The following is a 56,831-nucleotide window of genomic DNA, read 5'->3' on the forward strand; positions in this document are numbered from 1 at the left end:
GGAAGGCGGACGTCCGGCCGAATTCGAACAGGTCGGCGCGGAGCTGATCGGCGACGGATCAACAAGCGCGGACGCCGAGGTGATTGCGCTGGCGGCCGGCGCTTTGAAAAACGCGGGATTGCACCGGTTTAAAATCGCGATCGGCCATGCCGGACTCGCTGATGAGCTGTTTGTCGAGGTTCTGGGCAATGCTGAGCGGGCGGATGTTCTGCGGCGCTTTCTCTTTGAAAAGAATTACGTGGGATACAGGGAACATGTCAAATCGCTTCCGCTCTCTTCAATAGACAAAAGCCGGCTGCTCGCACTTCTGGAATTGCGAGGCGGGAAAGAGATCTGCGCCAAGGCGGAGGAGATCATCGGCATCTCCGGACAAAGCTTGATTCAGGAGCTGGAAGACCTGTGGGACATTCTTGAGGATTACGGATGTGCCGAGCATATTCGCCTTGATCTGAATATGGTAAGCCATATGAGTTATTACACGGGAATTTTATTCGAAGTGTATGCGGCAAATGTCGGTTTTGTCATCGGAAGCGGCGGACGCTATAACAATCTTCTCGGCCATTTCGGCAGTCCCGCTCCCGCCACGGGTTTCGGGCTCCGTATCGACAGGCTGATTGAAGCGCTCGGTATCCAGGAAGAAACTAGTGAAGCGGACGCCGTGATTTTCAGCAAGGAGCAGCGGGCGCAGGCCATTTTATTCGCGGAGGAAGAAAGGGCGAGAGGCAGAAAAGTCGTCCTGCAGGATCTGGCGGGCATTGAAAATATCGATCATATGACAAAATCATTTGCAAACGTCACATACTTTATCGGTGCCAGAAAGGAAGAGCAGAATGGATAAGGTACTCACAATGGCAATGCCAAAAGGACGGATATTCGAAGAAGCGGCCGGGTTGCTGCGGCAGGCCGGGTACAGGCTGCCCGAGGAGTTTGAAGAATCGAGAAAGCTGATCATTGACGTTCCTGAAGAAAATCTCCGCTTTATTCTGGCAAAGCCGATGGATGTGACGACTTATGTCGAGCATGGCGTCGCTGATGCCGGTATTGCCGGAAAGGATGTCATGCTTGAGGAAGAGCGTGACGTGTATGAGGTGCTCGATCTGAAAATCAGCAAATGCCATCTCGCCGTTGCGGGGCTTCCCGGAGCGGATTGGAACGGAGTCGCTCCGAGGATTGCGACGAAATATCCGAATGTTGCGTCAAGTTATTTCAGAGAGCAGGGCGAGCAGGTGGAAATCATTAAGCTGAACGGTTCGATTGAATTGGCGCCTTTAATCGGGCTTGCTGACAGAATCGTAGATATCGTATCAACCGGGCGGACATTAAAAGAAAACGGTCTCGTTGAATCAGAACATATTTGTGACATCACATCGCGTTTTATCGTCAATCCGGTCAGCTACCGCATGAAGGATGATGTAATCGACGAAATGGCGGCCAGGCTGGCCAGGGTTGTGGAAGGAGAAACGGCACAATGAAAATAACCGCAGTAAAAAGAAGCGAGCGGTTCTCACTGAAGCGTTCCATCGACAGCGGAACCGAAGAGCAGCGGAAAACCGTCAGGGGGATTATTGAAGACGTCAGACAAAACGGTGACAAAGCCGTTTTGGCCTATACAAAAACATTTGACGGCATCAGCCTGAGCCAAATGGCCGTGAGTGCAGAGGAAGTCACCGAGGCGTACCGTCTGCTTGATGATCAGCTGCTGGAAGTGATCAGACAGGCGATTGCCAATATTAAAGAATATCACGAACGCCAGCTGCAATCCTCGTGGTTTTACCATCGCAAAGACGGCTCGATGCTCGGGCAGAAAATAACGGCGCTCGATTCCGCGGGCGTATACGTGCCGGGCGGGACGGCCGCTTATCCGTCTTCCGTTTTAATGAATGTCATCCCCGCTCTCGCTGCGGGAGTGGAACGGATCGTTCTCGTCAGTCCTCCGGGAAAAGACGGCCGCCTTTCACCGGGCGTTCTGGCGGCGGCGTCTGAGCTCGGCATAAAGGAAATTTACAAAGCGGGAGGCGCGCAGGCGATTGCCGCGCTCGCTTACGGAACCGAAACGATACAGCCTGTTGATAAGATCACGGGTCCCGGCAATATATTTGTAGCACTCGCGAAGCGCGAAGTCTTCGGCGTTGTGGATATTGACATGATTGCCGGGCCCAGTGAAATCGTGGTCCTTGCAGACGATACGGCGGTGCCCAAAGAAGTCGCTGCTGACCTGCTTTCACAGGCAGAACACGATACGCTCAGCTCAAGCGTGCTTGTCACCGACTCACGGAAGCTTGCCGAAGCGGTATCAGATGAGGTGAATAAACAGCTTCAGACGCTGCCGCGCAAAGAAATCGCCGAAGCGTCGATCAAGGATCACGGCCGCATTTATATTACGGAATCGATGGAAGATGCGGTGGACACGGTGAATGCGCTGGCACCCGAGCATTTAGAAATCATGACGCATTCGCCGGAGGCTTTGCTTGGAAGCATCAGACACGCGGGGGCGATTTTCTTAGGGCGATACAGCGCTGAACCGGTCGGCGATTATTTTGCCGGACCGAATCACGTTTTGCCGACAAACGGAACGGCGCGGTTTTCAAGCCCGTTGAATGTAACAGATTTTCAAAAGAAATCGAGCATCATCTCATACAGCCGGAAGGCATTTGAAACGCACGCGGACAGCATTTCCGCCTTCGCGAGACTGGAAGGGCTTGAAGCGCACGCAAGATCGATTGAAGCGAGAAACGGAGGAATGACCGATGAGAAAAGCGGAACGCGCCAGAACAACAAATGAGACCGATATTAAGCTGGCTTTCGAAATAGACGGAGAAGGAAAAGCCGACATCAGCACGGATGTGCCGTTTATGACTCATATGCTTGATTTGTTCACAAAGCACGGGCAATTCAATTTAACTGTTGACGCAAAAGGTGATACGGAGATAGATGATCACCATACGACTGAAGATATCGGCATCTGTTTAGGGCAGGCTTTTTTGGAGGCGCTCGGTAATAAAAAAGGGATCAAACGGTACGGATCAGCGCTAGTACCGATGGACGAAGCGCTCGCCCAAGTCGCCGTAGACCTGAGCAATCGGCCGCACCTTGAGATGCGCGCTGCATTTCCGCAAGCGAAAGTCGGAACGTTTGATACCGAGCTGGTACATGAATTCCTATGGAAACTGGCGCTGGAAGCGAGAATGAATCTGCACGTCATCGTTCATTACGGCACGAATACCCATCATATGATAGAAGCCGTGTTTAAGGCGCTTGGCAGAGCGCTTGATGAAGCGTCATCCATTGATCCCCGCGTCAAGGGTGTGCCGTCTACGAAAGGAATGCTGTAAATGATCGGTGTAATTGATTACGGTATGGGCAATTTATTCAGCGTATCGAAGGCGCTGGAACGCGTCGGTGTCCCGTATGTCGTATCAGACCGGCCGGAAGAGCTTGAAAAAGCGGATGCTTTTATTCTCCCCGGTGTCGGATCATTCAGTGACGCCATGGACAATTTGCGCAGCGCGAAGCTTGATCAATTCATACACCGTATGGTTGACGAGGGTAAGCTGCTCCTCGGCATCTGCCTCGGCATGCAGCTCATTTTCGAAGAAAGCACCGAAAACGGCTCTGCAAAAGGACTCGGTTTATTAGCCGGAAAAGCTGTGAGACTCAAAGACAGAGATGCCGAAGGAAACAAGCTGAAGGTGCCGCATATGGGCTGGAACCGGCTGACGTTTCACCAAACATCTCCTTTGCTTTCGGAAGCGGAAGAAGGCTTCGTTTACTTTGTCCATTCCTATTATATAGACGGGATGGAAGACGGAGATCTTCTGGCAAGCGCTGAGTACGGCGTTCGTGTTCCGGCGGTCGTCGGGAAACGCAATGTCTTCGGTGCACAGTTTCACCCGGAAAAAAGCGGTACGGCCGGAATGGCGATCTTAACGCAATTTACAAAAATGGCAGCGGAACAGAAGGTGAAGAAATGAACGCTTTTACATTATATCCGGCAATCGATATGAGAAACGGCAAATGCGTCCGCCTCATCCAAGGCGATTACGGCAAGGAAACGATATACGGTGACTCTCCTTTAGACATGGCGGCGCAATTTGCACAAGAAGGCGCCGAATGGATTCATCTCGTGGATCTTGACGGCGCGAAAGCAGGCAGGAAAGTAAACGACAGGCATGTTCTTGACATTGCGCGGCAGCTTGATGTCAAAGTCGAGATCGGCGGCGGGATCCGTTCTGAAGCGGATGTGTACGGTTATTTATCACAAGGTGTTGATCGCGTCATTCTCGGCAGCTCGGCCGTTTCCGATCCGGCATTTGTGAAGAGCATGCTGAAACAATACGGCGGCAAAATCGCGATCGGCCTTGATGCAAGGAACGGATATGTCTCGACGGAAGGCTGGCTGGAAACATCCTCGGTAAGAGCGGCCGATCTGGGCCGTGAATTGGCGGCCGAAGGAGCGGAAACCTTCATTTTCACGGATATTGCAACTGACGGCATGCTGTCAGGACCGAACATCGAAAGCACCGTTCAGCTCGCAAAAGCAACGGGAAAAACCGTCATCGCTTCAGGCGGAGTCAGCTCAGTCGCCGACCTCAAAGCACTGGCCCGCTTCAAAGACGCCGGCGTATCGGGAGCGATTATCGGAAAAGCGCTGTATACAAAACAATTTACATTGGCTGAAGCGCTCAGCGGGGTGAAGGACGCATGATCACGAAACGAATCATTCCGTGTCTCGATGTGAAAGAAGGCCGCGTCGTCAAAGGCATTCAATTTCTCGGACTGAAAGATGCGGGCGATCCTGTCGAGCTGGCCGAAGCCTACGACAGGGAGGGTGCTGACGAACTTGTTTTTCTCGACATTTCCGCCTCTCACGAAGGCCGCAAGACGATGACAGACGTCGTAGAACAGGTTGCGGCAAAACTGGCGATTCCGTTTACGGTCGGCGGCGGAATTAATCAATTAAGCGATATGAAACGAATGCTTCGCGCCGGCGCTGATAAAGTATCCGTTAATACAGCGGCCGTCCTCCGCCCCGAGCTGATTACGGAAGGAGCGGATTTTTTCGGCTCGCAATGCATCGTCGCGGCGATTGACGCAAAGTATGATGAAGATTCGGATTGCTATAAAGTGTACACACACGGCGGCAGAAAGAAAACCGAGTGGGAAGTCACGGCCTGGGCAAAAGAAGCCGTCAGCCGGGGAGCGGGTGAAATCCTGCTGACAAGCATGGACGCAGACGGTGAGAAAACAGGCTTTAATCATACGCTCACACAGCTTGTCACACGTGCCGTCCCGGTGCCTGTCATTGCGTCAGGGGGAGCCGGCAGCGCGCGCCATATGCTTGAAGCCTTCACGATCGGTGAAGCGGACGCCGCGCTTGCAGCTTCCATTTTCCATTACAAAGAGACATCTATAAAAGAAGTGAAAGATTATATGAAGAAACACGGGGTGAATGTGAGATGAAACGGGCAGATGAACTGCGGTTTGACGAGGCCGGACTGATTCCCGCCATCGTGCAGGATGCGGCAAGCAAAGAAGTACTGACACTGGCTTATATGAATCGTGAATCCTACGAAAAAACGATAGAAACGAAAGAAACCTGGTTTTACAGCCGTTCACGCGGGGAGCTGTGGCATAAAGGAGCGACGTCGGGGAATACCCAAAAGGTGAAAGCCATCCGCTATGATTGCGATCAAGATGCTCTTGTCGTGCTTGCGGAGCCTTCAGGACCCGCATGCCATAAGGGAAGCTACAGCTGCTTTTCTCCGGAAAAAGCGGATGCGCAGGATCGTTTCGGCATCTTAAATGAACTGGAAAGCGTAATCGCCAAACGGCAGGCGGAGATGCCTGACGGAGCCTACACAACGTATCTGTTTCGGGAAGGCGTCGATAAAATCCTCAAAAAAGTCGGCGAAGAAGCCGCAGAGGTTATTATCGCCGCGAAAAACCGGGACCATGAAGAATTAAAATGGGAAGCGGCGGATTTGCTGTATCATTTGCTCGTTCTTCTGCGTGAGCAGTCGCTTCCTTTGGACGATGTGCTTGACGTTCTTGCAAAACGCCATTCAGCATCTGAGTAAAACAAACCTCACGGAGAGATCCGTGAGGTTTTTAATCTGTCAAACTTAAACATTCAATTAAATATTCCTTATTTCCGCAACCGGAGGCAGATGAATTTGATAATATTGACTAATAGAGTTTATTTTGGTTTTTGTCAAAAATATACGTTTTGTTCATATTCCGTTCATGCACATCCGTTATAGTATAAACAGTGATATAGGAGGAAAACATATGCCGAATAAACAACCAAAACCTAAAGGGAAATTCAGCTCATTCTTTTCATTAGTCAAAAAAACAAAACCATCATACGGTATGCTGGCCTTCGCGCTGTCTCTCAGTATTGTGACAACGCTTGTCAGCCTGCTGATTCCGCTGTTGACAAAGCAGCTCGTTGACGGCTTTTCCATGTCGTCGCTGTCAGGCGTGCAAATCGGAATCATCGCAGCCGTGTTTATCGTACAGGCCGCATTAAGCGCCTACGCCACCTACGCCCTGAACTACAGCGGCCAGAAAATCATCTCGGGACTGCGTGATTTGTTGTGGCAGAAATTAATTAAACTGCCCGTCTCTTATTTTGACAAAAACGCCACGGGAGAAACGATCAGCCGTGTCACCAATGACACAATGGTGGTAAAAGAGCTGATCACAAACAATATCAGCGGATTTATTACCGGAATCATTTCCGTTATCGGGTCACTGACGATCTTATTTTTCATGAACTGGAAGCTCACATTGCTCGTGCTGATCGTCGTGCCGCTGGCTGCGGTGATTTTAGTGCCGATCGGCCGGAAAATGTTTAAAATTTCTCGGGAAACACAGGATGAAACGGCGAGATTCACCGGATTATTAAACCACATCCTCCCGGAAATCAGGCTTGTAAAAGCGTCAAACGCTGAAGAAGCGGAATACGGACGCGGAAAAGCAGGCATTATGGCGCTCTTTAAACTCGGGCTGCGTGAAGCGAAGGTGCAGTCGCTCGTAGGCCCGCTTATTACACTTGTATTAATGGCGGCGCTGGTCGCTGTCATCGGGTACGGCGGGATGCAGGTGTCATCCGGTGAATTGACAGCCGGCGCACTCGTTGCCTTTATCCTGTATTTGTTTCAGATCATTATGCCGATGGGCCAGATCACTTCATTTTTCACACAGCTTCAAAAATCCGTCGGCGCAACGGAACGGATGATTCATATTCTTGCAGAAAAAGAAGAAGATATCCAAACCGGAAAAGCCATTGAAAACGCAGATCAGCCGATTAAGCTTGAACAAGTCTCATTCGGCTACAAAACAGATCAAACCATCTTAAAAGACATTACGGCTACGATTGAAGCCGGCAAAGTCACCGCGATCGTCGGACCGAGCGGCGGCGGAAAAACAACGTTATTTAAGCTGCTTGAACGATTCTACAATCCGACTGCGGGCAGCATCCTGCTCGGAAATGAACCGATTGATGCGTATTCCCTTGAGTCATGGCGGGAGCATATCGGCTACGTGTCGCAAGAAAGCCCGTTAATGTCAGGCACCATCCGCGACAATATCTGCTACGGATTAAAACGCGAGGTGACCGATGAGGAACTGAGGCAAGCGGCTGACATGGCCTACGCTCTGCAATTTATTGAAGACTTACCGAAGAAATTTGAAACAGAGGTCGGTGAGCGGGGAATTATGCTGTCAGGCGGACAGCGCCAGCGCATCGCCATTGCCAGAGCGCTCCTTCGCAACCCGAGCATTCTGATGCTTGATGAAGCGACATCAAGTCTGGACAGCCAATCTGAAAAATGGGTGCAGCAGGCGCTGGAAGTTCTAATGGAAGGCCGCACCACCATCGTGATTGCCCACCGTTTATCCACGGTTGTGGATGCAGATCAGCTTCTCTTTGTCGAACAGGGTGAAATCACCGGACGGGGCACACACCATGAATTAATGGCATCCCATTCGCTGTACCGCGATTTTGCGGAGCAGCAGCTGAAGCTGAATGCCGACTTAGAAAACAAAGCTGTGTAAAGCAAGACTTTATGAATCAAAAGCAGCTGAAAAAGCTGCTTTTTATTTTGCAGCCGGAGTTCTGTTCATACGGGTGTACGGTCGGTAACGATGAAGAGCCAAGCCATAAGCGTGTATGCCGGTACAGGAGACAATGAAAAAATTCGGTTTATAGACATCATGTCGATTCATGAAAAGAAAAAAGCAGAAGGAGGGATTTTCATGGCTGTCATATTGGTTGCGGATGATGACCGCCATATCCGTGAGCTTGTCCGCCTTATGATGGAGCAGAGCGGTTTTGACGTCGCAGAAGCGGAAGACGGGGAAGCGGCGGTGCGGCTGATCGAATCAGCACCTATAGATCTCATCATACTGGATGTGATGATGCCGAAAATGGACGGGTTTGAAGTCAGCGAAGCCGTCCGCAGCTTTACGGACATTCCGATTTTGATGCTGACGGCAAAAGGCGAAACGCTGGACAAAGTGCAAGGTTTTACTTCCGGAGCGGATGATTATCTCGTCAAACCGTTTGAGCCGCTTGAGCTGGAAGCAAGGGTCAAAGCATTGCTGAAACGGTACCGGATCACCGCTGAAAAACTGCTGACCATCGGAACGGTCACATTAGATAAGCAATCCCGCACTGTAACGCGCGGCGGCGGAGCGGGATTGACATTGCCCCGGCGGGAATTTGAGCTTTTATTTAAGCTCGCCGGTTATCCGAATAAGACGTTTTCAAGAGAACAATTAATAGAAGATATTTGGGGCTTTGATTATGAAGGTGACGAGCGTACCGTTGATGTGCATATTAAAAGGCTGAGAGAACGGTTTCCGGAAAAAGACTATCCGTTTGCCATCCATACGGTGCGGGGGCTCGGGTATCGGTTTGTGGTGACAGGATGAAACGGATCTTCAGAACGGCTGGAAAAATCATCATCCTTCTCACCGTCACCGCATTCTTATGGCTGGCGGCTCACCTGATTGTTCAGGGATTCGGTCTCATATGGCCGATTTTGCTTGTGCCGTACGCCGAGCAGATTCTGACGCTTTGGCTTGTTTTCGGCCTGCTGTTCGTAACAATGTTTATTTTTTCAAAGTCAGCACGTGAAAGGCATCATGCGATCTGGGATTCGCTGACCGCCACGATCAAGCAAATGTCGAGCGGCAACTTCACAGCGGCCGCTTCCCGGAAAATGGAGAAGATTGAGCGGAACCATCCCGTGACGAAATTGGCTGATGAACTGTCGACACTCGCCGCGGAACTGAGTGAAATGGAAAAACTGAAACAAGAATTTATTTCGAACGTTTCCCATGAAATCCAAACCCCGCTCACTTCATTAAAGGGCTACGCGCATCTTCTGAAAAAACCGGATTTATCATATGAGGAGCGGGGGCGCTACTTACACATCATCGAAACAGAAACAGAACGATTATCAAAAATCAGTGAAAATCTGCTGAAGCTCACTGCGCTCGAACGCCAAACCGAACCGATACAAAAAAAACCGTTCCGCATTGACAAACAGCTGCGGCGCACCATATTGACCTGTGAGCCTGAGTGGTCCGCCAAACAGATTGAGTTTCTCATTGATTTACAGGAGTCGTATGTGTACGGAGATGAAGCGCTGCTCAGCCAAGTATGGATGAATCTGATTCACAATGCCGTAAAATTTACCGGTGAAGGCGGCCGCATTTCCGTTAAAATTGCAGATCTGCCGGGAGCGGCGGCTGTCGAAATCGCCGACGACGGAATCGGAATGGAGCCTGAACAGGCGGAGCGTGTATTTGAACGGTTTTATAAAGCGGATAAGGCGAGAAACGCAGGGGGAAGCGGGCTCGGCCTGTCCATCGCCCAAAAAATCGCGGAGCTGCACGGCGGTTCGATAGAGGTTGAGAGCAAGCGCGGCGAAGGAACCCTTTTCCGCGTCATTCTTCCAGCCGAGCCTCGTGAAAAAAACAGCTAAAATCTGGTCGAACCAGCCAGTAAAAAACGAAGTCGATCCTGTCTTTTGAACTATTGAGGTGAAACCGTTTTATGGTATACTACTGACGGTAATACGTATAAAACGGAGGATATTTGTGGGAAAACACACTTCTGAACAGAAAAAGCACGCGCAAATTGTCCAGCTGCTTCAGGATGGACAATATTTTTTTCATAAAGGCTTAAAAGCATATAAAGAGCGGAATTTAAAGCGGGCCAGCAAACTGATTCAGCGGGCCGTCCACCTCGAGCCGAATGATTCCGAAATGCTGTCCCGGCTGGCCGTCATTTATTCTGAAATGGGCCACTACCAGCAGTCAAATGAGCTGTTCGACTTTATTTTGGTGAACCTGAAAGAAGAAATGCCCGAGTGTCATTACTTTAAAGCGAATAATTTCGCGCATTTGGGGCTCTTTCAGGAAGCATACAAAGAAGCGGCGGCTTATTCAGATGCCGATCCGGACGGTGAATTCAGCGAAGAAATTGAAAATCTGATGGAGCTATTGGATTTCGGCGAAGCGGGTGAAAACGAATCGCTCTATGACCAGGATGAACTGCTGATCAGGCAGGATCGGGCAAAAACGCTTCTTGAGAGCGGCCAGCTTCATGAAGCGGTTGTCATGCTTGAAGAGATTACGGCCGATTACCCCGAGCTTTGGTCTGCATACAACAACCTGGCGCTCGCTTACTTTTACTCAGGCAATGTCACAAAAGCGAAACAAACGGTATTCGAAGTGCTTGAGAAAAATGAAGGCAATCTCCATGCCCTGTGCAACCTCCTTGTATTCTGCTATTACGAGAGGGAAGATGAAAAAGTCGGAGAATTGAGCGGAAAACTCGCCAATGTGTATCCGATTTTATTCGAACAGCGCTATAAGCTGGGGGCGACGCTTGCGCTTGTCGGCAGACATGATCTCGGTTATAAATGGCTCCGTTCTCTTTACAAAAGCGGGTTTGAAGGCGACGAAACGTTTTATTACTGGCTTGCCGCTTCAGCCTACGGGACAGGCCGCACAGAATTTGCGGAAACCATTTGGAAAAAGGCCGAAGCCGAATTTCCCGAATCAGATCGGCCCGCGCCTTGGGCGGAGCGGCAGGAACCGCTGCCTGCTTCACTTGAACAGCGGCTTGCCGCCTATTATATCAGCAGCGCTGAAGGAGAGCGGAACCAGCTTGAAAAAGTTCTGACGGCAAAACGCGCCGTTTCACCGTTTGAACAAGATTTCGTCAGACTGCTGCTTTCCGGTGAAAAAGGCGCTTCAGGCGTTTCCGGTGATGCGTTGTTCACGTATCGGACGGTCAAGCTTCTGGAGAAAGCGGAAGCCGACAGTTTAAAAACTGACGTCATGAGCTGCTGGGTTTTTCACGTCATTCAGCACATCCGCGCCGCCGCTGCCGTACAGAATGAGCGGGCGTGGGCCGCAGCCATCGCATATGTATGGAAAGAAGCAAACGGCGAAAAAACGACGAAAAAAGAAACGGCCGCCGTTTACGGTATAACGCCGGCAACACTTTCGAAATACATCAGACAAATAGATGATATATTAGAATAAAACCGATTCTTTCTATATAAAGAGTCGGTTCTTTTTTTATCAGAAAGGGGCAAAACAGAACTTTACCGCCGAAAAAAGAGGTATTCATACGTATTTTTTTGCTTTTCGAATCGAAATCAGGCTGTAATCACCGTTTATTTTGCAAAATATGAGATTTGCAATCACATTGAAATATAACTGTAATAAAAATTGTCGAAACATGATGGTATAATGAGTCTCGTACATAAGAGATTAGTTTATTTTACATGTGCTGTATAATCTATACCAATTTAAAAGATTTAAAGATTCATACATAAAAATCATCAGCCTCACGGGTATGTGAGGGAGCGTAACTTTGATGTTCATAATAGAATTCCAAATGAGAACAGGTTTAAAGTAAAAGGGAGGAAAGAAAAAGTGAAAAAGAGTTTATTAACACTTGGTTTGGCTTCCGTCATCGGGACAAGCAGTTTTTTGATCCCGTTTACAAAAACTGCATCGGCGGAAACATTAGACAGCAAAAAAGCAAAAATTGAAAGCAAGCAATCTGAGGTGGCTTCAAGCCTTGAAGCAAAAGAAAGAGAATTGTCTAAGCTTCAGGACAAGCAGGCTAAGATTGAAAAAGAACTGAAAGACATTAACGCTAAAGCGTTGGATACAAGCAATAAAATCGAAGATAAAAAAGCTGAAAACGAAAAAACGAAAAAGCAGATCGCTGATTTGAAAAAAGAAATCAAAGAAACAGAAGCGCGTATTGAAAAACGCAATGAAATCCTGAAAAAACGCGTTCGTTCTTTACAGGAAAACGGCGGTTCTCAAGGATACATAGATGTTCTTTTAGGGGCGACAAGCTTCGGAGACTTCATTTCCCGTGCGACTGCGGTATCTTCTATCGTTGATGCGGATAAAGAGCTGATCAAACAGCAGGAGCAGGATAAAGCGAAACTCGAAGACGCAGAAGCTGAACTTAACGTGAAGCTGAAAAAAGTTCAAGATGATCTTGCGAAACTCGAGTCTATGCAAAAAGACCTGAACAAACAGCTTGATCAGAAAGACAAGCTTTTCGACGAAGCGAAAAACGGTCAGAAAAAAGCGGCTTCCGCTATCTCTGATCTGAAAAAAGAAGCATCAAAGCTTGCAAACGAAAAAGCTGACACTGAAAAAGAACAGAAGCGCATTAAAGCTGAGCAGGCTGCAGCGGCTGCCCTGATCAAAAAACAGGAAGAAGCGCAAAAAGCTTCTGAAGACCAAAACCAAAAAGATGACAGCCAGCCGGCACCGGCGGTTAAAACTGTGAAAAAAGCGGCTGTTTCAACATCATCTGATTCATCTGACAGCTCAAGCAAACCGAAGAGCACTTCAGGCGGATCATCTCATAACAGCGGCGGTTCAGATGATTCTGACGGCGGATCTGTTATTTCAAATTCAGGCGGTATTGAAGGCGCGATCAGCGTAGGATCAAGCCTTGTGGGTCAATCCCCGTACAAATTCGGCGGCGGACGCACTCAATCTGATATTAACAACCGTATTTTTGACTGCTCTTCATTCGTACGCTGGGCTTATGCTAACGCAGGCGTTAATCTCGGACCTGCAAGCGGCACAAACACAGATACATTAATCGGAAGAGGTAAGGCAGTAAGCGCGTCTGACATGAAACGCGGAGACTTAGTATTCTTCAACACGTATAAAACAAACGGCCACGTCGGCATCTACTTAGGTAACGGAACGTTCCTGAACGATAATACATCACACGGTGTATCCATTGATTCTATGAGCAACCCTTACTGGAAGAAAGCATTCAACGGCAATGTAAGACGTGTCGTGCAATAATGAATAAGACAAGGGCCTTCTATCCCGGAAGGCTCTTTCTTTATTTGTATACCCGCTCAGGAGCTGCCTAATCACGGTTTTTCAGAAAAATGAGCAAAAAAATAGCGAATTGCCTTCAGATTTAATAGGATATGGGTAAGGAATACGATTGATGGGGATTCTTAGTCATATAGGGTGCGCCCCATTTCGAAAAGGAGTGAATCATGGTGTCAGAAGAAAAAATTTATGATGTGATCATTATCGGCGCGGGTCCGGCGGGGATGACCGCTGCTGTTTACACATCACGAGCGAACTTATCCACATTAATGATCGAAAGAGGAATTCCGGGCGGCCAGATGGCCAACACGGAGGATGTTGAAAACTATCCGGGTTTTGAAAGCATTCTCGGCCCTGAACTTTCTAATAAAATGTTTGAACATGCGAAAAAATTCGGTGCGGAATATGCGTACGGCGATATTAAAGAAATCGTTGACGGCAAAGAATATAAAACGGTCAAAGCCGGTTCAAAAGAATATAAAGCGCGTGCCATCGTCATTTCTGCCGGAGCGGAATACAAAAAGATCGGTGTTCCCGGCGAAAAAGAACTGGGCGGCCGCGGCGTATCGTACTGCGCGGTTTGTGACGGCGCGTTCTTTAAAAATAAAGAGCTTGTCGTTGTCGGCGGCGGAGACTCCGCCGTTGAAGAAGGCGTCTATCTGACACGCTTCGCTTCTAAAGTCACCATCGTTCACAGACGTGACAAATTGCGTGCGCAAAGCATTCTTCAGGCGCGTGCCTTTGACAATGAGAAAATTGACTTCAAATGGAACAAAACCGTAAAAGAAATCCATGAGGAAAACGGAAAAGTCGGCAGACTTACTCTTGTGGATACCGTGACGGGAGAAGAAGAAGAATTCAAAGCTGACGGCGTCTTTATTTATATCGGTATGCTTCCGCTTTCTAAACCGTTCGAAAACTTGGGCATCACAAATGAAGAAGGCTACATTGAAACAAACGCTCAAATGGAAACAAAAGTTCCAGGCATTTTCGCCGCGGGAGACATCCGTGAAAAAACGCTCCGCCAGATCGTAACGGCGACAGGCGACGGAAGTATTGCGGCTCAAAGCGTTCAGCATTATGTGGAAGAGCTTGAGGAAACGCTCAAAACCGTTAAATAATCACTGTAATGTTCAGTTTTTGAATCGTTACTGTGTTTTAATTACGCTGTAACACGGGTGAAACACTGATGTCTTAAGATGAATGTAGTAATTGACCCCCTTTTTAATGAATACACTTTGGCACGGATTCCAGTATCCGTGCCCTTTTTTTGCGATTTTCTGTTTTCTGTCAAATAAAAGAAAAGGATGTCGGTGTCTCTGCATTGTGAGAGACATGCCGAAACGGTATAATGAAGAGACGATGATTTGTTGAGAAGGTTAGGTGACGTACTTGTGCAAAGAGTGACAAATTGTGTGCTGCAGACAGATGATCAGGTTCTCCTTCTCCAAAAGCCGAGACGGGGCTGGTGGGTCGCGCCCGGCGGGAAGATGGAAAGCGGCGAATCCGTCAGAGATTCCGTCATCAGAGAGTACAGAGAAGAGACGGGCATTTATATACTAAATCCGCAGTTAAAAGGCGTGTTTACCTTTATTATTAAGGAACAGGAACAAATCGTGTCAGAGTGGATGATGTTTACTTTCGTCGCCGACTCGTACACGGGGCGGAATGTCGCTGAATCAGAGGAAGGCGTTCTGAAGTGGCATGACGTAAAAGATATCCACAGCCTTCCGATGGCCCCCGGAGACGGGCATATCCTTGATTTTATGATCAAGGGCCAAGGGCTTTTGCACGGCACCTTTACGTATACGCCGGACTTCGAGCTGCTCAGCTATCGTTTAGATCCGCAGCTTATCAAATAAAAGAAAGACCGCAGGGGGGAGAAAGATGAGTATGAATGAAAACCATGATATTCAGCTCGTCATCATTACGGGAATGTCTGGAGCGGGGAAAACCGTCGCCATTCAAAGCTTTGAGGATCTCGGCTATTTTTGCGTCGACAATCTGCCGCCTTCCTTGCTGCCGAAATTTTTGGAGCTGATGAAAGAATCAAGTTCAAAAATGAGCAAGGTCGCGCTTGTCATGGATCTGCGGGGACGTGAATTTTTTGACAGGCTGATTGAGGCGCTGGATGAAATGGCGGAAAATCCGTGGATTACACCGCGCATTCTCTTTTTAGACGCTAAGGATTCCATCCTTGTGACGAGATACAAAGAAACGAGGCGTTCTCACCCGCTGGCCGCTACCGGGCTTCCTCTCGAAGGAATCGCGCTGGAACGCCAGCTGCTTGAAGAATTGAAAGGGCGCTCTCAGCTGATCTATGACACATCGGATATGAAACCGCGTGATCTGCGTGAAAAAATCGTGGCTCATTTCGCCACGAACCAAGGTGAAACATTTACAGTGAACGTAATGTCATTCGGGTTCAAATACGGGCTTCCGATAGATGCCGACCTCGTGTTTGATGTAAGGTTTCTGCCGAATCCGTTCTACATTGAAAGCATGAGGCCGCTTACGGGGAAAGATGAGGAAGTGTCATCCTATGTGATGAAGTGGAACGAAACACAAAAGTTTATTGAAAAGCTTGTTGATCTGCTCGGCTTTATGCTTCCGTCTTATAAGCGGGAAGGTAAAAGCCAGCTTGTCATCGCGATCGGCTGTACGGGCGGCCAGCACCGCTCCGTCACGCTCGCTGAATATTTGGCTGACTATTTTAAAAAAGATTTCTATACTCATGTCACTCACCGGGACATTGAAAAGAGAAGCCGGAAATGAATAAGAAGCCGAAAATCGCAATCTTCGGCGGCGGAACGGGTCTGTCCGTGCTGCTTCGGGGGTTAAAGCATAAGCCCGTTGATATTACGGCGATTGTGACAGTTGCTGATGACGGCGGAAGTTCAGGCCGTCTGCGGGATGAACTTCAAATTCCGCCGCCGGGTGACATCCGTAACGTACTGGCCGCTTTGTCAGATGTTGAGCCGCTCGTTGAAAATCTGTTTCAGCACCGTTTCAACAAAGGAAGCGACTTAACCGGACATTCGCTCGGCAATTTGATTTTGGCAGCGATGACAAATATAACCGGTGATTTCTTTCACGCTGTCACCGAAATGAGCAAGGTGCTGAATGTCCGCGGCAGAGTGCTGCCGGCTGCCAACACCAGTGTCGTTCTTCACGCTGAAATGGAGGACGGGCAGGTCGTCTCCGGAGAATCGACAATCCCTTCTTACGGCCAGCGGATTAAACGGGTGTTTCTTACGCCTGAAAAAATTGATCCGCTCCCGGAAACGATTGACGTCATCCGTCAGGCCGATTTAATCATTATCGGCCCGGGAAGCCTGTACACAAGCATTCTTCCGAATCTGCTCGTGCCGAAAATCGGAGAAGAAGTCGTCAAGGCTGCGGCCAAAAAAGTATATATATGCAACGTCATGACACAGCCCGGCGAGACGCTGCAATACAGTGCGGCCGACCATGTCAAGGCGCTGAACGATCATATGGAGCAGCCGTTTATCGACACGATCTTAATCAACAATGAGGAGATCCCTGACGAAATCAAAAGCAAATATGCGAAAGAGCTGGCCCGGCCCGTCGACTTCAATGTTGAAAAGCTGAAATCCATGGGGCTTGAGGTCATCAGGGATCAGATTATCACGTATAAAAATGGCGTAATCCGTCACGATACACATAAAGTGGCTTCTCTTCTTGTCGATTTATTAAGGGACTAGAGGCCTTTTGAAATGAGGTGGCTAATATGTCATTTGCATCGGAAACAAAAAAAGAACTGACGAATCTGGAAGTGAAGGACTGCTGCGCCAAGGCTGAGCTGTCCGCGCTGATTCGGATGAACGGTTCCCTGTCATTTTCAAACCGCCATCTCGTGCTTGACGTTCAAACCGAAAATGCGGCGATTGCCCGCCGCATTTATACATTGCTGAAGAAACAATATGATGTATCGGTCGAACTGTTAGTCAGAAAAAAAATGCGGCTGAAAAAAAACAATGTTTATATTGTGCGCTTTTCTGAAAATGCAAAGCTGATTTTAGAGGAATTGAAAATCCTCGGAGAGAACTTTGTATTTGAACGGAATATTTCTGAGGAACTGGTGGCGAAACGCTGCTGCAAACGTTCTTATATGAGAGGGGCGTTTTTGGCGGGGGGATCTGTGAATAATCCCGAAACATCGTCGTACCACTTGGAAATCTTCTCGCTTTATAAGGAACATAACGATTCATTATGCGCGCTGCTGAATGAATTTCATCTGAACAGCAAAACGCTTGAACGGAAAAAAGGCTATATTACGTATTTAAAAGAGGCGGAAAAAATCACTGAATTTCTGAATGTCATCGGCGCTCACAATTCACTGCTGCGTTTTGAAGATGTGCGGATTGTCAGAGACATGAGAAACTCAGTGAACCGCCTCGTCAATTGTGAAACAGCAAACTTAAACAAAACCATCGGTGCTTCTCTCAGACAGGTGGAAAATATTAAATACATTGATGAACGGATCGGTCTTGAAGCGCTGCCGGAAAAGCTTCGCGAAATTGCGCAGCTGCGGATTGATTATCAGGAGGTCACGCTGAAAGAACTGGGGGAAATGGTTGCAAGCGGGAAAATCAGCAAATCCGGCATCAATCACAGGCTGAGAAAGCTCGATGAAATCGCAGAACAGCTGCGTACAGGACAAAGCATCACTTTGAAATAACCGTACAGAAAAGGGGAGATCTTATGGTTCAGGGGAAAGTGGAAGTGCGTTTAAAGACGGGATTGCAGGCGCGTCCCGCTGCATTGTTTGTACAGGAGGCAAATCGTTTTGCATCAGATGTGTTTCTTGAGAAAAACGGCAAGAAAGTGAATGCCAAAAGCATTATGGGATTAATGAGTCTGGCGGTCAGCACGGGGACGGAAGTCACTCTGATCGCTGAAGGCGACGATGAAAAGGAAGCGCTGGAAAAGTTGTCCGCTTATGTGCAGGAAGAAGTGTAAACACTTTGTAAGGGGGACGGAACGATGAATGAGTTTCTGAAAGATTGTTATCAAACGATAGGCTGGGAAAAGGATTCCCTCGATTTCAGCAACCTGCCGGAGTTTTTAAAGGCGCTCGCATATCGGTTTCCGTTTGAAAATCGCGCGGTTTTGTCCAAAAAAGAATATGACGTCACGAAAGAAGGACTGTGGCGGCACATGGTGAAGGAACCTCATGGCGGCCTTTGTTATGACTTGAACGGACTGCTTTATTTCATCCTGAAAGATGCCGGATTTGATGTCAAATTGATCCGCGGAACGGTCTGGAAAAACGGCTGGGCGCTGCCCGGCACACATGCGGCCGTACTTCTTTCCGCCGGGGGGAATGAGTACATCGCTGATGCAGGCTTCGGCCTCAATCTCGCCATGCAGCCTGTGCCGATGTCGGGAGACGAGACGGTATCAGCGGCCGGAGCGTTCCGCGTGAGGATAGAAGAGACGGAATTCGGGACATACCTGCTTGAAATGAACAAAGGGGACGGCTGGCAGACAGGTTACGCATTTTCGCTTGAAGAAATCGATGAAAAGGACCTCAAGTCTATGAAACAAACAATCTTTGAACATGAACGCTCTCCTTTCAACAAACGCCTGCTTGCTTCTAAGCGGACACCGGAAGGGCACATGGTTCTGTCTGAACGCAATATAACAATAAAAAAACACGATGGCACGGCGGAAAACAGCAGAATAGACCGGTCAGAGTTTGAAGAAAAATTTACTGCTCATTTTATATGAAGCTCGCAGGTTCTCTGCAAAAAAAACGGCCTCCGCAGGGAAGCCGTTTTTTGTATGTGTTTATCTCATTTTTGTAAAGGTTTTATAATGATCTGTCGTCTTATAAATCAGCCAGTCGCTTGAGTAAAGAATCCGGTCTGAATTTCTGAAGCCTGATGTATAGTTAATATCCGCTTCACGCCACGTCCGTCCGCTTTTGGCAGGGAGTTTGCCTTCCCTGTTTGAGAAGATGTCTCCGCCGATGCTTTTCCCCGGAGCGACGTCTGCAAGATTCCCCTTTGATGCAACCCAGCCGAGGGCCTGCGCTTCTGACTTTGTAATGTAATTATCAGGAAGCTTATGATAGGTCTGAAGATAATCCGCAACCCCGTCAAACGTGTTGATAACCTGTGCTTCAGTGTGCGCCTTGTGAGAAGATGTATCCGTCTTGGCAGCCGTGGAAAACAGCATCCCCGCCGCGGAGAACAGCACCAGCAAACAAACGGAAATCCACGATAATCGTTTTTTCAAAGCAATACCTCCCATTTTTATCATGTGAAGCTGATTCCTTTTCATTGTATCAGCATCGAGAGAAAGGAATATAAAGAATTTAAAAATAGTTCTTTTGATCTAGCAAAAAATAAACCCCGGCTGAAACGGCCGGGATTTTTCATCTCATTGAAATTCCTTCGTGAGGTTTTTCGGCGTTTTTCCGTATACGGCGTCAATCATGTTTTGTGCGGCTTGCTTGAACATATTCAAACGGATTTTTGCCGTTGCTGACCCGATATGCGGAAGCAATGTGACGTTTTCCAGCTGCAGGAGCGGATTGTCTTCGGCGATCGGCTCTTTTTCAAACACATCTAAACCGGCGCCTTTTATCCAGCCCTCCTGCAATGCGCGGATGAGCGCTTTCTCATCAACCGTCTTTCCCCGGGAAATATTGACGAAACATGCCGTATCTTTCATCAATTTAAATTCCCGCTCTCCCATCATATGATACGTTTCGTCAGTAAGCGGCGTAATTAACAGCACAAAGTCTGATGTTTTCAGCAGTGTATCTAAGTCGGCATATGTAACCCCGAGTTCCTTCTCAGCGTCCGGTTTTCTGCTGCGATTATAATACAGCACGTCCATATCGAAGCCGAATTTTGCCCGTTTGGCAGCTTGTTCACCGATTCTGCCCATGCCGATAATTCCTAATGTCTGATGGTGGACATCCATACCGAAAAGAGATTCTTCCTCAACGGTTCCCCATTTGCCGGCGCGGACGAATCGATCCAATTCGGCAACCCGTCTGGCGGAAGACAGAATTAATGAAAAAGCCAGATCAGCGACAGTGTCATCTAAGGTGTACGGCGTATGCGTACCGACAACCCCGCGTCTTTTCATTTCTTCAATATTAAAATTATCATAGCCGACAGAATTATTGCTGACGACCTTCAGCTTCGGCGCGTGATCCAGTAAATCACTGTCAATCGCCGTTCCGGATGTCAGCAGCCCTTCAGCATCTTTCATTTTTTCGTACAGTTCCTCTTTTGGAATGGTATCTTCTTTCCAGATGTCATAGCGGCAATGCTCGCCTATCATTTGCTCGACTTCCGGCGGTACCGGTTTCGCGATGAATACATAGGGTTTCAACGGGCTTCTCCTCCTTTGTCTTTCTTCTCTATTTTATTATATAAGAGAAGCGGTAACGTGAGAAATATTCAAACGCATCACGATAAATTTCTGGTTCTTTTGAACTTAAAATGAAAGAAAAAGAAATGTACATGCTTGATTTCTCCAAACAATAACAGAATCCGCCTATATTTCTGAAGGCAAAATGAGCGGAACCGCTGTTTTTAAAAGCTTTATAGGTTGGTGTAAAGATAAATTTTATTATTTTTGAAAGATATAAATGAACATAATCTGAATTTACAGTTAAATTATCGTGTCTTTTTTTGAAAGCGCTTTTGAGGCCTTTTTCTGTGCTATAATTCCTTACTGTAAGCTGGGTAAGAAGGCTTGCAATACAATCGGATGGGAGATGAATAGAAAAATGGTTTCTTTATCAAGCATTTTGGAGCACAACCAGCAGTTTGTCCAAGAAAGGAAATATGAACCTTACCAAACGACAAAATTCCCGAAAAAAAAGCTTGTCATCGTATCCTGTATGGATACAAGGCTGACGGAGCTTCTGCCGCAGGCGATGGGACTCAGAAACGGCGATGCCAAAATCATAAAAAACGCGGGAGCCATTGTTTCTCACCCATTTGGAAGTGTCATGCGGAGCATTTTGGTTGCCGTTTATGAACTGCAGGCAGAGGAAGTCTGCATCATAGGTCACCGCGAGTGCGGAATGTCGGGATTAAATGCGGCTTCCATATTAAATAAAGCGAAAGAGCGCGGCGTGGAAGACAAATGTCTCAGCCTTCTGCAGCATGCGGGAGTCGATTTGGAAACATGGCTGACCGGTTTTCACAGCGTCGAAGAAAGCGTGGCCCACAGCGTGAATATGGTCAGGCATCATCCGCTCTTGCCTGAAGAGGTGCCGGTGCACGGGCTGGTGATCGATCCGGGGACGGGGACGCTGGATGTTGTCGTTGACGGTTATGAAACAGTCAAAGGAGGATGCAGCTGACGATGCAATTTACCGGCAGATATCAGGGATACAATTTGCAGAAATTTCAGAAAGACCTAATCGCGGGAATTGTGGTCGGAATTGTAGCGATTCCACTGGGAATGGCCTTTGCCATCGCCTCGGGGGTCGGTCCGGAATACGGGCTTTACACCGTTATTGTGGCCGGAATTCTGATTTCGCTGTTGGGCGGCTCTAAATATCAGATCGGCGGGCCTACGGGGGCGTTTGTTCCCATTTTATTTGCCATTGTGATGCAGTATGGTTTTGAGAATTTACTTGTAGCCGGTTTTATGGCAGGCGTCATGCTCGTCCTGTTTGGCGTATTTAAGCTCGGAAAGATTATGAAATTCGTGCCGAAGCCGGTGATCGTCGGATTTACGGCCGGAATCGCGGTGCTGATTTTCTCGGAGCAGATTGCCCATTTTCTCGGTCTGCGCGATATCCAAAAGCATGAAAGCTTTATCCTCAACATTGCGGAAATAGGCAAGAAGCTCGGAACCTTTAATTTGTACAGCATCCTCATCGCGGGAATTGCTTTGGCCATTTTGCTGTTATCAGCCAGGCTGATGCCGAAGATTCCGGGCGCGCTTGTGGCGCTGCTTGTCTCTACAGCCGCGGCGGTCGTGTTTTTTCCTGACAAAATGGCGACAATCGGTTCTGCTTACGGGGAAATCCCGCGGCAGCTTCCGGCTTTCCAGCTTCCTGATTTCTCAATCGATAACATGATCATGATGTTTCCGTCGGCTCTGATCATTGCGCTTCTCGGCGGACTTGAGTCCATATTATCGGCGATGGTCGCGGACAATATGAAAGGATCACGGCATGACAGCAATAGGGAGCTTGTCGGGCAGGGCATCGCCAATATGGCAGCGCCGCTTTTCGGCGGTATACCGGCAACGGGAGCGATTGCGCGGACCGCAACAAATATTAAAAACGGCGCAGTTTCTCCGATTTCCGGTGTTGTCCACGGAGTCACCGTCCTCCTCGTCCTGCTCGTCTTCGCCCCGCTTGCCGTTCACGTACCGCTGGCAAGCATGGCGCCGGTATTGATGGTTGTGGCTTGGAACATGAGTGAGCGGAGGGAAGTCGCCAATATGATGCGGCTGAAAAACACTGATTCATTCGTACTGGCGGCAACCTTTTTGCTGACGGTTCTGTTTGATTTAATCATCGGCGTTTCTGCCGGTCTCGTGCTCGCTTTTGTTTTCTTTATCAGAAAAATGAGCGAATCAACACGTATCAAAACACCGCATGCCGCTGTCAAATCGGTTAAAAATGATTCGTCCGTCAGCACATATTCCATTGAAGGGCCGCTGTTTTTCGGTTCAATTGATTCACTGGAAACATCGCTGCTGGAGAGGCTTCAGGAAAAGCCGAAGACGCTTATTCTGCTGATGAATAATGTACATTACATGGATACCTCCGCAGAAGCGGTGCTGGGGAATGTGATGAACCGGATCAAACGGCATAACGGGAGATTGATGATCGTCGGATTGCAATCACAGCCGAGAGAGCTGATCCGGAAGACGGGGCTGTTTCATAAAATCGGGAAACAGCATTTCTTTGAGCATCAGGACGAGATAACGGGATAAATTCAGATACGGCCTGTCCATGAAAAAGCGGACAGGCCGTGTTTTTATTCGGTTTCAAAGCGCTTGATCAGTTTTTCCTGATGGGCTTTCATCGCATCTTCTAACGTGATGCCGTACTTATCAGCAAGGATAGCCAGATTTCCGAGGACGTCACCCATTTCTTCAATCAGCTCCTGCCTGCGTTCAGCCTGGGTCGCGTCTTTTTCATCCGGCCGGTCTCTGCCGATTTCATATGCTCTTACCGCCCGGGCGAGCTCACCCGCCTCTTCCATTAAAAAACCGATTCTGATAAATGGCCCGTACGCCGTCCATCCTCGTTTTTCATAAAAATCTTTCGTCCATTGTTCTGCTTCAGCCATCTGCATGTGAAACACTCCTTATGTCCTGTATGATTCTTATTGATATTATCATATAGAGATGGGACAATATATAGTGTATTTTGATTTATTGATGTACATATATAGATATGGAGATGAAAAAATGAAAACCATTTGTGTATTTGCGGGGTCAAACCCGGGGGTAAATGAAGAGTACAAACGCAAAGCGGCCGAACTGGGTGAATATATGGCGGAGCAGGGAATCGGCCTTGTTTACGGCGGTTCACGGATCGGTCTGATGGGAACCGTCGCCGACGCGTTAATGGCAGGCGGCGGAAAAGCTGTCGGCGTCATGCCGAGCGGGCTGTTCAGCGGAGAGGTTGTTCATCAGAATCTGACGGAGCTGATTGAAGTCAGCGGCATGCATGAGCGGAAAGCGAAAATGAGTGAACTTGCCGATGGGTACATTGCCATGCCCGGCGGCTTCGGAACATATGAAGAGTTATTTGAAGTGCTATGCTGGGCGCAAATCGGCATTCATCAAAAACCGATCGGACTGTACAATGTGAACGGGTATTTTGAGCCGATGATGAAGATGGTCAAGTACAGCATTCAGGAAGGATTTTCGAATGAGTCTCATTTGAAGCTGATACACAGTTCCTCCCGGCCGGATGAGCTGATTGAGCAGATGAATCGGTATACATACCCGATTTTAGATAAGAAATGGCGGGAATTGTAAGTCAGAGGTCTGAAATATGTTTCGGCGGTTGCATCTAATCTATTCTGATGGAAAATTCTCCGCCTATAGAATACCTTTTCTTTCTGGAAATCGTTTTCTCTTTCTCATGCGTATCACACCTTTCTTCAGGATAAGACATATGTATGAGAATAAGATGAGAAAGAGAATGCTGTTGGGGTTGAAAGAAGAACATCCATTTCCTCAGAGGAGATGGATGTTTTGCGGTTTGCAGACTGTATGCGTTTACAACTTTTGTTGCACGAATGTTTCCTCCGATATGAAATCATCCTGCTGCATCTTTTGTTTTTTTGAACTGATTCCAAATATACCGACTGTCAGTGCACAAAGAAACCAGCAGCCTGTAAAAAACAAGAAAACACTTAAAAATCCGTAGCCTGAATACAGGAAACTGACGACAAAGGGGCCGGCTACATTTGCAAGACGTCCTACGCCGTAAGTGAGGCCATTTCCAGATGCCCTGGCTTCAACCGGATATAATTCCGGCGTATAGGCATATGCGATCGAACTGAAAGTACGCTCAAACATATGCATGAGAAATCCGCATATGACAATGACCATCGGCAAAGGATTGATGCCATAAAAGAATCCAAGCGCCATAATAATTAACGATAAAACAGAAATGGCCCACTTTCGATCCACACGGTCAGAGATTTGCGACGCAATGAGAGCGCCCAGCGGGGCACCGATCGTTCCCAGAGTGACGTATACGATAGACTCATCCATTGATACGCCTTCTTTTACCAAAAGGGTGGGAACCCACGTGCCAAAGCCTTGAATTGCAATCGTGGAAGCTGCCCACATCGTCATTAAAACAAAAGTTCTTCCTGCCAAAGGCTTTTGAAATAACGTCCGATATGGAACGGATTTTACAGCGGTTTGTCTGCTTCGCAGAGCCGGAGCTGGTTCAGGCAGTTCACCCTTTTCTTTTTCTGCTTTTGCCTCCAGTTCAAGCAGAATGCGGTGTGCTTGTTCGCTTTTTCCTTTCGTGTCCAGCCATTTCGGTGATTCTTCCAGTTTTCTGGCGATCAGCGGAAAAAAAATACCGACCGCGCCGAATAGAAAGATAAACCGCCAGCCGTAAGAGGCGGACGGCACGACCAATTTAGCCACCCAGCCGGCTGCAGGAATTCCGCATATGCCGATTGTAATACAGATTGCCTGGTATCTACCCTTAGTTGCGGATGGGAAAAATTCGCTGATATACGTACTTGCCACAATCGTTGTGGCGCCGATACCTAAACTCGTAAGAAATCTAAAAACACCGAGTATTTCTGGGTTCCAAGCCAGAGAAGAGAGGAGGGAGAAGAAAGAGAAAAAGGTGACAACCAGAATTAAACCTTTTTTCCTTCCGAAACGGTCTGAAAACCATCCTCCGGCAGAGGCGCCGATAAACATTCCGAGATAGGAGACAGACGTAATAAAAGCGATGGTATGAGTAGAAATGTTCCATTCCTTTAAAAGTGAAGGCACCGCATATGAAAACGTATTTAAATCGATAAAATCAAAAAAGTAAGCGAATGAAAGGATAACGAGCACTGCTTGATGGGCCCTTGAAAAAGGCAGTCTGTTTAATCGATTAGACGCATTTACATTGATCATCTCGTATTCCTCCGTTTATCTTTGACTTGTCTGAAGACTGGTATTAACCAATGTGATTCAGCGTATTCAGGTTGTAACTTTGCTTTGTAAACACATAGCCTTCAGAGATTTTTCTTGCTGTGCGTACTACTTTAATCGTTGTTCCATCCGGATCAACATCTGCCTCGGTTTCTAAAATGCCGCTTGGATGTCCCAATCGAATCGTTCTGCCATAGAATGAAAATTCAGATAATATTGTATCCTGCAATAGCATACCGGCAGTCGTACAAACCGCCCCTGTAATGGCTAAAGCTTGATGCGGTTTTTGCATGGACATCATACGAATGACAAGATCCATCTCTTCTGCGTGTCTCTTTATCCCTTTTGTATCGATATAATCCGCTGGAGATGAGATTAATGTTAGTTTTGGTACGGCCGGTGATTTTGCAGCAGCCTCATGTCTCGGAGCGAATCTGCATTTCTCGGCTGCAATCGATCGGATCATTTCGAGCTTTTCCAATATATCCGGAGTATATTCATCCGGAAGTTCTAAGCCGGTAAGCCCCGTGTCCTCTGCTTTTACAAAGACAAGCGGATTAGCGTAATCAATAATCGAGACCGAGATATTTCCATACGGTGTATCGAGAACATCAATAGGCTGACCAGTGGGAAACAGCTTACCGGTCACCGCTCCTTCAGCCTGGTGAAATGAAAGATAAATAGGAGAAGCTGTACCTGGAACCCCGGGGATAGAGCAGTCCCCCTGGTAATGAAATGTTCCATTTCTGACTTCAACTTCTGCTACGATCACTTTTTGAGTGTTTGTATTTAACATTCTGACCTTTGTAACCGGCTCTTCAGCTTGAACGAGCCCTTTCTCAATAGCATAAGGGCCTACGGCAGAAGAGATATTTCCGCAATTGCCTTTGAAGTCGGTAAAATGGTCAGTCAAACTGACCTGAGCAAACGTATACTCAACATCTGCATCCTTTCTGGCGGATTTCTTAATAATGGCTGCCTTGCTTGTGAGAGAATGGCCGCCGCCGAGACCGTCAATTTGTCTCTCGTCAGGGCTCCCCATAATGTCTAAAAGAAAATCGCTCCATAGGTTTGTATCGTCTGGCATGTCTTTTTGATGAATAAAAACGCCTTTGCTGGTGCCGCCTCTCATGACGGTTACAGGAACTTTTTCCATGCTGTCTCATCCTTACATCATTTTGTGTGGATAAAAAGGTACCGGTCCCTTTGGAAAATATCGTATGATAAATAAGGATTATAAGTAAAACATATAATTTTTATAAAGTTGAATAAAAAACTTTTATAATAGGAGGAAATTTTATAGCAGAAAAATATTTTGGGGGATTTCATATGGATGAAAAGGATTGGATTGTGCTCATTACATTATTCGAAGAAAAAAATATGACGAAGGCGGCAGAGCGATTATATATGACACAGCCGGCGTTAAGTTATCGGCTCAAAAACCTGGAAGCACAATTCGGAGTGCGCCTTTTTTATAAAAGAAAAAAAGGGATGGAGTTCACTTCAGAAGGTGAACATCTGGTTGATTATTCGAAAGAGATGCTGCAGGAATTCAGAAGAGTGAAGGATAATATGCTCAATATGAGCCATGAAGTCAGCGGGGTTCTCAGATTAGGAGTCTCAAGCAATTTTGCTCAGTATAAGCTCCCGGCGATTCTAAAACGGTTTTCTGATCAGTATCCGTCTGTTCAATTCCACGTCAATACGGGATGGAGTGCGAAGGTGATGGATCTGCTTCATCATTCGGGGGTACACCTTGGGATTATGAGGGGAAATTATGATTGGCAAGGGGAAAAACAACTGCTAAATGAAGAGAGACTGTACCTTATTTCAAAAACTGAAATCAACAGTGAGGACCTTCCCAAATTGCCGATGATTTATTATCAAACTGATGCTTCTTTGAAAAGTTTGATTCAAAAATGGTGGAATAACCAATTTACTGAACCGCCTTTCATTGCGATGGAGGTAGACAGGCAGGAAACCTGTAAAGAGATGGTGAAAAACGGTCTCGGTTATTCTGTTGTGCCGGAAATCTGTCTTCAGCCTTCTGATGAATTATACACATTGGCGCTATCCTATAAAAATAACGAGCCTGTGATACGCGATACTTGGCTTATGTATGATTCTTCAGCGTTAGAATTATCTGTCGTCAAAGCATTCATTACTTTTTTGAATGGGAATAAAGCATAAAAAACCTGCAAGAGACATCAGCTCTTGCAGGTTTTTTGGGCATTACTTCTGGTCTTCTGTATTGCGTGTCAGCACTTTATCGATTAAGCCGTATTCTAAGGCTTCATCAGCTGATTTGAAGTTGTCGCGGTCTGTATCGCGCTCAATGACTTCAAGCGGCTGGCCGGTACGTTCAGCAAGCACTTTGTTTAATTTGTCGCGAAGCAAGAGAATGCGTTTTGCCGCGATTTCAATTTCTGTCGCCTGTCCTTGCGCTCCGCCAAGCGGCTGGTGAATCATAACTTCACTGTTAGGAAGCGCGTAACGTTTGCCTTTTTCTCCGGCTGCAAGTAAAAATGCTCCCATAGAAGCGGCCATACCGATGCAGATCGTGGATACTTTCGGTTTAATGAACTGCATTGTATCATAGATTGCCATACCGGCAGTGATTGATCCGCCAGGGCTGTTAATGTAAATGGAAATATCTTTTTCAGGGTCTTCCGCTTCAAGGAATAAAAGCTGTGACACGATGGAGTTCGCAACGTTGTCATCAATCGCAGATCCAAGCATGATAATACGGTCCTTCAAAAGACGGGAGTAAATGTCATAAGCTCTTTCTCCGCGGTTCGTTTGTTCAATGACTGTAGGTATTAAATTCATAATGCTCCTCCTTCACCTTTTAGGTAAGTATGTATTTACATGATACATTTTTGGTCAATAAAGGTCAAACAAAACGCTGACCAAAATGCCAACCTTTTCTTCTAACACCATTGTTCCCATAAAACAAAAAGTTCAAACAGCAAAGTGGAAATGAGGATGATCAATGCCGGAGCCTTGAGAAAATGATATGGCCGGAGCGCTCAAAATAGACCGCAATCGCGTCGCTACGTACGGCTTTTGGAAGGGTCTGACTACGTTGTCCGCCCTTCCAAAAGCCGTACCGGCAAATACGTTTCCAGCGGCAAATCATCAAATTCGCCTTCAATTTCTTTTGCTAAAATCTCGATGGCTGTTTTGGAAATCAATTCAATCGGCTGCTGGATGGTTGCCAAGTCCGGCAGAACCGATTGAACGGTTTCAGTGCCGTCATAACCGATCACTTTTAATTGATTCGGGATGTCTATTCCCCGTTTTTTGGCCTCGGTCATCACTGCAGCCGCCATGATATCATCGCTGGCAAAAATTCCGTCGGTGTCGGGCTGTTCATCGAATAATGTTGAAATAATGTCATGGTAATGCTGATAAAAGGGTACTTCATATGTAATAGGCTTCCGTCTGTGTTCATGCATGACGTCTTCGTATGCTTTTCTTCTGAGGTTTGCCGGTGTTTCGAGTTCAATCGGGCCGTTGATATGGACAATGTGCCGGCACCCTTTTTCAATCAGCAGTTCTGCCGCCTTTTTTCCGCCGTCATAGTTGTCTGAGCCGACGACGGGAATCGTGTCCGATAAGTAATGATCAATGGCGACAATCGGCAGATTTTGCTTGTGATAATTGAGAATTCCCCGGTTGTAAGTCACGGCGATCACGCCGTCCACTTGGTTTCTTATCAGCATCTCCAAATATTTTTCTTCCTTATCCTTTCGATGTAAACTGTTGCAAAGCAGCAGTTTGTAGCCCATGGACGTACAAATGCTTTCAATATGAAAGGCGAGTTCGCCGAAAAACGGGTTGCCGGAGTTTGGGATGATAAGCCCTATTAAATTGGTTCGTTTTCGGAATAAAGAGCGGGCCAGATCGTTTGGAAAGTAATTGATTTCTTCCATCGCCTTGTACACTTTTTCTTTTGTTTTTTCGCTGATATAGCCGCGGTTATTTAATACCCGCGAAACGGTTGTAGATGAAACTCCCGCTATTTTCGCAACATCATGAATGTTAGGCTTCATTCCCGTGCCCTCCTGCTTACTGAAATGGCTTACAATTTCCGTCACGCACTTATTTTAGAGAATCAGGCTGACATGTGCAAGGACATTCCGTGTTTCTGTTTTCATATAAAGAGGGTGCGTTTTGTTTGATTAAAATAATCAGAAAATTGTATGTCAAACGATTGACATATGGAACCGGTTGACATACAATTCTTTTTGAAAGCGCTTTATTTACGGAGTGAAGGGAAGTGACGGGTATGGAGAGATGGCTGGCGGCAATAAAGTGAAAGAATTAAGCAGCGATAGAAAGTAAGCGCTTACTCAGAGATCGCATGTATGTGATGAAAATGAAGAAGGAAGTATGCGGCTCTAAAACGGCTATTAAAAGGTCCTATTAAAGGAGCGGTGCAAATGAAAAGCTCAAAAAGTCTGTATTGGAAACTGAGTGCTTATTTTTTCTTTTTCTTTTTTACTTGGTCTTCCAGCTATTCTTTATTTGCGATTTGGTTAGGGCAGGAAATCAATTTAAACGGATCAGCGACAGGCATTATCTTTTCTGTAAACGCCGTATTTGCTCTCTGCATGCAGCCTCTTTACGGTTTTATCTCTGACAAATTGGGGCTGAAGAAAAAGATATTATTTATGATCAGCTGTCTTCTCATATTCACGGGTCCGTTTTATATCTTCGTCTATGGGCCGCTTTTACAATACAACGTCTTTCTTGGCGCCGTTGTCGGAGGCTTATATTTGGGAGCCGCTTTTTTGGCAGGGATAGGCGCGATTGAAACGTACATTGAGAAGGTCAGCCGTAAGTATGATTTCGAGTATGGAAAATCAAGAATGTGGGGCTCGCTGGGCTGGGCGGCGGCTGCATTTTTTGCAGGGCAGCTTTTCAATATCAATCCCAATATCAACTTCTGGATCGCGTCTGTTTCAGCCGTCATATTAACGGCCATTATCATGTCTGTGAAAATAGAAATGACCGATCATGAGAAAAACAGAGCGGATTCGGTCCGGTTAAAAGACGTGGGGCGGCTCTTTTTACTAAGAGATTTCTGGTTTTTTATGCTGTACATTATCGGGGTGACTTGCATTTACGGCGTATATGATCAGCAGTTTCCGATCTACTATGCGTCTTTGTTTCCTTCAGTGTCGACGGGTAACCAAGTATTCGGCTATCTTAATTCATTCCAGGTGTTTTTGGAGGCCGGCATGATGTTTCTTGCGCCTTTTATCGTCAATAAGTTCGGGGCGAAAAACAGTTTGATTTTAGCGGGGTTTTTAATGGCTTTCCGCATCGTCGGGTCCGGAATTGCAGTTGAGCCTGTAGGCATTTCATCAATGAAACTCATCCACGCACTGGAATTGCCGATTATGCTGATCGCCGTTTTTAAATATTTGGCTGCCAATTTTGATACGCGTCTGTCGTCCGTCCTTTATCTCGTCGGTTTTCAATTCGCATCTCAGGCAGGCGCGTCGATTCTGTCGCCGCTTGCGGGAGGATTATATGACAGTGCGGGGTTCCGTCAAACCTATCTCATCATGGGAATCGTCGTCTTCGGTTTTACCGTCATCTCCATATTTACTTTATTGGGCCCGAAACAAAACAGCAGGCGTGTCCAGCGTCTGCAAAAAATCGGATAGAGAGGATGTTACAAATGGATAGAATTCAGCAGGCGGAAGAAGCTTTGAAGGAAGCCGAGGGTAAAGTGAAACAAAGATATCGATTGGGGTACCATATTATGCCCCGGGCGAATTGGATCAATGATCCGAACGGGCTTATTCAGTTTAAAGGAGAATACCACGTCTTTTTTCAGCATCATCCGTATGATGAGCATTGGGGGCCGATGCATTGGGGACATGTAAAAAGTAAAGATCTCATTCATTGGGAGCACCTGCCGGTTGCCTTAGCTCCGGGCGATGAATTCGATCAAAGCGGCTGTTTTTCGGGAAGCGCGGTCGATGATCATGGAAGATTAGCCCTCATCTATACAGGACATAATATAATTGATCAAGAGAAAGACCTATTCTATCAAACTCAAAATATCGCTGTCAGCCAAGATGGAATCGTGTTTGAAAAGCTTCAGGAAAACCCTGTTATTGCGGAACCGCCGGAAGACAGCGCCCGTCATTTCCGCGATCCGAAAGTATGGAAGCATCGCGATGTTTGGTATATGGTCATCGGCAACTCTTCAAAAGAAAACGTCGGACGGGTCGTTTTATACCGTTCACCTGATTTGCGTGATTGGGAATACGCGGGTGTTCTCGCCCAAAGTGACGGTAATCTCGGCTATATGTGGGAATGTCCTGATTTCTTTGAATTAGGCGGCAAGCATGTCCTGCTGATTTCGCCCCAGGGGATCGAGGCGGACGGTGATTCCTATCAAAATTTACATCAAACCGGCTATTTAATCGGTGACTATCATGATGAAACAAACAAATTTACACACGGCGCTTTTAAAGAACTGGATCACGGCCATGACTTTTACGCCGTGCAAACATTATTAGATGATAAAGGACGCAGAATTGCTATCGGCTGGATGGATATGTGGGAATCTGAGATGCCGACAAAAGCGGACGGATGGTGCGGTGCACTGACTTTGCCGCGAGAACTGACTTTGCGTGATGATCATAAACTTTTGATGAATCCCGTGGAAGAAACCAAGCAGCTGCGGAAAATGGAATATCGGGAATGTGCCGGACGATCGCTTTCAGGGAGTTACTTGGCAAAGACGTCCGAAGACCTGCTTGAAGTCCGAGTCGTGTTTGATATAAACGATTCTGATGCCGAAACGGCAGGTTTTAAGATTCGCGGCCTTGACGAAGAAGAACTTGTGCTGACATACAATCTAACGGATAAAAAGCTGACACTTGATTGCACCAAGATGGGGAAAGCGAAAGACGGTGTGAGAAGGGTGCAGACGGATACAAACGGCAAGCTGGCGCTGCGTATCTTTATTGACAGATCCTCGATTGAAGTATTCGCCAATCATGGAGAAACAACGATGACAAGCCGTATCTATCCGAATGAAGGCAGATTGGGGATTGAGCTGTTTTCTGAGAAAGGCGCCGTAAAAGTTGAGGAATTCACCTATTGGACGTTAAAGGACATTTGGAAAAGAAGCTGAAACGGGTGATTACCGCTTTTTCTGCAGTGATTGAAAATGAACCGAGCCGGGAGGCAGTACGCCTGAAATGGGTTTTTTGTGAAAATCAATGCCGGTAAACGATGCAGGATTATGCTGCATGAGGACGCTGCATAATCCTGTTGTGCATTATCAAAAAAGAGTTGCTTTCTGCGCGTTTCTTTATTATAATATAAAGGTATCTGATTGAAAAAACGTGCGCTCGTAGCTCAGTTGGATAGAGCGGTGGTTTCCGGTACCACGTCTGTCGGGGGTTCGAATCCCTCCGAGCGCGTCTCAGTTAAGAGGATAGGAAAAACCTCGCAGATGATAAATCTGCGAGGTTTTTTATTTTATCTTGTTTTGAAACTGTTAACGAATGTGTCTCTGTTATGTTCGGTTCCGGCAATCAGCCGCGCACTTTCACTGATCCGCTGCGCGAGAGCTTTTTGCGCCTTGCCTTCAAAGCTGTTCAATAGTGCTGAATACACTTCATATAATTCATCTTTCAACGTATCCATTTCGAATGTCGGTTTCAGCGTTCGGCGGACTGTTTCAAGTTTTGTCCCCGCTGCCTGCGTCATCCCTGTTTTCAGCATCTGCCGCTGCAGCATTTTCTTCATTGGATCGTCCTTGTGTTCTAAAAGTTCGTCTAATGTCGGCATTATGTATACACCTCTATCATCTTAACCAGTTTGCGAGCAACTGGTCTTTTTTCTGAAATTCGTCTGCTATTTTATGTAAGAATCCGCCGATCTCTTCTAGGTCCGTGATCGCCGCCTGCAAAGAATCAATAAACGCCTGCTCAGCCTGAGTGTCGTAAAAAATCGGGCCTTTCTCGTAAGATAGCGCAATATCTTCAATGGTATTGGTCACGTCCTGTGCTTGAAGCTGGTCAAACAAGCCGTGTCCGACTTGACCGTAGAATTCCGTTTTCAGCTCGGCGATTTTTTCATCGTGCTCCTGATAGGCGTTTTGCGCTTCTTTTTTCATTGTCCGCAAATCCTCAGCCATGGCCTGCACCTTTTCAGCCAGCTTCTTTGCGTTTGTCGGCGTTACTTTTATCGCGTCTCCGCTTCCGATCGCACCGGCCGGCAGAAGAGCGCCGAGGTTTTTGTCAAAGACTAATTCATCTCCGTTCGGATTTGCGATAGTTCCGTTTCTGTCAAATATGAAATTCGCTTCGTTTAAGCCGTGTGTATCCGGATTTCTCAGAATGACGGTAGTGAAGAAATAAGCGAGATTCTTGCTGATCTGCTCGTTTAAGTTCCCATCAAGCCGCTGCTTCCGGCTGAACTGTGAGAGCGAGGGGTTTTTCGTATAAATCGTTGTCCCGTTGTGGCGGTCATATTCGTTCCAATAACCCGCCCCGACCATGTCGTCCGGATTGATAATTGACCGGATGTAAGGATCGTAAATGCCGCTGTTGATGTCTTTCTGTGTTTCCTCATCGTGCAGTTTCACGACGGAAGGACTGTTAAACGCGACGGCATACACATCATTATTCACCGCGCTGTATTCGGCCTCAGCGCCGCCGAGTGAATGGCCGGTTGTTGAAATAATCGTTGACGTTCCGGCATACTTTTTCTTTACGCTGCGTACCAGCTGATCGGCTTGATCGATTTGCGATGTTTTCGTCATCAGCTTATACTTTCCGGTTGTGAGCATGGCGTCTTGAGAGGGCGTTCCGTGATAGGTTCCGAGTGTTTTTGATGTATCCTTTGCGTCTTTTTTTACAATATAATGTACTTCTTTTTTCGGATCATTTCCGAAAACAATATTGCTGCCGTCCGCTTTTGCGCCGTCATTGATCGGATCTTTTGCGATATCGGTTCCCGCAAAGGCGACGACCACGTTTTCGGGGTTTTTTGATTTGATCCATTTTCTGCTTTTTGTCTTGATGCCTTTTGAGAATACAAAGGCATCAAGCCCCGTATCAGTACCCTGCTGCGCTTTCTCAACGTACCAATATGACGCTTACTTATTTTGTAAGGAGTTTTATATTTCATATGCAGGGCTAACATTTTATAATTGTAAGCTGCTTGACTCAAACAAACGGTAATATTCTTTATCTGTGACATCAGAGACGGTTATTTCTTTTCCTTTTGTGAAATATACATCACCTTTCTTATATTGTAAAATAGTTCCGAAAGGATGATACGCATGAGAAAATACATTATTATCCTAATTGTTATAATTATAGCAGTGGGAGTTTTTTTCGTGAAGCATCAATATGATAAACATAAAAACGAAGAAAAACTTGTGATTGAGGCGCAAGAGCACATGAAGAATTACTTGAAAAAAGACTATAAAAATGTAAAGGAAGTTCATTTTTCAAAAGACTACAATATCGATCCGACAGGCGGAGTTGAAGTTTCAGGCTACATAAATAATAATAAAGAAAAAGAATTTTCCGGTATATATGATCCAACGAATAAGGAGATAGGGATTTCAGTGGTCAATGCCGAAGAAAGGTAAAATACCCACCTCAGGATGAGTGGGTATTTATTTTGTTTAATTATCTTACAAGATTCGAGATATGTTTCTCATACAGTTCAAACCTATTCCTGAGATCAATCGCCTCTACCGTCTCATTTGTCGAGGTATCCCCGATATTAACGGTACAAATATCATGACAACTCAACGATAGGAAAAACGTCAGATCAGCATTTCACTCGCTTTAAGTTCCAATCTTAACTTGTCAGCAACAATCGCGATGAATTCTGAATTGGTTAGCTTTGCTTTTGACATGCTGAAAGTATATTCATATCGAGTTTTCGCTCATTTCGTTTACTTAAGAACGACAGTTATTTATAGGAAGGGGTTGATTTCCAAATGAAGAAAAAGTACATAATTATCCTTATTTTAATAATTATAGCAGTTGGGGGACTTTTTATGAAGCATCGGTATGATCAAAAGGAAAAAGAGTTTGCTCTACTCGAAGAAGCCCAGAATCATATGGAAAAGTTTTTAACAACGAACTATAAAAATGCGGATGATATCCATTTTTCTGAGAATTATTATATTAATCCAATGGATGGTATTAGTGTTAAGGGTTATACTAACGGAGAAAAAGAGTTTGAAGGTCTGTATGATCCAGGCAATAAAGAAATATTATCATATACGGTTGATGCCGAACCAAAAGAAGAATGTAAAGATAAGCTTTCTTTGTACAAGATAAATTAGCCTGCTCAATCGAGCTGGACTAATTTTGTTGTATTGCTCTTCCTCTAATTTAATAATGAATAGTGTTGTGATATCATATCTTGTATTTGTTTTAAATCTGCTTATCGTAACATCAGTTGAACCAACTAAATCAGCCAATTCCTTCTGGCTTTGAATTCCCTTCTCCTTCATAACTTTATTAAATCTAGATCTGACTATAAACTTTTTTAGAAATTCACACACCCTTTAGGCTAGTCTAACTAACGCTTATATAAAAGTAATCTCGATCACTGATATTTGATACATTGATGTTTTTTAGACATGTACAACACTCTGAGGTTGATGTAAATTTAATCTAAGAAAGGATGAGTCTGTGAAGAAATACATGATTGTCCTGATATTTGTAATAACTATAGCGTCAGGAAGTACCTACATGAGGTACCACCATAGTAAAAAAGAAGCAGAGCAAGAACTTTTTAACCAAGCGAAAAATAAAATGGAAAGCTATATAAAAGCTAATCACAAAGATATAAAGCAAATTACATACATTAACGATTATAAAATAAATCCTATGGGTGGTATTTCCGTGAAGGGGTACTTGAATGGTAATAAGGAAAAAGAATTTTTCGGACTTTATGACAAAACGAATGATGAAATAGGAGTTTCGTCAGTCGATGCGGAAGAGAAACCCGAATGTCAGGAAAAAGAATGTGAATACTAAAAGACGCAAAATAAAGAAGTTCTCTTGTTTGCCGGTTTATATGATCCGCTGTGAACATTGAAGAAAAACTTTAAGTCGCCTAAATGGCGTCTGTTTTTGTATGAATTAATGCACCGGATGTCACCGGTCGTTTAGTCCGCGAGCTTCATCATAACTGATGATACGGATGTTTCTGTGAAAAATATATTATTATGTTCATTATCTTAATAGCAGCCGGAAGTTTTATAATGAAGAATAGTAATGATAAAAATGCTCAGGCTGAAGAGATAAAGATTGCTCAAGAACGAATGGAGAAATTTATCAAATCGAATTATGAAGGCATACATAACGTTACATTTAAAGATAAATACGAAATAGATCCAATGGGCGGGATAGAGGTATTTGGCTATTACAACGGTGATACATCGAATAAATTCGATGGTATTTACGATAAGGCAAATGACAAGATCATGGGGCACTCAATAGACGCTGTAAGAAAGAATGCAGAGATAAAGATTGCGATTACTAAGAAGACGCTCGTCTGGCGTTTTTTGATATATGAGTATACAGCAAATGAAAAAGACAAGGGTTTCGGCATGTGCCGCCCTTGTCTTTTTTTATTGAACACTGAAAAACATAACCGGAAACAGCTCATTATTTGACAGTCCATTTTAACAGCGTTACAATTAAACATGTAAATAGTTACATGTTTAAATAAACATAATATCTCGGGAGGTGATACGTCCTTGAATGAACCTTCTTTAAAAAAGTCATTTATGAGTCAGTGAACCGCATCATTGATCCCGAGCACGTGTATTTCCGCACTGTGCCTGTGTTTGAAACAAGCAGCGAGGCATATCAGCATCTGCAGGACCGGCTGTTTATCGGGGCTGCGGTCAGATTGCCGGATGACATTCGGTTAGATATTTATGAAGTTCAATAATAAGATGGAGAGTGAGTCAACATGGAAAACTTTATCGGAAGCCATATGATTTACACGTATGAAAACGGCTGGGAGTATGAAATCTATATTAAAAATGATCATACCATCGACTATCGGATTCATAGCGGAATGGTGGGCGGCCGCTGGGTGCGCGACCAGGAAGTGAATATCGTCAAACTGACAGAAGGCGTATACAAAGTGTCATGGACTGAACCGACAGGCACAGACGTTTCCTTAAACTTTATGCCGAATGAAAAACGGATGCACGGAATTATTTTCTTCCCGAAATGGGTGCATGAGCATCCGGAAATCACGGTGTGCTACCAAAATGATTACATTGACGTGATGAAAGAGTCACGTGAGAAATATGAAACGTATCCGAAATATGTCGTTCCCGAGTTTGCGGATATTACGTATCTCAACAATGCGGGAATCAATAACGAAGCACTGATTTCAGAAGCGCCGTACGAAGGAATGACCGATGATATCCGTGCGGGAAAATTAAAATAAGAGAAAAAACCCGGCAGCTTGGCCGGGTTTTTTGTATCCTTTTACGACAGGGTTTTGGTCATGATAAAGTCGACTTGCTTATCATCCCCCATATAAAAAGAGTGTTCTCCAGTTTGGACAAACCCCATTTTTTGATAAAAGGCGATTGCATTTTCGTTTTTTTCCCATACGCCCAGCCAGATTTTCTTTTTATTGTGTGCTGTTGCGATTTTCACAGCTTCATTCAGCAGATATTTGCCGAGTCCGTGTTTCTGGTGGTTTTTTCTTATATAAATTCGCTCAATCTCAAGAGAATCTTCACCCATTTTTTCTGATTGTGCTTCGTTCATGTTGACTTTTACATACCCCGCAAGGTCATCATGATAATAAACAAAATAGAATTGAGAAGACAGATTGGATAATTCCTTTTTCAGCTGTTCAGAGCGGAATGCATTTTCCAAATAAGCTTTCATATTTTCTGGTGAATTTTGATCCTTAAATGTATCATTGAATGTTTCAATGCTTATCTCCCGAAGCTCTGTTATATCGTTAAGGCTGCACTTTTTTAATTGAATACTCATGGTCATACAGCTCCTTTCTTCATTTATCATATCAGCTGATTTTTTTGTTGTATTTGCAATGAAAATACCGTATAGTAAACATAACGTATTTTTGTTGTATTTGCAACATAAAATAAGAAAATGAGGACGATAAAGTGAAATATGTTTTTTATGTTTTAGGAATCATGATCTTGACCTTTGGTATTTCTGTCACGATTCAATCAGATCTTGGAACATCGCCTTTTGATGCGCTTATTGTGGGATTGTCCGTCCATGCAGGGCTTACCGTGGGAAGCTGGGAAATCATCATCGCTTTCCTGTTAATTTGCTGTAATTCAATGTTAAAAAGGCAAAGGCCGGAATTTTCAGGGATGATTACGGCGTTCATAACGGGAATCGGGATTGATATGTGGCTTTTTTTTCTGCATCGAGTCATAACGCCTGAACTATGGTACGGAAAGGCGGGCTGTTTTGTAATCGGTTTAGTTGTGATAGGGATAGGAACCGCAACCTACCTGCACACAAATTTCGCACCGATCCCGGTTGATCGGTTAACGCTAATTGTCCGCGAATTAACCGGGAGAAGCATCTTTTTTTCAAGAACGGTCATTTACTTCATATTTTTCATACTGGCCGTGATGCTAAAAGGTCCGGTAGGCATCGGAACGTTATTAACCGTTTGTTTAGGAGGGGTCATTCTCCATTTCTTTATGCCGATTACCGGAAGATGGATAGACGGCATAGTAACAGCATCTCCAAAACAGGAAGAAACGAAAACCCGGTAGCGGGGGTTTTTACCCGATTCTATCATTCTTCATTTCATCCGCATGTTCAAGGTATAATAAAAAAGGGGGAGGGATTTTTATGAGCGGTCAAAGAAAGCTCGTTTTTTACGGAGCTGTCAGCGCAGATGGTTATCTTGCGCGGGAAAATCATTCTTTAGATTGGTTAATCGGAACTGAAGGTGAAGACGGCACCGATTATGAAGCTTTCTATGAATCTGTCGATACGATCATCATGGGCAGAAAAACATACGAAGAAATATTGGTTTTATTGCCTGAGGAATTTCCGTACAAAGGTAAAGAATGCTATGTGTTTTCGCGGACATTGACCGGGGGCACTGAACATGTGCGGTTTATTCATGAAGAGCCTGCCGATTTTATAAAAGCATTGAAACGCCAAGAAGGCAAGCGGATTTGGATTGTCGGCGGGAGTGATCTGCTGCACCCGGTTTTGGAGGAAAAACTTGTCGATGAGTTTATCATTCAGATCGCCCCCGTTCTGCTCGGCCGCGGAATTTCTTTGTTCAAACCCGGAGACCGGGAGACAGGTCTGAAGCTGACTGATGTCAGGCGCTATAAGCAATTTGCGGAGTTGCATTATGAAGTGAGATGAAAACGAAACGCCAAGGGAGCCGGCTCCCTTGGCGTTTTTTATGCTTGAAACAGGATGCGGCGTTTTGCTGAATCGGGATCACTTTCGACAGCGGTATCCGTGTTGAAAAGCAAAGTTTCGCGTGAATCGGTATCATATTCAGGCCAATTGAAGTGAGAGGTGTTCGGGTTTCCGGTTTTTGCAAAAGCGAGCCATGCGGATTGGATTTGTTTGGAAAGCTGTTCTGCGTCATCACCGAGCGGTTCTTGCAGCGTCTTTCTCAAAGAATCAAAGTTTCCGAACACAAACGGCAATTCCAGAGCGTGAACGGCTTTATGAAACGGCGGTGTTTCGCCATGCCAATCAAAGCGGTACATCCAGACCGGTGCGTGCTGCGACTGTCCTTGTGCGAAAGCGACAGCCGGCCGCCAGAAAATCAGATCCGTCATCATATCGATTTGTCCCTTTAATGAATGCGGATATAAATCTGCCGCTTGCTCGGTGCAGTTCTCTCCGAGATGATAATGCAAATAATCTTGCTGCTTTTTCTCGGAATGAATGTCTGTATCAGGGGTGAAAAACAAATATGCTTCATCACGATTGGTTCCGATGATCATAGGTATGCCTTCTGCGGCCCCGTCTGCTATGGCTTTCACCGGTTCCGCAGGCAATGTGGCCGGATCGATGGCGGGCTGAAACAAAAGCTGAAAAATGTTTTGATCTAGTGAGCGCCGCACTTTATCCGCAGTCTTAAGCAGGTCATTAACGGAAAGCTCCTGCAATTGATCAGTGCCGGCTTCATGAATAAATGCCGCCGCGATGTCTTTTGCCATGTCCGCCGGGATCGTATGAGAGGCGCCGCTTTCTAAAATGGCTTTATGAAACAGGCCTTTTGCGTCAGGCATTGCCATAAGGGAGGCGATGCTCATGCCGCCTGCCGATTCACCAAATATCGTGACGTTATCCGGGTCTCCTCCAAATTCGGAGATATTGTCCTTCACCCAGCGCAGGGCGGCGATCTGATCGAGCAGCCCGATATTGGCGGAATACACGTCATGAATAGAAGACAAATGTAAAAAGCCGAACGGTCCGAGCCTGTAATTGAGTGTCACTACAATGACATCTCCGTCAGCGGCAAGGGCAGATCCGTCGTAAAGCGGTTCGCTTCCGGCACCTAAATAAAATGCCCCGCCGTGTATCCATACCATGACAGGCTTTTTTTCGCCCTCTGAATCGGGGGCGAAAACATTGAGGTAAAGGCAATCTTCAGATTGAGGCGGTACATCTCCGGAAAACGATATAGACAGCATATCATCCGGCTGCGGACAAATCGGCCCGAACGAATCGGCATGTTTTACGCCGTCCCAAGGTGCGGGCGGCTCCGGCGCTTTAAATCTGAGCTCTCCGACGGGCGGCTTCGCGTACGGTATGCCCTTCCATGTGCGGGCACCGCGGCCGGCAGTTCCTTTCAGTGCGCCGGAGCGGGTTTGAACGGTAAGTTTTGTCATGATTTCATCCCCTTTTTTCTTTTCATTATAAACAGAGATGAAGACATGAAGCGAATAAAAGCCTTTTCATCAGCATATCATCAGTAACGCTTCCGTTCTAAAAATGATCTGACTTCCTGAACGGACAAGCCGAGTTCTTTGGCTTCCTGCATCAGCGCTTTCCATTCCTCAATGTTGGATTCAGTCAGTTTTCTGTTGCGGTAGGGTGCGGGCTCCGGGCGTTTTTCAGTCAGTTTGTTCGTAAAGGTGAACAGTTCTTCTTTCGGCATGCCCGACTGCACGGCCTGCACAAGGTGGATGCGCCACTCATCTTCCGTGTCTCCCATGTGGTGCAGCATCGTTTCGGCATCAAAAAGCTCCGTCAGATCGACCTGCAGGGTGGCGGATACTTTTTTCAGAAATTGGATGGACGGATTTGAGTGAACCCCCCGTTCTATCTTGCTTAAATAAGATTTAGAGACACCTGCTTCAACTGCTAGCTGATTAATAGAGTAGCCTTTTCTTCTGCGGTATAAACGAATTATTCTTCCAATCATTGTGCTGAATTCTCCCCTGTATACTGGCATTTTTTTGTTCATTATAAGAAATTTTTCGTTCTTTATAAAATTTAAAATTATAAGGTAAGTGCAGTAAATAAGAGGAAAATCATGATAATGTTCTTTAAAAAGAACCAAATGGCTTAATTTGAAATTTTCAAATTTCGACCTTTTCTTTTATAATCCAATCATTAACAGAAGGGGGCGTTTAAGCCTGATGCAATAAGGATGAGGCTGTAATTACATGAATGAGAATATGAGTTTTAAAGAATTATTTGACATTATTAAACACAGACTTTTACTGATTTTTATCATGACAGCAGTTGTAACGCTGGTGACGGGATACATCCAATTCCGGGTGATTTCGCCCGTTTATCAGGCATCGACCCAAGTGCTCATTCATGAAACAAGCGGTGAAAAAAATTCGAATCTCAGCGACGTTCAGCTGAATCTTCATTACAACAATACATTTCAAACGATAATGAAAAGCCCGGTTGTGCTTGAGAAAGTGAAGCAGACGCTGCATCTTTCTGAGACGGCATCCGCTTTAAAAGCAAAGATCACGACAAGCAGCGAAACCGATTCAGAGATCATTACCGTAGCGGTGCAGGACGAGAACCCGAAACAGGCTGCCGCTATAGCGAACACGCTGATGAAGACATTTAAAAAAGAAGTCCGTGACAGGATGAATATAAAAGGCGTCATTGTTTTGTCTGAGGCAAAAGCATCGGAAAGCCCGATGGTCAAGCCTTCGCGCATCCGAAATATCATGATGGCGTTCGGTGCGGCTCTCATGGCGGGTGTGACGCTTGCGTTTTTTCTCCACTTTCTTGATGAAACCGTTAAAAGCGAGCGGCAGCTCAGCGAAAAAACAGACTTGCCTGTTTTAGGGGTTGTGTATGACATCAAAAATCAGCAGACACGGTCTGATGAAAAACATTTCGGGGAGTGAGGCGTTTGGGATTCAGAAAAAAGAAATCAAGAAGGGGACTGGCTCAAATATCCGTTTTACATCACAAATCATTGGTGGCTGAACAATACCGCACCATTCGGACAAATATTGAGTTCTCCTCTGTTCAGACCCATTTGCGCTCTATTCTCGTCACTTCTTCCGTTCCGGGAGAAGGAAAATCATTCAGCGCCGCCAACCTTGCCGCGGTATTTGCGCAGCAGGAAAAAAAGGTGCTGCTCGTCGATGCGGATTTACGAAAACCGACGATACACGAGACCTATCAGCTTGAAAATGTACAAGGCCTTACGAATGTGTTAGTCGGAAACGCTTCCCTCGGCGAAACGGTGCAAAAAACGCTGATTGATAACCTTTACGTCTTAACGAGCGGGCCGACGCCGCCGAATCCGGCTGAGCTTTTATCTTCAAAGGCGATGGGAGAGCTGATTCAGGAGATGTACAGCCGGTACAGTCTGGTTATTTTCGATTCACCTCCGCTTTTGGCTGTGGCGGACGGACAGATTTTAGCGAACCAGACAGATGGAAGCGTTCTCGTCGTCTTGAGCGGAAAAACGAAAATGGATACCGTCCAAAAGGCGAGAGACGCGCTCCAGCAGTCAAAGGCAAAGCTTTTGGGGGCGCTGCTGAATAAAAAGAAAATCAAAAAAACAGAGCACTACTCGTATTGAGCGGTGCAGGTGATGTCTCCTTACCTTTATCAACGGAGGCACTCGGCTCTGCTGTGGGCGGCGTTTTCCGCTGCCTTAGATGCTGGTCGTCGGTGGCGGGGTGTGAGGACGGGTTAAATGCCCAATTTTATCTTAAGATGATGCATTGTTATCGGCTTAGCTGTTATGTCTGTTTTTACGAAAACCGTATCAGCTAAACCGATAAATGAGGAGGGGAAAGATTGACTTACCGGAGAAGACTTTCAATGATTTTTGCATTGGATACGTATCTCGTTTTACTTTCCGTTGTTATAGGATATCAATTTTTTGAGGATTCTTATCACTTTTATGACTCCGGAGCGTTGCTGCTGACTGCCGTGAGCATGCTGATCAGCCATCATGTATGCGCTTTTATGTTTCACCAGTATAAGCAGGTATGGACGTACACGGGAATAGGCGAGCTGCTTGATCTGCTGAAGGGGATCACGCTGTCCGCAGCTGTGACAGCCGCCGTCCAATACGGGGTGTTCCACACGATTTTGTTCCGGCTGTTGGCCGTCAGCTGGATGGTTCAGCTATTGTTCATCGGAGGAAGCCGGATGATTTCACGGGTGCTGAAAGAAACGATCGGCAGGAAGCAAAATGACTCTTCCAGGGCGCTGATCATCGGCGCAGGTGCGGGGGGGACGCTGCTCGTCCGTCAGCTTACCCAGAAAAACGATCTCGGAATCATGCCTGTGGCTTTTATTGATGATGATCAGACGAAGCATAAGCTCGAAATCATGGGCCTGCCCGTCATCGGCGGAAAAGAAAGCATTATGCCGGCGGTGCAGAGGCTGAGAATCCACCATATTATCATTGCCATTCCGTCTCTTTGCACCCATGAGCTTCAGACGTTATACAAAGAATGTGTGCAGACGGGCGCCCATATTAAAATCATGCCGCAATTTGATGAGATCCTGCTCGGAACGCAGGCTGCCGGACACATCAGAGATGTAAAAGCCGAAGATCTCCTCGGCAGAAAGCCGGTCACCCTTGATACGAGCAAAATTTCTGACAGCATCAAGGGAAAAACGATTCTGGTGACGGGCGCCGGCGGCTCAATCGGTTCTGAGATCTGCCGCCAGATCAGCGCCTTTCTTCCTCGGGAAATCGTCCTTCTCGGCCACGGGGAGAACAGCATTCATTCCGTACATACCGAGCTGTCCGCACGCTTCGGCAAAGAGGTGCTCTTTCACGCGGAGATCGCCGATATTCAGGACAGAGATAAAATCTTTACTTTGATGAAAAAATACGAGCCGCACGTCGTCTATCATGCGGCTGCCCATAAACATGTGCCGTTAATGGAACATAATCCGGAAGAAGCGGTTAAAAACAACATTATCGGCACGAAAAATGTCGCCGAAGCCGCCGACATGTGCGGAACGGAAACATTCGTGCTGATTTCTTCTGACAAAGCGGTCAATCCGGCCAATGTCATGGGCGCGACGAAACGGTTTGCGGAAATGGTCATCATGAACCTCGGAAAGGTCAGCCGCACCAAATTCGCCGCCGTCCGTTTCGGAAATGTGCTCGGAAGCCGCGGCAGCGTCATTCCGATTTTCAAAAAGCAGATTGAAAAAGGCGGACCCGTCACCGTCACACACCCGGCGATGACAAGATATTTTATGACGATTCCCGAAGCGTCAAGACTCGTCATTCAGGCGGGGGCGCTTGCAAAAGGGCGGCAGATTTTCGTTCTGGATATGGGAGAACCCGTCAAAATCGTCGATCTGGCCAAAAACCTGATTCATTTATCAGGCTATACGACAGAACAGATTCCCATCGAATTCTCCGGCATCCGCCCGGGAGAAAAGATGTATGAAGAATTGCTGAATCATAATGAAGTACATACGGAGCAGATTTTTCCGAAAATCCATATCGGGAAAGCGGTGGACGGGAATTGGGCCGTGCTCATCCGTTTTATGGAGGAATTCAGCCGTCTGCCTGAAGAAGAGCTGAGAAAAAGGCTGTTTGAGGCGATCGAATCAGTACATGAAGAAGCGGCCGCAGGCGTGTGATGGGAGGACAGAAAGATGACGAAAAAAGTATTATTCTGCGCCACTGTCGATTATCATTTTAAAGCCTTTCATCTTCCGTATTTTCAATGGTTTCAGGATATGGGCTGGGAGGTGCACGTCGCGGCAGGCGGCAATATGAATCTTCCGTTCGTTGATGAAAAGTTTTCCATTCCGATCCGGCGCTCGCCGTTTCATCCCGAAAATCTTTCTGTTTACAGGCGGCTGAAACGGCTCATTCAGGACAACGGCTACGACATGATTCACTGCCATACGCCGGTCGGCGGCGTGCTCGCACGCCTTGCGGCGAGACAAGCGCGCCAAAAAGGGACAAAGGTGCTGTACACCGCGCACGGCTTTCACTTCTGCGACGGAGCGCCTCTGAAAAACTGGCTTCTTTATTACCCGATCGAAAAATTTCTTTCTTCTTACACGGATTGTTTAATTACGATTAATGAAGAGGATTACGAACGGGCCAAGCAAATGAAAAAAACAGATTGCGGCGCGAAGAAAATACACGGCATTGGCGTGAATACAGACAGGTTTCGCCCTGTGAGCCGGGAAGAGAGTGAAGGTCTGAGAGAAAAACACGGCTTCGGCGCCGGGGAATTTATTCTCGTATACCCCGCTGAATTAAACGGCAATAAAAACCAGGGACTTCTCATTGAGACTGCGGCATTGCTGAAGAACCGCATCCCGGAGCTGAAACTCGTATTTGCCGGAGAAGGCGCGATGGAAGCGCCGTACAGAAAAAAGGCTGAATCACTCGGTGTATCCGACATGGTGCGGTTTTACGGTTTTTGCCGCGATATTCATGAACTAATTCAGCTTGCCGATCTGTCTGTCGCCTCAAGCATCCGCGAAGGACTCGGCATGAATCTGCTTGAAGGAATGGCTGCCGAAAAGCCGGCCGTTGCCGCGGACAACAGGGGGCACCGTGAGATCATCGAAGACGGCGTGAACGGTTTTCTCGTGCCGGCCGGGGACAGCGCGGCATTTGCCGATCGGATTGAAAAGCTGTACCGCTCCCCGTGTCTGCGAAAAGCAATGGGACAAGAAGGGCGCAGGACGGCGGAATGTTTTTCGGAAACACGTACGGTAAAGGAAATGGCGCACATTTACGCCGGTTATATGGATAAAAAGGAGAAAAGCGTATGAATGCAGGAGCACAACCGAAAATTTCCGTGATCATGGGAATTTATAATTGCGAAGAGACTTTAGCGGAGAGTATTGAATCCATCCTGAGCCAATCTTATAAGAATTGGGAACTGATTATGTGTGATGACGCGTCAACTGACGGAACGTATCAGATTGCGCGCCGTTACGCGGATCATTACGGCGACCGGATTACGCTGATTCAAAATAAGACAAATCAACGGCTTGCCGCTTCGCTGAACCGCTGTCTGACATACGCAACGGGGGATTATATCGCCAGGCAGGACGGTGATGACATCTCCAACCCGAGGAGACTGGAAAAACAGGCCGCTTTCTTAAACAAGCACGCCCACTATCAAGTCGTAGGCACGGGGATGCTCGTATTTGACGAATTCGGCGTAAGGGGCGCCCGCCTTTTGCCGCCCGTGCCGAAACCGGGAATTATGGCGAAAGGCACACCGTTCTGCCACGGCACCGTTATGATGCGGGCCGAAGCGTACAAAGCGCTTGGCGGCTACCGGTCAGTCAGGCGGACGCGGCGGATGGAGGATATCGATTTGTGGCTGCGCTTTTTTGAAGCGGGTTTCCGGGGGTACAATCTTCAAGAAACGCTGTATAAAGTCAGAGAGGACAGTGATGCGTTTAAAAGGAGATCGTTTACGTATTCCATTGATAACGCGGTCCTCGTTTTTCAGGCATGCAGACGGCTGAAGCTGCCGCTTTCCCATTACGCGTATATCGCAAAACCGCTCATCCGCGCCATTACGCCGCCCGCGGTCATGAACCGTTATCATAAAAACAGGGACATCCGCCAAAAAGAAGGGCTTGCCGAACATGACTGACAAACCGATGCGGGTGCTGCACATCTTCAGCGGGATGAACAGGGGCGGCGCAGAAACGATGATGATGAATTTGTACCGGAAGATGGACAGAACGAAGGTGCAGTTTGATTTTTTAACCCATAGGAACGATCCGTGCGCTTATGATGAGGAAATTCTCGCTCTCGGCGGACGGCTTTTTTATGTGCCGAGCATCGGCAGCACAAACCCGATTACATTTGTGAAACAGGTCAAGCGGGTGATTCAGGAAAAAGGCCCGTTTGCCGCCGTGCACGCCCATACCGATTTTCAGTCGGGATTCATCGCGCTTGCCGCTCGTTTAGCCGGCGTCCCGGTGCGGATCTGCCATTCGCACAGTACGTCGTGGCGGGGGCGGGCGTCGCGGCTTGCCGGGATGCAGCTGTTTGTTTTCAGACGGCTGATTACCGCAAACGCCACGGCATTGTGCGCCTGCGGGGAAGACGCGGGCCGTTTCTTATTCGGGAAAGAAAAAGACGTGCATCTTTTGCCGAACGGCATTGATCTCGACTTATTTGCCGGCGGGTGCGCGGACACAGAAGCTGAAAAAAGGAAGCGGGGCATTGCAGGCGGCCGTTTGGTGATCGGCCATATCGGCCGCTTTACAGAAGAAAAAAACCATGAATTTCTGCTCCGGCTGGCCGCTGATATGAAAGAGCGGGGCATCGGTTTACAGCTGATTCTCGCCGGAGACGGTCCGCTTCGCACCGATATGGAAAATCTGGCGGCGAAGCTGGGGCTTGATGATGATGTGCGTTTTATCGGCATAGAAGACCGCGTTCATGCCCTGCTGAAAACGCTGGATGTATTTGTCATGCCGTCTCTTTATGAAGGGCTGCCCGTCACGCTCGTTGAAGCGCAGGCCTCCGGGGTGCCGTGCGTAATATCAGACGGCATAACGGAAGAAGCCGATGCCGGGCTCGGGCTGGTCAAAAGGCTCAGCCTCAAAGAACCGCCCGGACAATGGGCATCCGCGGTTTTACGGGCAGCAGAGGCGGCAAAGCCTGACGGGGAGCGCATTAAAGAAACCCTCAGACGGCAGGGATATGACGCGGGAGAAAATGCGGGGGCTGTTATGAAGCTTTACAATATGAATTGGAAAAAGGAACAGTAACGAATGATTGTATATGTAGTCAATATGGGAATTGTGTATATTTGGTCATGGTTCGCGAAAATGTGCGGCGGGCGTGATCAATCGCTTTCGACCGGATACCGGCCGAATCAGCTCGTCATGATCGTTCCGCTGCTATCGCTCGTATTGGTCTCCGGTTTGCGCTACAGAGTCGGGACGGATTTTCAGACGTACGCGCTGATGTACAAGCTGGCGGGAAATTACGGAAGCATTTGGGAGATCTTCGGGTTCGGAGCGAAAAAAGCAGCCGTTGATCCGGGGTTTACGGCTCTCATCTGGCTCATGAATTTTATCACGAAAGATCCGCAAATCATGTATTTCACCGTGGCGGTCGTGACGTGCAGCTTTATTTTAAAGGGGCTCGTTGAGTTCGGCCGTCCGTTTGAGCTGAGTGTGTTTTTGTTTTTGGGCACGTATCACTATTACGCTTCCTTTAACGGGATCAGGCAGTATATGGTGGCGGCCGTTTTGTTTTGGGCCGTCCGCTACGTGATCAGCGGAAGCTGGAGGCGTTATATGTCAATCGTGCTGCTGTGTTCGCTTTTTCATTCCTCAGCGCTGATTATGATTCCGGTTTATTTTCTCGTCAGAAAAAAAGCCTGGTCGCCCGCGATTTTCGGACTGTCGGCATTGTTTCTTCTTATGACGTTTCTGTATCAGAAGTTCATTTCGCTTTTTGTCGTCGTGCTGGAAAACAGCTCATACGGCCATTATGAGAAATGGCTGATGACCAATACGAACGGGATGAACGTCGTAAAAATCGCGGTGCTGCTTCTGCCGCTGTTTTTGGCTTTCTGCTATCGGGAGCGGCTGCGGAAGCTCTGGCCCGACATTGATGTCATCGTGAATTTCTGTCTGCTCGGCTTGCTCTTCGGTCTTTTGGCGACAAAGGATGTTATTTTCGCCCGGTTTAATATATATTTCGGCCTGTACCAAATGATCCTGATCCCTTATTTTGTGAGGATTTTTGATGAAAAATCAAATGCGCTGATTTATATCGCCATTATTGTCTGTTATTTTCTTTACAGTTACTTGCTTATGCCGGTCGATTCGTCTGTGCTTCCGTACAGAACGATTTTTTCCCGGTAATGGATATTGGAGGTTTATATGGAAACACCCGCGGTCAGTTTATTAATTGCTGTGTATAATACGGAAACTTATTTAGAAAGATGCTTAGATTCATTGCTCAATCAGTCGCTCGCCAATATCGAAATCGTGGCTGTTAATGACGGGTCAACGGATCAAAGCCCGGCGATTCTTGAAACCTATCAGAAGCGGGATGAGAGAATCCGGGTCATTCATCAGCAAAACCGGGGGCTCGGCGCGGTCCGCAACAAGGGGATCGAGGCGGCGCGCGGCGAATTTATCGCTTTTATTGATGCGGACGACTGGGTTGAACCTGATTATTGCCTGCGCATGTATGAAAAAGCGAAGGCTGATCAGGCTGATCTCGTGATTTGCGAATATGCGGCCGAATTTGCGGATACGGGGAAAACCGCCGTTTCAACGATCGCTTCAGCGTACGCGGGCCGCCCGAAACAACTGTACCTGAAAGATTTATTTGAAGGAAGGGTCAGCGGTTTTTCATGGAACAAGCTGTACAAAAGAACCATGATCGAGCATCATCAGCTGCGCTTTCCGCTTCGTGATGAGCTGGAGCACGTGGAGGATCAGTACTTCAGCCTCCGGGCGCATGTTTTCGCAGGTGCGGTCTCGTACGTGGATCAGCCGCTCTATCATTATCGGATTCACTTGACTTCCATTGTGCAAAGCTATCAGAAAAAGCTGTTTGACTCAGGTCTCGTTCTCTATCGGCTGAACGAGGCTTTTTTGCGTGAAAACGGCTGCTTACAGGAATACCGGCAGGAGCTGGATTTTTTCATCGTTCAGCACGGAACAGTCTGCCTGCTGAATGAATGGAAGCGGAATAACGGCGGCCGGTTTTCTGAGAAGTGGAAGAATATCAGCCGGATATGCGCTGATCCCGTGTTTCGCCTGAGCCTTTCCAAAACCGGAACGGCGCCGTTTGACGCCAAACGCTCATGCCTTCTGCTTTTGGCGAAGCTGAAGCTGATTCCGTTCGTGTCGCTGGCATCAGCCGCGTATCAGCGGGCAATCGAGTACAAAATGAAAATCAGAGGGTGAAGACATGTCGATACAATCTTTAAAAATCAATCTCGCGGAATGGCTGTTGCTTAAGGTCAAATACCCGTCCCAATTTCATTTCGGAACGTCAGCGGATGGGGCGGGGCTTACAGCGGCAAGAAAAAAGATCATTCTGACGCTGCTCCCGTCCCACGATAATCTCGGCGATCACGCCATCGCCTACGCAAGCAAAACGTTTCTTGAACGGGAGTATCCCGATTTTGACATTGTCGAGGTGGATATGAAGGATATATACAGATCCGCAAAAGCGCTGATCAAAAAGCGCCACCCCGATGATATGGTATTCATCATCGGCGGCGGGAACATGGGGGATTTGTACCGGTATGAGGAATGGACGCGCCGCTTTATCATCAAAACATTCCGGGAATATCGGATCGTTCAGCTTCCGGCGACGGCTCATTTTTCTGAATCAAAAAAGGGACGGAAGGAACTGAAGCGCGCCCGAAAAGTGTACAATGCGCATCCCGACCTTTTGTTAATGGCGAGAGATGAGACGACGTATCAATGGATGAAGCGTCATTTTCCCGGAAAAACAGTGCTCAAACAGCCTGACATGGTCTTATATTTGGATAAAAGCGAGCGGCGCATCCCGCGGGAAGGGATCTACCTCTGTTTACGGGAGGATAAGGAGAGTGCGCTGACGGCTGAGGACAGAACGACGGTAAAAGAAGCTTTGGCAAAAGAGTACGGAGAGCTGCATTCCTTTACGACGACGGTCGGCCGGAGGGTAAGCCGCCATACACGTGAAAAGGAGCTGGAAGCGCTTTGGAATACGCTGAAAGGCGCGGAAGCCGTCGTCACTGACAGGCTTCACGGGATGATTTTTTGTGCGCTGACGAAAACGCCTTGTGTCGTCATTCGTTCGTTTGATCATAAAGTGATGGAAGGCTATCAATGGCTGAAAAACATACCGAACATGACATTGCTTGAACGTCCAGACCCTGAAGCCGTAACGGCCGCCGTAAACCGGCTGCTCAGCGGCAAGCATGAGGAAGGCGGTTCTTTGCGCAGTGTTTATTTTGCCGGGCTGCGCTCGAAAATCAGCGGTGATGCCCAATGACCGCGCCGCTTGTGAGCGTGATCGTGCCGATGTATAAGACAGAGCCTTTTATGAAAGAATGCGCGGTTTCTTTAACAAAACAGACGCTGAGAGACATCGAAATCATTTTCGTCAATGACGGTTCACCGGATCGGTCAGGCCGGATTGCTGAACAATTCGCCGCAGAAGATGCGAGAATCCGGGTGATTCATAAAGAAAACGGCGGCCTCAGCTCGGCCCGCAATGCCGGAATAAAAGCCGCCCGCGGCCGTTATATCGGTTTTGCGGACGGCGATGACTATGTGACGGAAACGATGTTCGAGCGGCTTTATGAAGAAGCGGAGAAGAACCGGCTGGATATCGCCGGCTGCGGTTATTATAAGGAAACGCCGTCTAAGAAACGAACGTATATGCCGCCGTCCCTTCCGCCGGGCCGCGTCTTCACAGCGGATGAAATGACTGCATTGCTGACCCGCGCGCACGAACATCGGTTTATTTGGTATGTGTGGCGCTATATATACCGGCGAGAATCTTTGCAAGGGCTGTTGTTCCATGAAGATATCCGGTTTGCCGAAGACTCTCCGTTTAATTTGGCAGCGTTCCGCCAAGCCGCGCGTATCAAAGTGATAGACGAAGGGCTGTATATCTACCGGGAAAATCCGCAAAGTCTTACAGAAACACCGTTTAAGCCCCACTTAGATCACGAACTGCAAAAGCAATATAAAGCGAAAATGGCTTTTTATGAGGAAAACGGGCTGACGGACGCCTGCCGGAGCGATATCGATACATATTTGTGCAAGCATCAGATTCCGATGCTGATCGCCAACGCATGCGCCGCCCCGCAGCCGTCACATCAGATTACGGCGCACATCGGCAGAATCTTAACGTATGACATGGTAAAAACGGCGGTGCGCAGGACGCCGTGCCGCCATAAACAGCTGCTGGCGGGGGAGCGCGTGGTGCTCGGTCTGTGCAAAATGCGCCTTCCTCTTCTTCTGCATGCGTTTTTCGAACGGAAAACGAAAGAGAAAGGCAGTGCGGAAGGAGCATGAAATTTGCCATTAATTTCGGCGCCAATGTGACGGCGTTTTTACTATCGGTGTTTTTATCAGTGTGGATGACGCCCTTTATTGTGAAAACATTAGGTGTGGAGGCTTTTGGGTTTGTCCATCTGACACAGAATATCATTAACTATTTCTCTATTATTACCGTTGCGCTGAGCTCTGTCGTTGTGAGGTTTTTCTCCGTCGCCGCCCACAGGGGGAACAGGGATGAGGCCAATGCGTATGTAAGCAATTATTTAGCCGCGTCTGTCGTGATATCTCTATTACTCGCTGTGCCGCTCGCCGGGACTGCTTTTTTTATTGACAAGATTATGAATGTGCCGGCCGGGCTCTTAACGGATGTGAGGCTGTCTATCGTAATCGGCAGCGTGCTGTTTATGCTGACGTTTTTTATGGCGGGTTTCGCGACGGGGCCGTTTTTTGCCAACAAGCTTTATATCACAAGCTCCATTCAGGCCGTGCAAATGCTGGTCAGGGTGCTGTGTGTGCTCGCTCTGTTTACGTGCCTGCCGCCGAAAATCTGGCAGATCCAGCTTTCGGCATTAGCGGGAGCCGTCTGTGCGGCCGTGCTGACTTTTTTCTTCTTTAAGAAATTGATTCCGTGGTTTTCTTTCAGCCGTAAAACCTTGTCATTACAGACGAGCAAAGTGCTGTTTTCGGCCGGTGCCTGGAGTTCTGTCAACCAGATCGGCGTGCTGCTGTTTCTGCAGATTGACCTCATGACGGCCAACCTCGTGCTGGGGCCGTCTGAGGCGGGTGTCTATGCGGCGATTATTCAATTCCCGCTTCTGCTCAGAAGTCTTGCAGGGACGCTTGCTTCACTGTTTGCGCCGGTTTTGACTTCCTATTACTCAAAAGGGGATATGGAAGGTCTCCTGTCTTACGCCAATAAGGCTGTGCGGATGAACGGGCTTCTGCTCGCGCTTCCCGCCGCATTATTAGGAGGGCTTGCCGAACCGTTTCTGGCGATTTGGCTGGGCCCGTCGTTTGTGCAGACGGCGCCGCTTTTATACATTCACGCCGGGTATTTGGCGGTCAGTCTCTCTGTCATGCCGCTTTTTTACGTATGGACGGCTTTTAATAAACAAAAAACGCCCGCCGTCGTTACTTTATGTTTAGGCGGACTGAATGTCATATTGGCCGTGGTTCTCAGCGGACCGGCACATCTCGGGCTGTACGGCATCACCATCGCCGGTGCAGTCTCTCTCATTTTGAAAAATGCCGTCTTCACGCCGCTGTATGTTTCGCATATTACCGGTTTTCAGAAAACCGCGTTTTACAAAGGCATGTTCGGCCCGTTGGCAGCGGCCGTATTTGCCTGGGCTGTCTGCCGGGGTATCCGGCTGTTTTCACCGCTTGACAGCTGGGCCGGCCTGATCGCCGCCGGGCTTGCCGTATGCATGAGCTATGCCGCATTCGCTTTTTTCTTCATTTGTACGAAAGAAGAAAGGCGGCTTGCTTTACAGAAATGCCGAAAAGTGAAAGGAGCTGTTCAGATTTGAAGGCGAAACGTGTATTTGATATAGCGGCCGCGGTGTTGTTATTGTGCGGCGCGAGCGTCATCCTTCTCTTCGCCATGGCAGCCGTCAGATGCGCCATCGGGTCTCCGGTATTGTTCAAACAGACGAGACCGGGGCATAACGGTCGTCCGTTTACGTTGTATAAACTCAGAACGATGACGGATGCGCGTGATGAAAACGGTGTGCTGCTTCCGGATCATCTCCGTCTGACCAAAACGGGAAGGCTGATCAGAAAACTGAGCATCGATGAGCTTCCCCAGCTTTTTAATGTGCTCAAAGGAGATATCAGTCTTGTCGGCCCCCGCCCTTTGCTGATGGATTATCTGCCGCTTTACACGGCGGAGCAGGCGCGGCGCCACGAGGTGAAGCCGGGGATTACGGGCTGGGCGCAGATTAACGGGAGAAACGCGATTTCATGGGAGGAAAAATTCAAGCTCGACGTGTGGTACGTCGACAACCGCACATTTCTTCTCGACTTAAAGATTCTGCTTTTAACAGTGAAAAAAGTTCTCGTGTCAGAAGGCATACATCAAGCCGGCCATGTGACGGCAAAACGCTTCACAGGCAGCGGAGATATGTCATCGTGAAAAAGGTCGTGCTGATCGGAAACGGCGGACACGGAAAAGTCGTGAAGGAAATCGTGCAGGCCCGTTCCGATATGGAGCTTGCGGGCGTATTGGATGACGAATTCAGCGGTTTTGCCGTTCGGAACGGTTTATATACGGGCCGGACGAAAGACGTGCACATGCTTCGGAAACTCGTCCCCGAAGCCGTGTTCACGATATGCATCGGCCGCAACGGCGTCAGAAAGCAGTTCGCTGAAACGCTTGGGCTTGAAGATGACGATTATGCCGCACTCATTCACCCCGGGGCGATCGTCAGTGAAACGGCTTCCGTCGGACACGGAACGGTTGTGATGGCGGGCGCCGTCATTCAGGCGGGCGCTGACATCGGCGCCCATTGCATCATCAATACGGGGGCGGTTGCCGATCATGACAATACAATCGGAGATTACGTCCATCTTTCACCGCGCGCGGCGCTTGCCGGCGGAGTGAAAGTCGGGGAAGGAACGCACCTCGGAATCGGCGCGTCCGTCATACCGCAGATTGACATCGGCCCTTGGTCCGTTATCGGCGCGGGGGCTGCGGTCATCAGCCGGCTTCCCGGCCATGTGACGGCGGTCGGCGTTCCGGCCCGCGTCATCTCCCCTATCCATAATGAAAAAGGATGATTTCATGCAAACAAACAAACGGATTTATTTGTCTCCGCCTCATATGAGCGGAAAAGAACAGGAATACATCGCAGAAGCCTTCCGTTCCAATTGGATTGCCCCGCTCGGTCCGCTCGTCAATTCGTTTGAAGCGCGGCTCGCGGAATATGCGGGAGTGAAAAGCGCGGCGGCCGTAAGCTCGGGGACGGCCGCCATCCATCTTGCCCTGCGGCTTGCGGGTGTGAAAAAAGGAGACGTTGTATTTTGTCCTTCCTTTACGTTTGTCGCCACGGCGAATCCGATTGTGTATGAGCAGGCTGAACCCGTTTTTATTGATTCGGAATGGGAGACGTGGAATATGTCGCCCGATGCGCTGGAGCGGGCGCTGCGGGATGCAAAGCGGCGCGGCAGACTCCCGAAAGCGGTGATCGCCGTCAATCTTTACGGCCAAAGCGCGAAAATGGATGAATTAATGAGCCTTTGTGACGCATACGGCGTCTGTCTGATTGAAGACGCTGCCGAGTCCTT

The 56,831-nt window shown here is 47.2% G+C and carries 59 protein-coding genes, 1 tRNA gene and 3 pseudogenes (2 of these 63 only partly in view); 49 read left to right on the forward strand and 14 right to left on the reverse strand.

The window, feature by feature from the left end; all coding sequences use genetic code 11:
* From BGM27_RS12875 to BGM27_RS12970, 20 genes are all read left to right on the forward strand, one after another.
* A protein-coding gene (locus BGM27_RS12875) for an ATP phosphoribosyltransferase regulatory subunit (RefSeq protein ID WP_007407436.1) crosses the window boundary here: on the forward strand, positions 1-838 show its 3' portion. 335 nt of this gene lie to the left of the window's left edge; the window shows 838 of its 1,173 coding nt (coding positions 336-1,173); its start codon lies off the left edge, out of view; its stop codon occupies positions 836-838.
* Positions 831-1,472 carry an ATP phosphoribosyltransferase gene (gene hisG / locus BGM27_RS12880; protein ID WP_007407435.1) on the forward strand — a complete coding sequence of 214 codons (642 nt, stop codon included), beginning with the start codon at positions 831-833 and terminating at the stop codon, positions 1,470-1,472. Before BGM27_RS12875 ends, hisG begins: the two co-directional genes overlap by 8 nt.
* Positions 1,469-2,782: a histidinol dehydrogenase gene (gene hisD / locus BGM27_RS12885; protein WP_007407434.1), complete on the forward strand. Its 1,314-nt coding sequence runs from the start codon at positions 1,469-1,471 to the stop codon at positions 2,780-2,782. Before hisG ends, hisD begins: the two co-directional genes overlap by 4 nt.
* Positions 2,748-3,332, forward strand: coding sequence for an imidazoleglycerol-phosphate dehydratase HisB (gene hisB / locus BGM27_RS12890; protein WP_007407433.1), 585 nt, complete (start codon positions 2,748-2,750; stop codon positions 3,330-3,332). Before hisD ends, hisB begins: the two co-directional genes overlap by 35 nt.
* Complete coding sequence (hisH, locus tag BGM27_RS12895) at positions 3,333-3,971, forward strand: imidazole glycerol phosphate synthase subunit HisH (RefSeq protein ID WP_007407432.1); 639 nt, start codon at positions 3,333-3,335, stop codon at positions 3,969-3,971. It abuts the gene before it with no gap.
* Entirely contained in the window at positions 3,968-4,705 is a 738-nt protein-coding gene (hisA, locus tag BGM27_RS12900) for a 1-(5-phosphoribosyl)-5-[(5-phosphoribosylamino)methylideneamino]imidazole-4-carboxamide isomerase (protein ID WP_007407431.1), read from the forward strand. Before hisH ends, hisA begins: the two co-directional genes overlap by 4 nt.
* Entirely contained in the window at positions 4,702-5,460 is a 759-nt protein-coding gene (gene hisF / locus BGM27_RS12905) for an imidazole glycerol phosphate synthase subunit HisF (protein WP_007407430.1), read from the forward strand. The genes hisA and hisF overlap by 4 nt, the downstream gene beginning before the upstream one ends.
* Complete coding sequence (gene hisIE, locus BGM27_RS12910; RefSeq protein WP_007407429.1) at positions 5,457-6,077, forward strand: bifunctional phosphoribosyl-AMP cyclohydrolase/phosphoribosyl-ATP diphosphatase HisIE; 621 nt, start codon at positions 5,457-5,459, stop codon at positions 6,075-6,077. Before hisF ends, hisIE begins: the two co-directional genes overlap by 4 nt.
* 211 nt (positions 6,078-6,288) lie before the next feature.
* Complete coding sequence (locus BGM27_RS12915) at positions 6,289-8,058, forward strand: ABC transporter ATP-binding protein (protein ID WP_007407428.1); 1,770 nt, start codon at positions 6,289-6,291, stop codon at positions 8,056-8,058.
* 201 nt (positions 8,059-8,259) lie between these two features.
* A complete protein-coding gene (locus tag BGM27_RS12920) occupies positions 8,260-8,937 on the forward strand; it encodes a response regulator transcription factor (RefSeq protein ID WP_012118540.1) in 678 nt (225 codons plus the stop codon).
* Positions 8,934-9,995 carry a sensor histidine kinase gene (locus BGM27_RS12925; RefSeq protein WP_007407426.1) on the forward strand — a complete coding sequence of 354 codons (1,062 nt, stop codon included), beginning with the start codon at positions 8,934-8,936 and terminating at the stop codon, positions 9,993-9,995. Before BGM27_RS12920 ends, BGM27_RS12925 begins: the two co-directional genes overlap by 4 nt.
* A 115-nt stretch (positions 9,996-10,110) precedes the next feature.
* Positions 10,111-11,565, forward strand: coding sequence for a tetratricopeptide repeat protein (locus BGM27_RS12930; RefSeq protein ID WP_007407425.1), 1,455 nt, complete (start codon positions 10,111-10,113; stop codon positions 11,563-11,565).
* Positions 11,566-11,961: 396 nt separating this feature from the next.
* Positions 11,962-13,374, forward strand: a complete 1,413-nt coding sequence (gene cwlO, locus BGM27_RS12935) for a peptidoglycan DL-endopeptidase CwlO (protein ID WP_007407424.1) — start codon at positions 11,962-11,964, stop codon at positions 13,372-13,374.
* Between the two features lie 206 nt (positions 13,375-13,580).
* Positions 13,581-14,531: a thioredoxin-disulfide reductase gene (trxB, locus tag BGM27_RS12940; RefSeq protein WP_007407423.1), complete on the forward strand. Its 951-nt coding sequence runs from the start codon at positions 13,581-13,583 to the stop codon at positions 14,529-14,531.
* A gap of 273 nt (positions 14,532-14,804) precedes the next feature.
* A complete protein-coding gene (locus BGM27_RS12945) occupies positions 14,805-15,272 on the forward strand; it encodes an 8-oxo-dGTP diphosphatase (protein ID WP_003151491.1) in 468 nt (155 codons plus the stop codon).
* 25 nt (positions 15,273-15,297) lie between these two features.
* A complete protein-coding gene (gene rapZ, locus BGM27_RS12950; protein ID WP_012118535.1) occupies positions 15,298-16,185 on the forward strand; it encodes an RNase adapter RapZ in 888 nt (295 codons plus the stop codon).
* Positions 16,182-17,135, forward strand: coding sequence for a gluconeogenesis factor YvcK family protein (locus BGM27_RS12955; RefSeq protein WP_007407422.1), 954 nt, complete (start codon positions 16,182-16,184; stop codon positions 17,133-17,135). Before rapZ ends, BGM27_RS12955 begins: the two co-directional genes overlap by 4 nt.
* A 26-nt stretch (positions 17,136-17,161) precedes the next feature.
* Positions 17,162-18,112, forward strand: coding sequence for a DNA-binding protein WhiA (whiA, locus tag BGM27_RS12960; protein WP_007407421.1), 951 nt, complete (start codon positions 17,162-17,164; stop codon positions 18,110-18,112).
* A gap of 23 nt (positions 18,113-18,135) precedes the next feature.
* Positions 18,136-18,393 (forward strand): HPr family phosphocarrier protein, encoded by a 258-nt coding sequence (locus BGM27_RS12965; RefSeq protein WP_003151495.1) that lies wholly within the window; start codon positions 18,136-18,138, stop codon positions 18,391-18,393.
* Positions 18,394-18,417: 24 nt separating this feature from the next.
* Entirely contained in the window at positions 18,418-19,164 is a 747-nt protein-coding gene (locus BGM27_RS12970; RefSeq protein WP_007407420.1) for an arylamine N-acetyltransferase family protein, read from the forward strand.
* A gap of 60 nt (positions 19,165-19,224) precedes the next feature.
* On the opposite strand, the gene BGM27_RS12975 is transcribed toward BGM27_RS12970, so the two are convergent.
* Positions 19,225-19,614 (reverse strand): ribonuclease, encoded by a 390-nt coding sequence (locus tag BGM27_RS12975; RefSeq protein WP_223204413.1) that lies wholly within the window; start codon positions 19,612-19,614, stop codon positions 19,225-19,227.
* A 204-nt stretch (positions 19,615-19,818) separates the two neighbouring features.
* Positions 19,819-20,784, reverse strand: a complete 966-nt coding sequence (locus BGM27_RS12980; protein WP_007407418.1) for a 2-hydroxyacid dehydrogenase — start codon at positions 20,782-20,784, stop codon at positions 19,819-19,821.
* Positions 20,785-21,184: 400 nt separating this feature from the next.
* On the opposite strand from BGM27_RS12980, the gene BGM27_RS12985 reads away from it, so the two are divergent.
* Positions 21,185-21,766: a beta-class carbonic anhydrase gene (locus BGM27_RS12985; protein ID WP_003151503.1), complete on the forward strand. Its 582-nt coding sequence runs from the start codon at positions 21,185-21,187 to the stop codon at positions 21,764-21,766.
* Positions 21,767-21,768: 2 nt separating this feature from the next.
* The gene (locus BGM27_RS12990; RefSeq protein ID WP_007407416.1) at positions 21,769-23,358 is read left to right on the forward strand and encodes a SulP family inorganic anion transporter; all 1,590 of its coding nucleotides are present in this window, start codon (positions 21,769-21,771) and stop codon (positions 23,356-23,358) included.
* Positions 23,359-23,402: 44 nt separating this feature from the next.
* Here the strand turns inward: BGM27_RS12990 and BGM27_RS12995 are convergent, their stop codons facing one another.
* Positions 23,403-23,723 carry a MazG nucleotide pyrophosphohydrolase domain-containing protein gene (locus tag BGM27_RS12995; protein ID WP_003151506.1) on the reverse strand — a complete coding sequence of 107 codons (321 nt, stop codon included), beginning with the start codon at positions 23,721-23,723 and terminating at the stop codon, positions 23,403-23,405.
* 115 nt (positions 23,724-23,838) lie between these two features.
* Here BGM27_RS12995 and BGM27_RS13000 point away from each other — a divergent pair, with 115 nt between their 5' ends.
* A complete protein-coding gene (locus tag BGM27_RS13000; RefSeq protein ID WP_007407415.1) occupies positions 23,839-24,414 on the forward strand; it encodes an LOG family protein in 576 nt (191 codons plus the stop codon).
* A gap of 243 nt (positions 24,415-24,657) precedes the next feature.
* On the opposite strand, the gene BGM27_RS13005 is transcribed toward BGM27_RS13000, so the two are convergent.
* A complete protein-coding gene (locus tag BGM27_RS13005; RefSeq protein WP_007407414.1) occupies positions 24,658-26,034 on the reverse strand; it encodes an MFS transporter in 1,377 nt (458 codons plus the stop codon).
* A 43-nt stretch (positions 26,035-26,077) separates the two neighbouring features.
* On the reverse strand, positions 26,078-27,208 hold the full coding sequence (locus BGM27_RS13010; RefSeq protein ID WP_007407413.1) for a 2-methylaconitate cis-trans isomerase PrpF family protein: 1,131 nt from the start codon (positions 27,206-27,208) through the stop codon (positions 26,078-26,080).
* 173 nt (positions 27,209-27,381) lie between these two features.
* Here BGM27_RS13010 and BGM27_RS13015 point away from each other — a divergent pair, with 173 nt between their 5' ends.
* Positions 27,382-28,242: a LysR family transcriptional regulator gene (locus BGM27_RS13015; RefSeq protein WP_007407412.1), complete on the forward strand. Its 861-nt coding sequence runs from the start codon at positions 27,382-27,384 to the stop codon at positions 28,240-28,242.
* Between the two features lie 42 nt (positions 28,243-28,284).
* Here BGM27_RS13015 and clpP read toward each other — a convergent pair whose 3' ends face one another.
* Together clpP and BGM27_RS13025 are read right to left on the reverse strand one after the other, a co-directional pair.
* Entirely contained in the window at positions 28,285-28,881 is a 597-nt protein-coding gene (clpP, locus tag BGM27_RS13020) for an ATP-dependent Clp endopeptidase proteolytic subunit ClpP (RefSeq protein WP_003151513.1), read from the reverse strand.
* A 251-nt stretch (positions 28,882-29,132) separates the two neighbouring features.
* Entirely contained in the window at positions 29,133-30,107 is a 975-nt protein-coding gene (locus BGM27_RS13025; RefSeq protein ID WP_007407411.1) for a LacI family DNA-binding transcriptional regulator, read from the reverse strand.
* A 390-nt stretch (positions 30,108-30,497) separates the two neighbouring features.
* Between BGM27_RS13025 and BGM27_RS13030 the strand changes: the two genes are divergently transcribed.
* The 3 genes from BGM27_RS13030 (at position 30,498) to BGM27_RS13040 (ending at position 33,506) form a co-directional block, all read left to right on the forward strand.
* On the forward strand, positions 30,498-31,730 hold the full coding sequence (locus tag BGM27_RS13030) for an MFS transporter (protein ID WP_007407410.1): 1,233 nt from the start codon (positions 30,498-30,500) through the stop codon (positions 31,728-31,730).
* A gap of 14 nt (positions 31,731-31,744) precedes the next feature.
* Positions 31,745-33,214: a glycoside hydrolase family 32 protein gene (locus BGM27_RS13035; protein WP_007407409.1), complete on the forward strand. Its 1,470-nt coding sequence runs from the start codon at positions 31,745-31,747 to the stop codon at positions 33,212-33,214.
* 216 nt (positions 33,215-33,430) lie between these two features.
* Positions 33,431-33,506: transfer RNA gene (locus BGM27_RS13040), tRNA-Arg, on the forward strand.
* Between the two features lie 58 nt (positions 33,507-33,564).
* Here the strand turns inward: BGM27_RS13040 and BGM27_RS13045 are convergent.
* Together BGM27_RS13045 and BGM27_RS13050 are read right to left on the reverse strand one after the other, a co-directional pair.
* The gene (locus tag BGM27_RS13045; protein ID WP_007407407.1) at positions 33,565-33,876 is read right to left on the reverse strand and encodes a hypothetical protein; all 312 of its coding nucleotides are present in this window, start codon (positions 33,874-33,876) and stop codon (positions 33,565-33,567) included.
* A gap of 16 nt (positions 33,877-33,892) precedes the next feature.
* Positions 33,893-35,353 (reverse strand): annotated as a pseudogene (locus BGM27_RS13050) (alpha/beta hydrolase family protein).
* Between the two features lie 21 nt (positions 35,354-35,374).
* On the opposite strand from BGM27_RS13050, the gene BGM27_RS13055 reads away from it, so the two are divergent.
* Positions 35,375-35,689 (forward strand): DUF1433 domain-containing protein, encoded by a 315-nt coding sequence (locus BGM27_RS13055; RefSeq protein ID WP_020954330.1) that lies wholly within the window; start codon positions 35,375-35,377, stop codon positions 35,687-35,689.
* Positions 35,690-35,869: 180 nt separating this feature from the next.
* Here the strand turns inward: BGM27_RS13055 and BGM27_RS13060 are convergent.
* Positions 35,870-35,980, reverse strand: a pseudogene (locus BGM27_RS13060) (sporulation transcription factor Spo0A); the annotation flags it as partial.
* Between the two features lie 66 nt (positions 35,981-36,046).
* Here BGM27_RS13060 and BGM27_RS13065 point away from each other — a divergent pair.
* On the forward strand, positions 36,047-36,397 hold the full coding sequence (locus BGM27_RS13065) for a DUF1433 domain-containing protein (RefSeq protein WP_007407404.1): 351 nt from the start codon (positions 36,047-36,049) through the stop codon (positions 36,395-36,397).
* Here the strand turns inward: BGM27_RS13065 and BGM27_RS20790 are convergent.
* Positions 36,329-36,568, reverse strand: coding sequence for a hypothetical protein (locus tag BGM27_RS20790; RefSeq protein WP_323740631.1), 240 nt, complete (start codon positions 36,566-36,568; stop codon positions 36,329-36,331). The two genes, BGM27_RS13065 and BGM27_RS20790, sit on opposite strands and share 69 nt — an antisense overlap.
* Before the next feature lie 241 nt (positions 36,569-36,809).
* On the opposite strand from BGM27_RS20790, the gene BGM27_RS13070 reads away from it, so the two are divergent.
* The 4 genes and pseudogenes from BGM27_RS13070 (at position 36,810) to BGM27_RS13085 (ending at position 38,529) form a co-directional block, all read left to right on the forward strand.
* Positions 36,810-37,097, forward strand: coding sequence for a DUF1433 domain-containing protein (locus tag BGM27_RS13070; protein ID WP_007407403.1), 288 nt, complete (start codon positions 36,810-36,812; stop codon positions 37,095-37,097).
* A 227-nt stretch (positions 37,098-37,324) separates the two neighbouring features.
* Positions 37,325-37,605 (forward strand): annotated as a pseudogene (locus BGM27_RS13075) (DUF1433 domain-containing protein).
* 255 nt (positions 37,606-37,860) lie between these two features.
* Positions 37,861-38,019, forward strand: coding sequence for a DUF3237 family protein (locus tag BGM27_RS13080; protein ID WP_007407401.1), 159 nt, complete (start codon positions 37,861-37,863; stop codon positions 38,017-38,019).
* A gap of 21 nt (positions 38,020-38,040) precedes the next feature.
* Positions 38,041-38,529, forward strand: a complete 489-nt coding sequence (locus tag BGM27_RS13085) for a phenolic acid decarboxylase (protein WP_007407400.1) — start codon at positions 38,041-38,043, stop codon at positions 38,527-38,529.
* Positions 38,530-38,570: 41 nt separating this feature from the next.
* Here the strand turns inward: BGM27_RS13085 and paiA are convergent, their stop codons facing one another.
* Positions 38,571-39,089 (reverse strand): spermidine/spermine N(1)-acetyltransferase, encoded by a 519-nt coding sequence (gene paiA / locus BGM27_RS13090; protein WP_007407399.1) that lies wholly within the window; start codon positions 39,087-39,089, stop codon positions 38,571-38,573.
* Between the two features lie 134 nt (positions 39,090-39,223).
* On the opposite strand from paiA, the gene BGM27_RS13095 reads away from it, so the two are divergent.
* The gene (locus BGM27_RS13095; RefSeq protein WP_007407398.1) at positions 39,224-39,853 is read left to right on the forward strand and encodes a YczE/YyaS/YitT family protein; all 630 of its coding nucleotides are present in this window, start codon (positions 39,224-39,226) and stop codon (positions 39,851-39,853) included.
* A gap of 79 nt (positions 39,854-39,932) precedes the next feature.
* Complete coding sequence (locus BGM27_RS13100) at positions 39,933-40,463, forward strand: dihydrofolate reductase family protein (RefSeq protein WP_007407397.1); 531 nt, start codon at positions 39,933-39,935, stop codon at positions 40,461-40,463.
* 38 nt (positions 40,464-40,501) lie between these two features.
* Here the strand turns inward: BGM27_RS13100 and BGM27_RS13105 are convergent, their stop codons facing one another.
* Complete coding sequence (locus BGM27_RS13105) at positions 40,502-41,950, reverse strand: carboxylesterase/lipase family protein (protein ID WP_007407396.1); 1,449 nt, start codon at positions 41,948-41,950, stop codon at positions 40,502-40,504.
* A gap of 80 nt (positions 41,951-42,030) precedes the next feature.
* Complete coding sequence (gene slrR, locus BGM27_RS13110) at positions 42,031-42,486, reverse strand: HTH-type transcriptional regulator SlrR (protein ID WP_007407395.1); 456 nt, start codon at positions 42,484-42,486, stop codon at positions 42,031-42,033.
* 244 nt (positions 42,487-42,730) lie between these two features.
* On the opposite strand from slrR, the gene BGM27_RS13115 reads away from it, so the two are divergent.
* The 14 genes from BGM27_RS13115 to BGM27_RS13180 all read left to right on the forward strand — a co-directional run.
* Positions 42,731-43,438, forward strand: coding sequence for a YveK family protein (locus BGM27_RS13115; protein WP_007407394.1), 708 nt, complete (start codon positions 42,731-42,733; stop codon positions 43,436-43,438).
* Positions 43,439-43,443: 5 nt separating this feature from the next.
* Entirely contained in the window at positions 43,444-44,124 is a 681-nt protein-coding gene (locus tag BGM27_RS13120) for a protein tyrosine kinase EpsB (RefSeq protein WP_007407393.1), read from the forward strand.
* Between the two features lie 221 nt (positions 44,125-44,345).
* Positions 44,346-46,163, forward strand: a complete 1,818-nt coding sequence (locus BGM27_RS13125) for a polysaccharide biosynthesis protein (RefSeq protein ID WP_020954329.1) — start codon at positions 44,346-44,348, stop codon at positions 46,161-46,163.
* A gap of 15 nt (positions 46,164-46,178) precedes the next feature.
* A complete protein-coding gene (locus BGM27_RS13130; protein ID WP_007407391.1) occupies positions 46,179-47,318 on the forward strand; it encodes a glycosyltransferase family 4 protein in 1,140 nt (379 codons plus the stop codon).
* Positions 47,315-48,157: a glycosyltransferase EpsE gene (gene epsE / locus BGM27_RS13135; RefSeq protein ID WP_020954328.1), complete on the forward strand. Its 843-nt coding sequence runs from the start codon at positions 47,315-47,317 to the stop codon at positions 48,155-48,157. Before BGM27_RS13130 ends, epsE begins: the two co-directional genes overlap by 4 nt.
* On the forward strand, positions 48,150-49,286 hold the full coding sequence (locus BGM27_RS13140) for a glycosyltransferase family 1 protein (RefSeq protein ID WP_007407389.1): 1,137 nt from the start codon (positions 48,150-48,152) through the stop codon (positions 49,284-49,286). The genes epsE and BGM27_RS13140 overlap by 8 nt, the downstream gene beginning before the upstream one ends.
* A 3-nt stretch (positions 49,287-49,289) precedes the next feature.
* Complete coding sequence (locus BGM27_RS13145; RefSeq protein ID WP_007407388.1) at positions 49,290-50,393, forward strand: biofilm exopolysaccharide biosynthesis protein EpsG; 1,104 nt, start codon at positions 49,290-49,292, stop codon at positions 50,391-50,393.
* Between the two features lie 18 nt (positions 50,394-50,411).
* Positions 50,412-51,449 (forward strand): glycosyltransferase family 2 protein, encoded by a 1,038-nt coding sequence (locus BGM27_RS13150; protein ID WP_007407387.1) that lies wholly within the window; start codon positions 50,412-50,414, stop codon positions 51,447-51,449.
* A 4-nt stretch (positions 51,450-51,453) separates the two neighbouring features.
* Positions 51,454-52,530: a polysaccharide pyruvyl transferase family protein gene (locus BGM27_RS13155; protein WP_007407386.1), complete on the forward strand. Its 1,077-nt coding sequence runs from the start codon at positions 51,454-51,456 to the stop codon at positions 52,528-52,530.
* Positions 52,527-53,561, forward strand: a complete 1,035-nt coding sequence (locus BGM27_RS13160) for a glycosyltransferase (protein WP_020954327.1) — start codon at positions 52,527-52,529, stop codon at positions 53,559-53,561. Before BGM27_RS13155 ends, BGM27_RS13160 begins: the two co-directional genes overlap by 4 nt.
* Positions 53,558-55,075 carry an MATE family efflux transporter gene (locus tag BGM27_RS13165; protein ID WP_007407384.1) on the forward strand — a complete coding sequence of 506 codons (1,518 nt, stop codon included), beginning with the start codon at positions 53,558-53,560 and terminating at the stop codon, positions 55,073-55,075. The genes BGM27_RS13160 and BGM27_RS13165 overlap by 4 nt, the downstream gene beginning before the upstream one ends.
* Positions 55,072-55,680, forward strand: coding sequence for a sugar transferase (locus BGM27_RS13170; RefSeq protein ID WP_007407383.1), 609 nt, complete (start codon positions 55,072-55,074; stop codon positions 55,678-55,680). The genes BGM27_RS13165 and BGM27_RS13170 overlap by 4 nt, the downstream gene beginning before the upstream one ends.
* Positions 55,677-56,324 carry an acetyltransferase gene (locus BGM27_RS13175; RefSeq protein ID WP_007407382.1) on the forward strand — a complete coding sequence of 216 codons (648 nt, stop codon included), beginning with the start codon at positions 55,677-55,679 and terminating at the stop codon, positions 56,322-56,324. Before BGM27_RS13170 ends, BGM27_RS13175 begins: the two co-directional genes overlap by 4 nt.
* Positions 56,325-56,328: 4 nt before the next feature.
* A protein-coding gene (locus BGM27_RS13180; RefSeq protein WP_007407381.1) for a DegT/DnrJ/EryC1/StrS family aminotransferase crosses the window boundary here: on the forward strand, positions 56,329-56,831 show its start. Its footprint extends 670 nt past the window's final position; 503 of the gene's 1,173 nt are visible here — the first part of the coding sequence; the start codon lies at positions 56,329-56,331; its stop codon lies off the right edge, out of view.

Source organism: Bacillus sp. FJAT-27001 (genome assembly GCF_019039175.1).
GTDB lineage: Bacteria > Bacillota > Bacilli > Bacillales > Bacillaceae > Bacillus > Bacillus velezensis.

What these genes read in the sequence shown, in the direction of transcription:
- hisG (WP_007407435.1), top strand. Translation starts at nt 831, where the DNA reads ATGGATAAGGTACTCACAATGGCAATGCCAAAAGGACGGATATTCGAA.
- hisD (WP_007407434.1), top strand. Translation starts at nt 1,469, where the DNA reads ATGAAAATAACCGCAGTAAAAAGAAGCGAGCGGTTCTCACTGAAGCGT.
- hisB (WP_007407433.1), top strand. Translation starts at nt 2,748, where the DNA reads ATGAGAAAAGCGGAACGCGCCAGAACAACAAATGAGACCGATATTAAG.
- hisH (WP_007407432.1), top strand. Translation starts at nt 3,333, where the DNA reads ATGATCGGTGTAATTGATTACGGTATGGGCAATTTATTCAGCGTATCG.
- hisA (WP_007407431.1), top strand. Translation starts at nt 3,968, where the DNA reads ATGAACGCTTTTACATTATATCCGGCAATCGATATGAGAAACGGCAAA.
- hisF (WP_007407430.1), top strand. Translation starts at nt 4,702, where the DNA reads ATGATCACGAAACGAATCATTCCGTGTCTCGATGTGAAAGAAGGCCGC.
- hisIE (WP_007407429.1), top strand. Translation starts at nt 5,457, where the DNA reads ATGAAACGGGCAGATGAACTGCGGTTTGACGAGGCCGGACTGATTCCC.
- BGM27_RS12915 (WP_007407428.1), top strand. Translation starts at nt 6,289, where the DNA reads ATGCCGAATAAACAACCAAAACCTAAAGGGAAATTCAGCTCATTCTTT.
- BGM27_RS12920 (WP_012118540.1), top strand. Translation starts at nt 8,260, where the DNA reads ATGGCTGTCATATTGGTTGCGGATGATGACCGCCATATCCGTGAGCTT.
- BGM27_RS12925 (WP_007407426.1), top strand. Translation starts at nt 8,934, where the DNA reads ATGAAACGGATCTTCAGAACGGCTGGAAAAATCATCATCCTTCTCACC.
- rapZ (WP_012118535.1), top strand. Translation starts at nt 15,298, where the DNA reads ATGAGTATGAATGAAAACCATGATATTCAGCTCGTCATCATTACGGGA.
- BGM27_RS12955 (WP_007407422.1), top strand. Translation starts at nt 16,182, where the DNA reads ATGAATAAGAAGCCGAAAATCGCAATCTTCGGCGGCGGAACGGGTCTG.
- whiA (WP_007407421.1), top strand. Translation starts at nt 17,162, where the DNA reads ATGTCATTTGCATCGGAAACAAAAAAAGAACTGACGAATCTGGAAGTG.
- BGM27_RS12965 (WP_003151495.1), top strand. Translation starts at nt 18,136, where the DNA reads ATGGTTCAGGGGAAAGTGGAAGTGCGTTTAAAGACGGGATTGCAGGCG.
- BGM27_RS12970 (WP_007407420.1), top strand. Translation starts at nt 18,418, where the DNA reads ATGAATGAGTTTCTGAAAGATTGTTATCAAACGATAGGCTGGGAAAAG.
- BGM27_RS12975 (WP_223204413.1), bottom strand. Translation starts at nt 19,614, where the DNA reads ATGCTGTTTTCCACGGCTGCCAAGACGGATACATCTTCTCACAAGGCG.
- BGM27_RS12985 (WP_003151503.1), top strand. Translation starts at nt 21,185, where the DNA reads ATGGTTTCTTTATCAAGCATTTTGGAGCACAACCAGCAGTTTGTCCAA.
- BGM27_RS12990 (WP_007407416.1), top strand. Translation starts at nt 21,769, where the DNA reads ATGCAATTTACCGGCAGATATCAGGGATACAATTTGCAGAAATTTCAG.
- BGM27_RS12995 (WP_003151506.1), bottom strand. Translation starts at nt 23,723, where the DNA reads ATGCAGATGGCTGAAGCAGAACAATGGACGAAAGATTTTTATGAAAAA.
- BGM27_RS13000 (WP_007407415.1), top strand. Translation starts at nt 23,839, where the DNA reads ATGAAAACCATTTGTGTATTTGCGGGGTCAAACCCGGGGGTAAATGAA.
- BGM27_RS13005 (WP_007407414.1), bottom strand. Translation starts at nt 26,034, where the DNA reads ATGATCAATGTAAATGCGTCTAATCGATTAAACAGACTGCCTTTTTCA.
- BGM27_RS13010 (WP_007407413.1), bottom strand. Translation starts at nt 27,208, where the DNA reads ATGGAAAAAGTTCCTGTAACCGTCATGAGAGGCGGCACCAGCAAAGGC.
- BGM27_RS13015 (WP_007407412.1), top strand. Translation starts at nt 27,382, where the DNA reads ATGGATGAAAAGGATTGGATTGTGCTCATTACATTATTCGAAGAAAAA.
- clpP (WP_003151513.1), bottom strand. Translation starts at nt 28,881, where the DNA reads ATGAATTTAATACCTACAGTCATTGAACAAACGAACCGCGGAGAAAGA.
- BGM27_RS13025 (WP_007407411.1), bottom strand. Translation starts at nt 30,107, where the DNA reads ATGAAGCCTAACATTCATGATGTTGCGAAAATAGCGGGAGTTTCATCT.
- BGM27_RS13030 (WP_007407410.1), top strand. Translation starts at nt 30,498, where the DNA reads ATGAAAAGCTCAAAAAGTCTGTATTGGAAACTGAGTGCTTATTTTTTC.
- BGM27_RS13035 (WP_007407409.1), top strand. Translation starts at nt 31,745, where the DNA reads ATGGATAGAATTCAGCAGGCGGAAGAAGCTTTGAAGGAAGCCGAGGGT.
- BGM27_RS13045 (WP_007407407.1), bottom strand. Translation starts at nt 33,876, where the DNA reads ATGCCGACATTAGACGAACTTTTAGAACACAAGGACGATCCAATGAAG.
- BGM27_RS13055 (WP_020954330.1), top strand. Translation starts at nt 35,375, where the DNA reads ATGAGAAAATACATTATTATCCTAATTGTTATAATTATAGCAGTGGGA.
- BGM27_RS13065 (WP_007407404.1), top strand. Translation starts at nt 36,047, where the DNA reads ATGAAGAAAAAGTACATAATTATCCTTATTTTAATAATTATAGCAGTT.
- BGM27_RS20790 (WP_323740631.1), bottom strand. Translation starts at nt 36,568, where the DNA reads ATGAAGGAGAAGGGAATTCAAAGCCAGAAGGAATTGGCTGATTTAGTT.
- BGM27_RS13070 (WP_007407403.1), top strand. Translation starts at nt 36,810, where the DNA reads ATGAGGTACCACCATAGTAAAAAAGAAGCAGAGCAAGAACTTTTTAAC.
- BGM27_RS13085 (WP_007407400.1), top strand. Translation starts at nt 38,041, where the DNA reads ATGGAAAACTTTATCGGAAGCCATATGATTTACACGTATGAAAACGGC.
- paiA (WP_007407399.1), bottom strand. Translation starts at nt 39,089, where the DNA reads ATGAGTATTCAATTAAAAAAGTGCAGCCTTAACGATATAACAGAGCTT.
- BGM27_RS13100 (WP_007407397.1), top strand. Translation starts at nt 39,933, where the DNA reads ATGAGCGGTCAAAGAAAGCTCGTTTTTTACGGAGCTGTCAGCGCAGAT.
- BGM27_RS13105 (WP_007407396.1), bottom strand. Translation starts at nt 41,950, where the DNA reads ATGACAAAACTTACCGTTCAAACCCGCTCCGGCGCACTGAAAGGAACT.
- slrR (WP_007407395.1), bottom strand. Translation starts at nt 42,486, where the DNA reads ATGATTGGAAGAATAATTCGTTTATACCGCAGAAGAAAAGGCTACTCT.
- BGM27_RS13115 (WP_007407394.1), top strand. Translation starts at nt 42,731, where the DNA reads ATGAATGAGAATATGAGTTTTAAAGAATTATTTGACATTATTAAACAC.
- BGM27_RS13130 (WP_007407391.1), top strand. Translation starts at nt 46,179, where the DNA reads ATGACGAAAAAAGTATTATTCTGCGCCACTGTCGATTATCATTTTAAA.
- epsE (WP_020954328.1), top strand. Translation starts at nt 47,315, where the DNA reads ATGAATGCAGGAGCACAACCGAAAATTTCCGTGATCATGGGAATTTAT.
- BGM27_RS13140 (WP_007407389.1), top strand. Translation starts at nt 48,150, where the DNA reads ATGACTGACAAACCGATGCGGGTGCTGCACATCTTCAGCGGGATGAAC.
- BGM27_RS13145 (WP_007407388.1), top strand. Translation starts at nt 49,290, where the DNA reads ATGATTGTATATGTAGTCAATATGGGAATTGTGTATATTTGGTCATGG.
- BGM27_RS13150 (WP_007407387.1), top strand. Translation starts at nt 50,412, where the DNA reads ATGGAAACACCCGCGGTCAGTTTATTAATTGCTGTGTATAATACGGAA.
- BGM27_RS13155 (WP_007407386.1), top strand. Translation starts at nt 51,454, where the DNA reads ATGTCGATACAATCTTTAAAAATCAATCTCGCGGAATGGCTGTTGCTT.
- BGM27_RS13160 (WP_020954327.1), top strand. Translation starts at nt 52,527, where the DNA reads ATGACCGCGCCGCTTGTGAGCGTGATCGTGCCGATGTATAAGACAGAG.
- BGM27_RS13165 (WP_007407384.1), top strand. Translation starts at nt 53,558, where the DNA reads ATGAAATTTGCCATTAATTTCGGCGCCAATGTGACGGCGTTTTTACTA.